The 56,687-nt window shown below is 39.6% G+C and carries 50 protein-coding genes, 1 tRNA gene and 2 pseudogenes (1 of these 53 only partly in view); 24 read left to right on the plus strand and 29 right to left on the minus strand.

What is annotated here, in order from left to right; genetic code table 11:
- Positions 1-205, minus strand: partial view of a hypothetical protein gene (locus ADICYQ_RS15995; protein ID WP_040416681.1) — the 5' portion only. Its footprint begins 257 nt before the window's first position; only the first 205 of its 462 coding nucleotides appear in the window; it begins with the start codon at positions 203-205; the stop codon falls past the left edge of the window.
- A 523-nt stretch (positions 206-728) separates the two neighbouring features.
- Here ADICYQ_RS15995 and ADICYQ_RS27445 point away from each other — a divergent pair.
- From ADICYQ_RS27445 to ADICYQ_RS16000, 3 genes are all read left to right on the plus strand, one after another.
- Entirely contained in the window at positions 729-896 is a 168-nt protein-coding gene (locus ADICYQ_RS27445) for a hypothetical protein (protein WP_020890693.1), read from the plus strand.
- Positions 897-1,039: 143 nt separating this feature from the next.
- Entirely contained in the window at positions 1,040-1,192 is a 153-nt protein-coding gene (locus ADICYQ_RS27790) for a hypothetical protein (protein ID WP_020890694.1), read from the plus strand.
- A complete protein-coding gene (locus tag ADICYQ_RS16000; RefSeq protein ID WP_200861904.1) occupies positions 1,173-1,490 on the plus strand; it encodes a hypothetical protein in 318 nt (105 codons plus the stop codon). The genes ADICYQ_RS27790 and ADICYQ_RS16000 overlap by 20 nt, the downstream gene beginning before the upstream one ends.
- Before the next feature lie 124 nt (positions 1,491-1,614).
- On the opposite strand, the gene ADICYQ_RS16005 is transcribed toward ADICYQ_RS16000, so the two are convergent.
- Genes ADICYQ_RS16005 through bshC form a run of 3 tightly spaced genes read right to left on the minus strand, consistent with a single transcriptional unit; the run spans position 1,615 to position 4,262 of the window.
- On the minus strand, positions 1,615-2,106 hold the full coding sequence (locus ADICYQ_RS16005; protein ID WP_020890696.1) for a hypothetical protein: 492 nt from the start codon (positions 2,104-2,106) through the stop codon (positions 1,615-1,617).
- Between the two features lie 16 nt (positions 2,107-2,122).
- Positions 2,123-2,707, minus strand: a complete 585-nt coding sequence (locus tag ADICYQ_RS16010) for a 5-formyltetrahydrofolate cyclo-ligase (RefSeq protein ID WP_020890697.1) — start codon at positions 2,705-2,707, stop codon at positions 2,123-2,125.
- Positions 2,667-4,262: a bacillithiol biosynthesis cysteine-adding enzyme BshC gene (gene bshC / locus ADICYQ_RS16015; RefSeq protein WP_020890698.1), complete on the minus strand. Its 1,596-nt coding sequence runs from the start codon at positions 4,260-4,262 to the stop codon at positions 2,667-2,669. Before bshC ends, ADICYQ_RS16010 begins: the two co-directional genes overlap by 41 nt.
- A gap of 181 nt (positions 4,263-4,443) precedes the next feature.
- On the opposite strand from bshC, the gene ADICYQ_RS16020 reads away from it, so the two are divergent.
- The 9 genes from ADICYQ_RS16020 (at position 4,444) to ADICYQ_RS16055 (ending at position 12,589) form a co-directional block, all read left to right on the plus strand.
- Entirely contained in the window at positions 4,444-6,642 is a 2,199-nt protein-coding gene (locus ADICYQ_RS16020; RefSeq protein ID WP_020890699.1) for a heavy metal translocating P-type ATPase, read from the plus strand.
- A gap of 119 nt (positions 6,643-6,761) precedes the next feature.
- Positions 6,762-6,968 carry a heavy-metal-associated domain-containing protein gene (locus tag ADICYQ_RS16025; RefSeq protein ID WP_020890700.1) on the plus strand — a complete coding sequence of 69 codons (207 nt, stop codon included), beginning with the start codon at positions 6,762-6,764 and terminating at the stop codon, positions 6,966-6,968.
- Between the two features lie 50 nt (positions 6,969-7,018).
- On the plus strand, positions 7,019-8,089 hold the full coding sequence (locus ADICYQ_RS16030) for a M16 family metallopeptidase (protein ID WP_020890701.1): 1,071 nt from the start codon (positions 7,019-7,021) through the stop codon (positions 8,087-8,089).
- Positions 8,059-8,262, plus strand: coding sequence for a hypothetical protein (locus ADICYQ_RS29820; protein ID WP_020890702.1), 204 nt, complete (start codon positions 8,059-8,061; stop codon positions 8,260-8,262). The genes ADICYQ_RS16030 and ADICYQ_RS29820 overlap by 31 nt, the downstream gene beginning before the upstream one ends.
- A 35-nt stretch (positions 8,263-8,297) precedes the next feature.
- A complete protein-coding gene (gene ispF, locus ADICYQ_RS16035) occupies positions 8,298-8,777 on the plus strand; it encodes a 2-C-methyl-D-erythritol 2,4-cyclodiphosphate synthase (protein WP_020890703.1) in 480 nt (159 codons plus the stop codon).
- Positions 8,778-8,789: 12 nt separating this feature from the next.
- Positions 8,790-9,482: a tRNA (5-methylaminomethyl-2-thiouridine)(34)-methyltransferase MnmC2 gene (mnmC2, locus tag ADICYQ_RS16040; RefSeq protein WP_020890704.1), complete on the plus strand. Its 693-nt coding sequence runs from the start codon at positions 8,790-8,792 to the stop codon at positions 9,480-9,482.
- Complete coding sequence (locus tag ADICYQ_RS16045) at positions 9,464-10,003, plus strand: hypothetical protein (RefSeq protein ID WP_020890705.1); 540 nt, start codon at positions 9,464-9,466, stop codon at positions 10,001-10,003. Before mnmC2 ends, ADICYQ_RS16045 begins: the two co-directional genes overlap by 19 nt.
- Positions 10,004-10,440: 437 nt before the next feature.
- Positions 10,441-11,592 (plus strand): FG-GAP repeat domain-containing protein, encoded by a 1,152-nt coding sequence (locus ADICYQ_RS16050; protein WP_040416683.1) that lies wholly within the window; start codon positions 10,441-10,443, stop codon positions 11,590-11,592.
- 100 nt (positions 11,593-11,692) lie between these two features.
- Positions 11,693-12,589: a sugar phosphate isomerase/epimerase family protein gene (locus tag ADICYQ_RS16055; RefSeq protein ID WP_020890708.1), complete on the plus strand. Its 897-nt coding sequence runs from the start codon at positions 11,693-11,695 to the stop codon at positions 12,587-12,589.
- A gap of 44 nt (positions 12,590-12,633) precedes the next feature.
- Here the strand turns inward: ADICYQ_RS16055 and ADICYQ_RS16060 are convergent, their stop codons facing one another.
- The 23 genes and pseudogenes from ADICYQ_RS16060 to ADICYQ_RS16165 form a co-directional block, all read right to left on the minus strand.
- Complete coding sequence (locus ADICYQ_RS16060; RefSeq protein ID WP_020890709.1) at positions 12,634-13,629, minus strand: adenosine kinase; 996 nt, start codon at positions 13,627-13,629, stop codon at positions 12,634-12,636.
- Between the two features lie 61 nt (positions 13,630-13,690).
- Positions 13,691-14,068 carry a transmembrane 220 family protein gene (locus ADICYQ_RS16065; protein WP_020890710.1) on the minus strand — a complete coding sequence of 126 codons (378 nt, stop codon included), beginning with the start codon at positions 14,066-14,068 and terminating at the stop codon, positions 13,691-13,693.
- A gap of 46 nt (positions 14,069-14,114) precedes the next feature.
- Complete coding sequence (locus tag ADICYQ_RS16070) at positions 14,115-15,488, minus strand: alkaline phosphatase family protein (RefSeq protein ID WP_020890711.1); 1,374 nt, start codon at positions 15,486-15,488, stop codon at positions 14,115-14,117.
- Positions 15,485-16,693, minus strand: a complete 1,209-nt coding sequence (gene eboE / locus ADICYQ_RS16075) for a metabolite traffic protein EboE (protein WP_020890712.1) — start codon at positions 16,691-16,693, stop codon at positions 15,485-15,487. The genes ADICYQ_RS16070 and eboE overlap by 4 nt, the downstream gene beginning before the upstream one ends.
- A gap of 34 nt (positions 16,694-16,727) precedes the next feature.
- Positions 16,728-17,888 carry a 3-dehydroquinate synthase gene (locus tag ADICYQ_RS16080; RefSeq protein ID WP_020890713.1) on the minus strand — a complete coding sequence of 387 codons (1,161 nt, stop codon included), beginning with the start codon at positions 17,886-17,888 and terminating at the stop codon, positions 16,728-16,730.
- Positions 17,889-17,958: 70 nt separating this feature from the next.
- Positions 17,959-18,858: a UbiA-like protein EboC gene (gene eboC / locus ADICYQ_RS16085; protein ID WP_020890714.1), complete on the minus strand. Its 900-nt coding sequence runs from the start codon at positions 18,856-18,858 to the stop codon at positions 17,959-17,961.
- An 8-nt stretch (positions 18,859-18,866) separates the two neighbouring features.
- Complete coding sequence (locus ADICYQ_RS16090; protein WP_020890715.1) at positions 18,867-19,778, minus strand: TatD family hydrolase; 912 nt, start codon at positions 19,776-19,778, stop codon at positions 18,867-18,869.
- A gap of 105 nt (positions 19,779-19,883) precedes the next feature.
- Positions 19,884-20,771 carry an EboA domain-containing protein gene (locus ADICYQ_RS16095; protein ID WP_020890716.1) on the minus strand — a complete coding sequence of 296 codons (888 nt, stop codon included), beginning with the start codon at positions 20,769-20,771 and terminating at the stop codon, positions 19,884-19,886.
- A 289-nt stretch (positions 20,772-21,060) separates the two neighbouring features.
- On the minus strand, positions 21,061-22,221 hold the full coding sequence (locus tag ADICYQ_RS16100) for a Gfo/Idh/MocA family protein (protein ID WP_020890718.1): 1,161 nt from the start codon (positions 22,219-22,221) through the stop codon (positions 21,061-21,063).
- Between the two features lie 52 nt (positions 22,222-22,273).
- Entirely contained in the window at positions 22,274-23,305 is a 1,032-nt protein-coding gene (locus tag ADICYQ_RS16105; protein WP_020890719.1) for a sugar phosphate isomerase/epimerase family protein, read from the minus strand.
- A 168-nt stretch (positions 23,306-23,473) separates the two neighbouring features.
- The gene (locus ADICYQ_RS16110; protein WP_020890720.1) at positions 23,474-24,679 is read right to left on the minus strand and encodes a class I mannose-6-phosphate isomerase; all 1,206 of its coding nucleotides are present in this window, start codon (positions 24,677-24,679) and stop codon (positions 23,474-23,476) included.
- A 29-nt stretch (positions 24,680-24,708) separates the two neighbouring features.
- Complete coding sequence (locus ADICYQ_RS16115) at positions 24,709-25,776, minus strand: aldose 1-epimerase family protein (protein WP_020890721.1); 1,068 nt, start codon at positions 25,774-25,776, stop codon at positions 24,709-24,711.
- Positions 25,777-25,885: 109 nt separating this feature from the next.
- Positions 25,886-26,683, minus strand: a complete 798-nt coding sequence (locus tag ADICYQ_RS16120) for a 3-keto-disaccharide hydrolase (RefSeq protein ID WP_040416706.1) — start codon at positions 26,681-26,683, stop codon at positions 25,886-25,888.
- A 78-nt stretch (positions 26,684-26,761) separates the two neighbouring features.
- Positions 26,762-29,401: a c-type cytochrome gene (locus ADICYQ_RS16125; RefSeq protein ID WP_040416709.1), complete on the minus strand. Its 2,640-nt coding sequence runs from the start codon at positions 29,399-29,401 to the stop codon at positions 26,762-26,764.
- Positions 29,402-29,705: 304 nt separating this feature from the next.
- Positions 29,706-31,211, minus strand: a complete 1,506-nt coding sequence (locus ADICYQ_RS16130; protein ID WP_040416688.1) for a RagB/SusD family nutrient uptake outer membrane protein — start codon at positions 31,209-31,211, stop codon at positions 29,706-29,708.
- A gap of 29 nt (positions 31,212-31,240) precedes the next feature.
- The gene (locus tag ADICYQ_RS16135; protein WP_020890726.1) at positions 31,241-34,333 is read right to left on the minus strand and encodes a SusC/RagA family TonB-linked outer membrane protein; all 3,093 of its coding nucleotides are present in this window, start codon (positions 34,331-34,333) and stop codon (positions 31,241-31,243) included.
- Between the two features lie 332 nt (positions 34,334-34,665).
- Positions 34,666-36,174: a RagB/SusD family nutrient uptake outer membrane protein gene (locus tag ADICYQ_RS16140; protein WP_020890727.1), complete on the minus strand. Its 1,509-nt coding sequence runs from the start codon at positions 36,172-36,174 to the stop codon at positions 34,666-34,668.
- 20 nt (positions 36,175-36,194) lie between these two features.
- Positions 36,195-37,805: a SusC/RagA family TonB-linked outer membrane protein gene (locus tag ADICYQ_RS29355; protein WP_262485376.1), complete on the minus strand. Its 1,611-nt coding sequence runs from the start codon at positions 37,803-37,805 to the stop codon at positions 36,195-36,197.
- On the minus strand, positions 37,727-39,268 hold the full coding sequence (locus ADICYQ_RS29360; protein ID WP_262485377.1) for a SusC/RagA family TonB-linked outer membrane protein: 1,542 nt from the start codon (positions 39,266-39,268) through the stop codon (positions 37,727-37,729). The genes ADICYQ_RS29355 and ADICYQ_RS29360 overlap by 79 nt, the downstream gene beginning before the upstream one ends.
- Before the next feature lie 252 nt (positions 39,269-39,520).
- On the minus strand, positions 39,521-39,889 hold the full coding sequence (gene rplS / locus ADICYQ_RS16150; RefSeq protein ID WP_020890730.1) for a 50S ribosomal protein L19: 369 nt from the start codon (positions 39,887-39,889) through the stop codon (positions 39,521-39,523).
- Between the two features lie 65 nt (positions 39,890-39,954).
- Positions 39,955-40,661 (minus strand): annotated as a pseudogene (gene trmD / locus ADICYQ_RS16155) (tRNA (guanosine(37)-N1)-methyltransferase TrmD).
- Between the two features lie 4 nt (positions 40,662-40,665).
- Positions 40,666-41,196, minus strand: a complete 531-nt coding sequence (gene rimM, locus ADICYQ_RS16160; RefSeq protein WP_020890733.1) for a ribosome maturation factor RimM — start codon at positions 41,194-41,196, stop codon at positions 40,666-40,668.
- Between the two features lie 15 nt (positions 41,197-41,211).
- Positions 41,212-41,847 (minus strand): 30S ribosomal protein S16, encoded by a 636-nt coding sequence (locus tag ADICYQ_RS16165; protein WP_020890734.1) that lies wholly within the window; start codon positions 41,845-41,847, stop codon positions 41,212-41,214.
- Positions 41,848-42,062: 215 nt separating this feature from the next.
- Here ADICYQ_RS16165 and ADICYQ_RS16170 point away from each other — a divergent pair.
- The 3 genes from ADICYQ_RS16170 (at position 42,063) to ADICYQ_RS16180 (ending at position 44,863) form a co-directional block, all read left to right on the plus strand.
- Positions 42,063-42,134, plus strand: a tRNA-Arg gene (locus tag ADICYQ_RS16170).
- Positions 42,135-43,127: 993 nt separating this feature from the next.
- Positions 43,128-44,126 carry a phosphotriesterase family protein gene (locus ADICYQ_RS16175; protein WP_020890736.1) on the plus strand — a complete coding sequence of 333 codons (999 nt, stop codon included), beginning with the start codon at positions 43,128-43,130 and terminating at the stop codon, positions 44,124-44,126.
- Between the two features lie 131 nt (positions 44,127-44,257).
- Positions 44,258-44,863, plus strand: coding sequence for a hypothetical protein (locus ADICYQ_RS16180; protein WP_020890737.1), 606 nt, complete (start codon positions 44,258-44,260; stop codon positions 44,861-44,863).
- A 59-nt stretch (positions 44,864-44,922) separates the two neighbouring features.
- Here ADICYQ_RS16180 and ADICYQ_RS16185 read toward each other — a convergent pair whose 3' ends face one another.
- The gene (locus ADICYQ_RS16185; RefSeq protein ID WP_020890738.1) at positions 44,923-46,638 is read right to left on the minus strand and encodes a M56 family metallopeptidase; all 1,716 of its coding nucleotides are present in this window, start codon (positions 46,636-46,638) and stop codon (positions 44,923-44,925) included.
- Positions 46,635-47,012 carry a BlaI/MecI/CopY family transcriptional regulator gene (locus tag ADICYQ_RS16190; protein WP_020890739.1) on the minus strand — a complete coding sequence of 126 codons (378 nt, stop codon included), beginning with the start codon at positions 47,010-47,012 and terminating at the stop codon, positions 46,635-46,637. The genes ADICYQ_RS16185 and ADICYQ_RS16190 overlap by 4 nt, the downstream gene beginning before the upstream one ends.
- A 146-nt stretch (positions 47,013-47,158) precedes the next feature.
- Here ADICYQ_RS16190 and ADICYQ_RS16195 point away from each other — a divergent pair, with 146 nt between their 5' ends.
- From ADICYQ_RS16195 to ADICYQ_RS26170, 9 genes and pseudogenes are all read left to right on the plus strand, one after another.
- The gene (locus ADICYQ_RS16195) at positions 47,159-47,911 is read left to right on the plus strand and encodes an NRDE family protein (RefSeq protein WP_020890740.1); all 753 of its coding nucleotides are present in this window, start codon (positions 47,159-47,161) and stop codon (positions 47,909-47,911) included.
- A gap of 375 nt (positions 47,912-48,286) precedes the next feature.
- Entirely contained in the window at positions 48,287-49,327 is a 1,041-nt protein-coding gene (locus ADICYQ_RS16200; RefSeq protein WP_020890741.1) for a hypothetical protein, read from the plus strand.
- A gap of 319 nt (positions 49,328-49,646) precedes the next feature.
- Positions 49,647-49,985 (plus strand): type II toxin-antitoxin system HigB family toxin, encoded by a 339-nt coding sequence (locus ADICYQ_RS16205; protein WP_020890742.1) that lies wholly within the window; start codon positions 49,647-49,649, stop codon positions 49,983-49,985.
- Between the two features lie 13 nt (positions 49,986-49,998).
- Positions 49,999-50,559, plus strand: coding sequence for a helix-turn-helix domain-containing protein (locus ADICYQ_RS16210; RefSeq protein WP_020890743.1), 561 nt, complete (start codon positions 49,999-50,001; stop codon positions 50,557-50,559).
- Between the two features lie 383 nt (positions 50,560-50,942).
- Positions 50,943-51,386 carry a hypothetical protein gene (locus ADICYQ_RS16215; RefSeq protein WP_040416690.1) on the plus strand — a complete coding sequence of 148 codons (444 nt, stop codon included), beginning with the start codon at positions 50,943-50,945 and terminating at the stop codon, positions 51,384-51,386.
- Positions 51,387-51,818: 432 nt separating this feature from the next.
- Positions 51,819-52,789, plus strand: a pseudogene (locus tag ADICYQ_RS16220) (YpdA family putative bacillithiol disulfide reductase).
- Between the two features lie 300 nt (positions 52,790-53,089).
- Entirely contained in the window at positions 53,090-54,625 is a 1,536-nt protein-coding gene (locus ADICYQ_RS16225) for a phospholipase D-like domain-containing protein (RefSeq protein ID WP_051160251.1), read from the plus strand.
- Positions 54,626-54,662: 37 nt separating this feature from the next.
- Complete coding sequence (locus tag ADICYQ_RS26165; protein ID WP_020890748.1) at positions 54,663-55,085, plus strand: phospholipase D-like domain-containing protein; 423 nt, start codon at positions 54,663-54,665, stop codon at positions 55,083-55,085.
- A gap of 46 nt (positions 55,086-55,131) precedes the next feature.
- The gene (locus ADICYQ_RS26170) at positions 55,132-56,166 is read left to right on the plus strand and encodes an adenylate/guanylate cyclase domain-containing protein (RefSeq protein ID WP_161625609.1); all 1,035 of its coding nucleotides are present in this window, start codon (positions 55,132-55,134) and stop codon (positions 56,164-56,166) included.
- Positions 56,167-56,687 lie beyond the last annotated feature (521 nt).

Here is a 56,687-nt window from a genome sequence, read left to right on the forward strand (position 1 = left end):
ACAATCCTTCAATATTTACTGTAATCTCATTGGTAGTTTTCCAATCAAAAAACTCTGATACAACCAAATCATTAATGGTTTCTAAATCATTGGTGATCAACTTCGTATTGTCTTCCAATTGTTCTTCAACACAGGAGGAGAAAAATACCATCGTAGGGACAATCAATGTCAAGATGCGTAATCTAATTTTTTTGCTGTTTTTCATTGTTCTGCTGTTTACTATAATTAAAAAAAGTAGTGTGACTTATATCACGTAAATAATAATGATTCAAAGGTCCTCTTTTTCAAGTGCACTTAGGGAATTTTTCGACCAACGTGGAAAAATGGTCGGTGAAAGCTTCTTTTAAGAGGGTAGAATATTTACTATCTGTTGGTTTTCAGGTATAAATGTAAAGAACATATAAAGGGTAAAAAAGTATTTTTATGCAAAACAACCCAATAAAATGACACAAAATTCTTTTCTCTATGTAAAAACCAAATATTATAGTAGGAAAAATATGATATACGTTATTATGCTTTACACCCCATCTTTTATGTTGATTGGTTAAAAATTTTATAGAAAGCACCTACTTTATAAAATTAGAGACAAGCTAATTATTGCCCTTAAAGCAATATAAATGGTTTAAAAACAGGCATTAAGTAAGATTTCAGGTTACCCTTAATTTTTAACAATCATTTGCCATAATCTCTGACCCAAGCGCTATTAGATACATGGCTATTCTACTGTAATGTTACTTTCCCGCTCAGAAAAAGGAATTGTTGCTGACGACGAACTTCAAAATGAAATGAGACTTTCGATGATCAACTTCTCGGACTATGCCAATAGAAATGGAATGGATCCTGAAGAAACTAATAAGTTACTTCTGAATATTAAAAACGAATTAAATCGGGATTGAAGGCAAATAAAAAGGAATGGTCTTAGTGGCCATTCATTTTCAATCTCTCATAACCAAAAAAAATAACTGACAACTATACTATTAACAGAAGCAACAAGTTCATATAATACAGGTAAATTGAAAAGTAAATAATTTAAAAAGAAATGATCATTCCCTCAGGCAAAACCATTGCGATAGATTTTGACGGCACAATCGTAGAACATGCCTATCCAAAAATTGGTAAAAAAATGCTTTTTGCTTTTGAAACAATTAGGGAATTAGAAAAAAGGACATCGATTGGTATTGTGGACCTATAGGGAAGGATCTCTACTTGAGGATGCCGTCCGTTTTTGTACTGAGAATGGAGTAACGTTCTTTGCTGTAAATGAAAGTTACCCAGGGGAAAACAACGAATCTGAGTACCCTAGAAAGTTAAATGTGGACGTTTTTATAGATGACCGAAACATTGGAGGCTTTCTGGGTTGGGAATCGGTATGGCAGATGTTACATCCTGAAGGTGGGGACTTCCACCACCAATTGAAAAATTCAGAGGCACATTTCAATTACCCTCATCAAAGGAAAAAATGGTGGCAATTTTTTGGTGATTCTAATTAAAAAATAGGGGCCAGTTACTTAGTACTTGATAGGAGTAATACCGCTTAAACTTAAATCACAGTAAAACGGATCCTCTAAAAAAATAAACAAACTGCTGCATAACACAGCAGTTTGTTTAAAATCATTAAAATATATAACGGACCGAAAGCGCGAAATCATCTCCCCAAAATCCTCCACCATTGATCAGGTTAATCGCTGGTTTAAAGTCCAATGAAAAGTTGATAGGCAGGTCCTCCAAAACATAATCCAGACCTACAATTCCATCAATCCCGATTACAGTAGAACCTTTGTAATCATTGTTTGCCCAATAAGGATTTCCCAAACCACTATTCCAGCTTCCTATGTGTGCACCACCACCATAAAACCATCCTAGTCCACTTACATCCTCAATGTCTCTATGAATCTCATAAAGACCAGTAATTAACAAACCTCTCCATCGTGTATGTACTATACCTTCAAGCGCTACATCGTCCTTAATAAAATGTTTTACACTTAACCCACTACTTGAACCAACACGCAAACCAACTGCAGTATTGTAATCTTGGGCTTTACTTTCATTCGAAATCGAAATAATCAGAATCATTGCCATCGCGGCAAACATTGCTTTTTTCATCATTGTAGTAGTTGTTTAATTATTTTTTATTTAGGACGACCATCCCCTCCGGATATATACACCCATCCAATGGGACATCGTGAGATTCATGAGGAATTTCTGTCTCCAACGGTGCCTTGAAAGACAATCCAATTTTCAACACTTCCGAACCAAGTTCCTTGAAATATTCATCGTAAAAACCCAGACCGTAGCCTAATCGGTTCCCAGATGTATCTATTCCCAATAATGGAACGAATACCAAATCAATCAAATTGGTTTCCGTTACGAATTCTGCTGGAACTGGCACAGGTATTCCCATTTTGTCATTGACATAAACTGTTTCAGCAGTCAACCTGACAGTGGCCATCTTTCGTGAACTGTGAACAGTTATAGAACTGTAAACTTGATAATCTAGTTGAAAAAGTCTTCGCAATAATGGTACCGTATTTATCTCCTGCAGTCTTTTTATGGGTAAAAAAAGATGAACATGCTTTACTTGAGGCAATTGTTTCAGATACTCAAGACAATGCACAGTGATCATTTCTGAGCACTGCTCTCTTTCTTCAGCGCCTAATGCTTTGCGCTCATTCTTGAGTCGATTTCTTAGTATTTCTTTCGCTACCATTCTCCTTTAATAGGATAAAATTAAAGTCCAACGGATCAAAGGTATCAAAAAGCTCTTGTATAAAATCCGGGTTTCCTAAATAGAATTCCAGAAAATTGATTTTTCGCTCTTGCAAGGTCCCTTTAGGAAAAAGTGTGCCTTTAATTTCATGTAATTGTCGGATCGCGATTGTGTTTTTCTTTTCCTCAGCTTTTCGAAACTTAGTCGCCACCTGGTCTAAAATTTTCTCATTACGCTTATGTGCCGCTCTTACAGCATAGCCTAAAGTAGCGTCCATTGACAAAGATTTTTCCTCAAGCGTTTTAAAAATAGTCGCCAACTTATCTTTTTCTTCCTTTAATTCCAGGTCCTGACCGGCGTGTTCCTTGACATAAGTGATCCGTAAATCATCGATTGACATAAAGAGCTCCTTCTCTTTCAATCCTAGTTTTTCCATTTTTCGCTGAACAGGAACAGATAAGATCATTGCAAAATTCCTTGGCAGTAAAAAGGGGTAATCTACTGAATAATGTTTGAATACACTTTTCAATTGAAACCAATAGGCTACCTCTGCAGGGCCACCAAGGTAAGCCAGATTCGGCAAGATCACTTCTTGATACAGGGGGCGCATGACAACATTGGGACTGAAATTTTCAGGCTTCTCTTCGATAAGTAATGCCATTTCCTTTTCAGTCCATTCATTTTTCCCATCATGCGTTTTAAACAAACCGTCTTCACAAATCAACCTTTCTCTTCTACCGCTTTCCATATAAAAGAAATTAATCTCTCTAGGGTAGATTTGAGTCGTATAACCAGCTTCTTCCAAAGCACTATTGCAATCCTTCACAAGGTTATTGGCCGTTGAGGCAAAGAGGTCATCTTTGATCACAGGAGCAAAGATTTGCTTCAGTGCTTTTTCATTTGCGTCTAATATTACAAGGCCTTTGGCTGCAAACAAATGATGTACATATTTTCTAACGGCTTCCTTTAAAAACTTGCTTTCGGTATAGGCTGCCTTGAAAAAGTCAGGTAAAAAAGGCATCTCACCAAGTAACTTTTTCAAAGATTTATCCAATACAAACTCCCCAACTGCACCCGTTTGATCTGTATCCCATTGGTAATTCTTGCCCTCGAAATAAAAATGATTGATTTCTTCAAAATCATGGTCTTCACTTGCCATCCAGTATACTGGGACAAATTGGTATTCAGGATTTTCCTTTTGAAGCTTTTCTGCCAGCGCAATAGTAGATACAATCTTATATATAAAATAAGAAGGACCAGTCATTAAATTAAGCTGGTGACCGGTGGTAACCGTAAAGGTATTGGGTTGTTTAAGCTTTTGAATGTTCGCCATGACTTCGGCACCTTCAAAGCCTTCATATTGCTGCTTCAAAACATTGACAAGCGTATCTCTTTTCTCTTGCTCAAACGTTTTGTTTGCGATAGCTTGTTTAAAATTCCCCAAATTTGGAAACTCCTTATAGAACTGCTTTACTGATTCCTTGCTGTGAATATAGTCTAAAAAAAGTGATGAAAACAGGCCAGTACAGTCTGGGTCTAATGTGGATTTTAACATAAAAGGTGAAATTTCATTGTTGTTAAGGCAGCTATTGAATGCATTAAAACGGCTAAACAGTAGGTAAAGTTCAACAATTCTACCTACAAATCAGGGAACAAGTTATACATTTTTTCAATAATTCTGTAACAACAATCCCCCAGCCAGTTCGTAATTTTGATGAATAATCAAGCATACTACCATGAGCAAATCTATCGAAGTACCGATTTCCGGAATGAGCTGTGCAGCATGTGCCGTAAGTGTGGAATCCATGCTTAAAGAAACCAAAGGTATACAATCTGCCAGTGTCAACTATGCAACCCAGTCGGCCCTTATCACTCTTGAAAAAGAAGGACTGGACCTTACGGAAGCCAAAAAGAATATTCAATCGATCGGATACGATTTATTGATAGATATAAACAACCAGGAAGACCTGGATGCTATCAAAACAGCCGAATTGGCTCAATTGAAAAAGAACACCTTGTATTCAGGGCTTTTGGCTTTGCCTGTATTTCTGATTGGCATGATCTGGATGAATATCCCTTATGCCAATGAAATCATGTGGGCACTGACCACACCCATTCTAGCAATATTTGGGAGGGCCTTTTTCATTAATGCCTACAAACAAACTAAGATCGGAAATGCCAATATGGACACCCTGGTAGCCCTGAGTACAGGCGTTGCTTATGTGTACAGTACCTTTAACACCTTTTTTCCCCATTGGTTGGAATCCAGAGGGATAACACCCCATGTCTATTTTGAAGCTGCGGCAGTTATCATTTTCTTTATTCTTCTAGGCAGATTAATGGAATCCAGGGCTAAAGCAGGTACTTCAGAAGCCTTAAAAAACTTAATAGGCCTTCAGCCCACCGACCTAACCGTGGTTCGTGACGGTGAATCAATCAAAATGGCTGTTGCCGATGTGCTACCCGGCGAGACAATTCTCGTAAAACCAGGTCAGAAAATACCATTGGATGGTACACTTAGCCAGGGACAGTCTTTTGTGGACGAGAGCATGCTTACCGGAGAACCAATAGCCATAGAAAAAAGTATTGGAGACACTGTTTACGCAGGCACAATCAATCAGGCAGGAAGCTTTCAATTTAAATCAAATAAAAGTAACGAAGAAACATTACTTTCAAGCATCATCGCCCGGGTGAAACAAGCTCAGGGATCTAAAGCACCTATACAAAAAACGGTAGATAAGGTGACGGCTATCTTTGTGCCTTCAGTATTGGCCATTGCTGTGGTTACTTTTATTGTTTGGTCTTTTAGTGGAACGGATGATGCCGTTTTGAGAGGAATGCTTTCTGCCATTACAGTATTGGTCATCGCATGTCCTTGTGCCCTTGGCCTTGCCACTCCAACGGCGATTATGGTAGGGATCGGCAAGGCTGCTTCAAAGGGAATCCTAATAAAAGATGCCGAAAGTCTGGAAATAGGTAAAAAGATTGACACCCTGATTATGGATAAAACCGGTACAATCACTGAAGGAAAACCAGGCGTTAAAAAAGTACTTTGGAAAACTGACTTGGATTATAAACCAATGGTATCTGTTTTCTGTGCTTTGGAAGAAAAAAGTGAGCATCCTTTGGCTGCAGCAATCACCGAACATTTCGCACAAGAGAAATCACCAGTTGAATTATTGGACTTTGACAGCCTTACAGGGAAAGGAGTAACGGGCAAATACGATGGTAAACAATACTTCATCGGGAATTTAAAATGGCTCCGATCAATGGATATCGTAATCGATGAAACCCTGTCTCAAGCTGCAGACAAAATGCTGAACATTGGAGACATTGTGGTTTACCTGGCAGAAGAAAAACAGCTTGTAGGGATTATTGGCATTGCGGATAAAATCAGAGAAACTTCAAAAACAGCCATAGCGAAATTACAAAAAATGGGCATTTCGGTGCACATGCTTACAGGAGACCAGGAGAAAACGGCTGCAGCTATTGCAGAAAAAGTAGGCATTACTCATTTCCAAAGTGGGATGTTGCCCCAGGACAAAGGGGAATACATAAAAAAATTACAGCAGAAAGGGCATAAGGTAGCCATGACAGGTGATGGGATCAATGATAGCGAGGCGCTTGTTTTAGCTGACTTGGGGATAGCCATGGGAGCGGGAACAGACATTGCCATGGAAACAGCCCAGGTTACGCTGATGCATTCAGATCTTATGGCCATACCGGAATTATTAAAATTGAGTAAAAACACGGTCGCCACTATTAGACAAAACTTATTTTGGGCCTTCATTTACAACATCATTGGTATTCCAATAGCCGCTGGTATATTGTATCCCATATCTGGCTTTCTATTGAACCCCATGATCGCTGGTTCAGCGATGGCCTTGAGCTCCTTGTCAGTAGTTGGAAATAGTCTCAGACTAAAATACACCTAGACCTTTTGAAAACGAAAAGAATTCCTTAGACTTACTACTTTGATAGAAATAATGGTAGCAAATAATAACATTGGCTTGTTATCATTTAAAGCAAACATATAAAACTAATCCAATCAAAAATGGCACAACAAATCAAACTCAAAACCAACGTAAAATGTGGCGCATGTGTAACGGCCATCACTCCGGCAATGAACGCTTTAAATGCAAGCCATTGGGAAGTAGACTTAAAGTCACCCGACAGAATACTGACCGTAGAAGGAGAAACAGCTGCTGCAGAAATCATGGCTGCACTAGAAAAATCCGGTTATAAGGGCGAATCTATTTAAATGAAAGAAGGTAGGATAGGTATAAATTTTATTACTTTTGCCTCAATTCTATGATTAAACACAAATCTTTTATTCTGGACAATGGACTTCAAGTTTTGGTCCATGAGGACCATTCTTCAGAAATGGCTGTTGTCAATCTCTTGTACAAGGTAGGCTCAAGAAATGAAGTTGCTGGTAAAACGGGGCTGGCCCATTACTTCGAACACCTTATGTTTTCGGGTACTAAGCACATCCCTGAATTTGACAGTGCAATAGAGCGGGTTGGCGGTGAATGCAATGCCTTTACCAATACCGACATCACCAACTTTTACATTACCCTGCCAGCAATCAATCTGGACACAGCACTTTGGTTGGAGGCTGACCGAATGCAGTTCCTCAACCTTAAGGAAAAACCAATTAATACTCAGAAACAGGTTGTTATCGAAGAGTTCAAACAACGCTACCTGAATCAGCCTTATGGAGATGCCATGCATCATGTCAGGCAATTGGCTTTTACCAAACATCCTTACCGTTGGCCAACCATCGGTGAAAAAATTGAGGACATCGAGAAATTTGACAGGGATGAATTATTGGCTTTCTATGAGCAAAATTACGCTCCGAATAATGCCGTTCTCTGTATTGCAGGTAAAGTAAACTTCGAAGAAGTAAAAGCCAGGGTTCATTATTGGTTCGATGAAATCCCCAAAGGAAAACTCAAAGCAAAATCCATTATTACTGAGCCAATCCAAGATGGGATAAGGCGCAAGCAAGTATTCTCTAATATACCTACAGAGGCATTGTACAAGGTATACAAGATACCAGGAAGACTTGAAAACAATTACCTGACTTGCGACCTGATTTCAGACGTTTTAGGATTTGGAAGATCGGCCTATCTGGAGCAAAAACTGATTAAAAACTCCTCTTTATTTGCCAATTGCCAGTCATACGTCTTGGGGAATATTGACCCAGGGCTATTGATCATTACTGGAAAAATGGAAAAAGGGATCACAGCAGAGGAAGCAGAAGCCGAGCTGGACAGCACTTTGGAAATCTTTAAAGAAGTCCCAATTGCGCAGCAAAACCTTCAGAAAATAAAAACCAAGCTGAAGCAATGCAAACCTACGAATCAGTATCCTTACTAGGAAGAGCAATGAAACTTGCTTACTATGCCTACTTGGGAGATACGCAACTGATGAAAAAGGAGTTCGAGCGAAAAATGGCTATTTCTGTAGAAGAAATTCAACAGGCAACTAGTACCTACCTCAATCAGGACCTTGCTTCGGTAATTTATTATAAATGCTCACCTAAAAATTGATCCATTTAATTGATAAAACATTAACACATTAAATTATGAGCGGATTTCGCATAGGATTCGGATATGATGTTCACCAGTTAAAAGAAGGTGAAGAATTTTGGTTAGGTGGAATAATAATCCCACATAGCAAGGGAGCTGTAGGACATTCTGATGCTGATGTGCTAATACATGTCATTTGTGACGCCCTTTTAGGAGCTGCCAACTTAAGGGATATTGGTTATCATTTTTCTGATCAGGACCCTCAATTTAAAGGAATTGACAGTAAAATATTGTTAAAACAAGTGATGGATTTAACAAAAGAAAATGGCTACCAGATAGGAAACCTGGACGTCACCATCTGCCTGCAACAACCTAAAATTAATCCGCACATCCCTGCCATGAAAACCTGCCTCGCTGAAGTGATGCAAATCGAGGAAAACAAATTGTCTTTAAAGGCAACTACCACTGAACGCTTAGGGTTTGTAGGACGTGAAGAAGGTGTTTCTGCTTATTGTGTAGCCTTGATTCACTCATAATAATACCCTAACATGGAAAAACAAGCCCCCAGAATAATCACAACAGAAGACGGATCTCACTCTGTCTATCTTCCTGAAATCAATGAAAGTTACCATTCTTCAGATGGCGCTTTCAAAGAATCCATTCATGTGTACTTATTGTATGGACTGGAGGCTTGGTATGCAAGAAATCGAGGGAAATTCCCCATCAGAATCTTTGAAGTGGGTTTTGGTACCGGGCTCAATGCATGGCTGACACTAATCTGGGCGGAGCAAAATCAGGTACCTGTATTGTATCATACTATCGAACCTTACCCTCTTGAAAAAGACATTTATGAAGCATTGAATTTCACCCAAATGGATGAAACGCTAACCCATTTTAATGGTTATTTTAAGCGCCTTCACCAAATGGACTGGGACAAAGGAATGCCAATGACGGACTATTTCAATATTAAAAAAGAGAAAACCACCCTGCAAGAGGTACAACTTTACCCCACAGACCTCGTGTTTTTTGATGCTTTTTCGCCAAAAAAACAACCAGAATTATGGGAAATGGACGTTTTGGAAAAAATTGAGGACAGTATGAATCCATCTGCAGCTTTCGTTACTTATTGCGCTGCTGCCAACCTCAAAAAGAACCTGGGGGCACTTAACCTTAGTTTGGACGAGGTGCCTGGTCCCCTGGGAAAGAAAGAAATGACCAGGGCATGGAAAAAAAGCAAATAAACCGGGCAATCAAGCCCCTATTATATTTTTTATTCTTCACTGTTTTCTTTGGTTGCAAGCCCAAGGGAGAACAAGCTCCCCCCATAAACAATGGTGCTTTAGGCGATTTAAAACCAACCATTACACCTGAAGCACCAACAGAAGGCTTTTACACTTTAGTAAAAGGGGACAGCAGCATCCAAACCATATATATGGATGGCAAACGCTACTTTGAGCGTTTGTCAATTGAAGGCGAGCAGGTATACAACCACCTGTATCCGGAGATAAGTGATTCCTTTCTCTTTGAGGACAAATATTACCTGAAATTAAGCTATCCAATTCCATTCAGCGGTACAATCAAAACAACGATCCCTGAATCCCCCGATTATGTGCTCACCCCGATAGGTGAAGACATTCTACAAGTCGTGGTTTACAATGCCCTTGATCTTAAAGTCATCAATTTCAACTTCGACTATATCCCTTCCGAGAAGGACAGCTTGATCAGTTCAACCTATCCTTTTAAATATGTGGTTTATAATTAAAGGCCAAGTAGCAGTGGGAATTTGAAAGATTTTATTCGGGCAGTCTTCGTTTTATAAATCAAATTGGTTAATATTAATAGGTCATATTATTATTAACCCAAATCTAAAAACATTGATAAGGCCCGTTATGTAACTGATCTGTAGTTCACGATTGTAGCAGTATCACCAGAATCATGTTGTGCCCCTGGTTTTCACCAAGGGCCTGAATCCATTTCCACATAAAAATAACTCCTTCTAGGGTATTCGGATATAAAATCTCCCTGTCAACATTAGGAAGGAAAGCTATGTTCAGCAATAAGGAGATACGGAATGGTGCACCAGGCTTTACTACCTTTTAACAGGCAGTTTCATTCAAAATTTACAAGGAATGACAAATTAAAAAAGATGAAAAACATTCTTAAAATTCAGGCAAGCACGATTTTATTTTTCTCGCAATAATGCCTATTCAAGCCCAATCAATCCCCTTCGCTAATCCTATGGATGTCAGTGCTGGCTCAGTTTCTGGGGTAAGTGCATTGGATGTTGCTGATTTGAATGGAGATGGACGAATGGATGTAGTCGTGCTAGAAGGAGGTGTTCACGCTGAAGGCCGTTTTACCCTGGCCTGGTTTGAACAAACTAAAAAAGGGGATTGGGAAAAACATGATTTCAATATCCCTGTGGCATTTGATGATTTCATTGGCTCCGCGCGATGCGCAGACATGGACAATGACGGAGATATTGATTTGATTTTTAGCAATGATGGCCATGCCACTGGCCCTATTAATGTTTACTTTCTAAAGAACCCAGGCAAAAGAAAGGTTTACAAACAGTGGGAGCATTCTCTGATATCAAGCATTGATGGCTTCCATGCCAATGACATGCGATTGGCAGACATGGATCTTAATGGTAAAAAAGATGTAGTAATCCGTCATAAAAATCCGGAATCTTTAAAGATCATTTTCCAGAATGAAAAAAAAGACTGGCAAACCAAGACAGTCTATGAGGGCCAGGCAGGAGAGGGACTAGCCGTTGGTGACATCAACTCGGATGGAATACCCGACATCACCATGACTGGACATTGGTTTAAAGCACCTAAAGACCCTAAAAACGGCCAATTTATAAGATTTGACATAGAGGCAGGCTTCAAGGAAGTGAATAAGGCCACCAAAGAAGAAGTTGGTGACATTAATAATGATGGCAGACCCGATGTTTTATTATCGCCTGCTGAACATTTTAAGAAATACGGAGGTGACAATTACGATCTTGCTTGGTATGAATGTCCAGAAAATCCAGAAGCAGTAACCGAATGGAAAAAGCATGTCGTCAAATCAGATTATAACAAGGCCCATTGTGCAAAACTTGCTGATATGGACAATGATGGGGATTTGGACATCATCTCTGCAGTGGCTTGGGACAATCGGGAAATCAGGATATTTATCAATGAAAATGGTGTGTTTAAAGAATCCATTTTAGTGGCCGAAGGGAAAGGCATTTACTCAGGGGCAATAGCAGACATGGATGGGGATGGAGATTTAGACATTGTTGGAGAGGATAAGTACGCTACTGATGCTAAACCCTGGTTGTTTCGAAATTTGCTAATAAAATAACCCCCGATCACCATCTTAGCAAAACCGTAAACTCAGCTTATAAGATCACTGTACTGCTTATTCTAAAAATGCTTCTATCTATTGCTTAATGAATTCAACCATGAAAAGGAGAAATTTTATTATCCACACCACACTTTCAGCAGCTGCTATGGCAGGCCTGCCTTACCTCAGCCTTGCAAAGCCCCGAAAGGACAAAATGGATCGAATTGGTTTAACCACGGTTGTCTTTCGAAATCGTTTTGCATCTACCAAACCGAAGAATCAAGTTTTGGAAGATGAATTGACCCTATTAAGCACCCCTGAATACTTTGTAGACCGATTTAAGGTACATAATGTTGAAATGTGGACGCCCCATTTTGAATCAACCAGTAAGAATTATTTGAAGGAATTAAAAAGGTCCCTAAAAAAGGAGCGTTGCAAATTAATAAACCTGCAATCAGAAGGAAAGTTCGATCCCTCCGATCCACTGGAAGAAAATCGATTAAAAGCAGTTATAGAAGTTAAAAACTGGGTGGATGTTGCCAAATCCCTTCAATGCGAGGCGGTACGGGTAAAGTCCATGAAAAAATCTTATTCCAAGGCTGTACTTTCTCTCAATGAAATAACTAAATATGCCAAAGCTAAAGGAATAACCATATTAATTGAGAACCATAGCGACTTGTTTTCAGATTATAAGAACCATACGAATATCATAAAAGATGTGCCTTTGAACAATATTGGCCTTTTAGCCGATTTCGGGAATTACTCCTCCAATCCGGTCATGTTTGATTCGCTAAAACACATTGCGCCTTTCACCAGATTAGTATCAGCAAAAACGAAGGACTTCTCAAATCAAATGGAACACATCCCCTACGATTTTCAAAAATGTATTGGCATTTTTGAAGCTAGCGGCTATCAAGGCATCTATTCTTGTGAACAATGGGGAAAAGCCAATCCCAATTATGATTATGAGAAAATCACGGACTGGATGATAGATAATATAAAAGAAAGCATCTAAAACCCTGATTTACAGGAATTATAAATGCTTTCAATATTTTTTATTTAAGGCTGAAGCCTTTTCAAAACATCCTTTGCTTCTTCCCAGGTAAGCCTTGGACCAAATTGGCTAACGATCTTTGAAGAAGCCATACTGGCTAACTTACCACTTGAGGCATAAGAATGCCCATTGGTAATGCCATACATAAAAGCACCAGCAAACATGTCTCCAGCACCATTGGTGTCTACTGCTACAGTAGGATAAGGCGCTATATCAATAAAAGTTTCCCCATCATATATCAATGCCCCATTATTCCCTTGGGTGATTACAAAATGCTTGGCCAATTTCTTCATATCTTCACTGGCTTCAGACAAGTTGTCTTTTCCAGTATAAAGCATGGCTTCTTCCTCATTGGCAAAAAGCATGTCCACTCCTGAACCGATTACTTCTTTAAAACCTTCGCCAAAATATTTGACCATGGCTGGATCAGAGAAAGTAAGGGCCACTTTCACATCGTTTGCTTCGGCAATTTTTTTAGCTGCCAACATCGCTTCTCTGGCACCAGGTGATGTGATAAGGTAGCCTTCGATGTATAAAAACTTAGACGCTTTTATTGCTTCTTCATTAATCTGAGCTGTAGAAAATTTCTCAGTAATCCCAAGGAAAGTATTCATCGTCCGCTCTGCATCGGAGGTCACCATCACGAGACACTTTCCGGTAATTCCCTCTTCTAACTTAAAAGGATCCAGGTTGTGATTTACCCCAGATTCTCTTAAGTCATCTGTGAAAAATTTTCCCAATTCGTCATTGGCAACCTTGCAACAATAGTAAGACTTCCCACCAAATTGACTCACAGCAATTATGGAATTTGCCGCTGAGCCTCCACATTGTAATTTTGAGGTTTTGGTATTAATGGCAGACATCAATTCACCCTGGCGGTCTTCATCTACCAAGGTCATCAGTCCTTTTTCTATACCATACTTCTCCAAAAAGGCATCACTAACCTCAAACTCTATATCTACCAGGGCATTTCCTATACCCGTAACATCGTACTTTTTCATCATGTTGAATAAACTATTGTTTCGACCTGAAATTGGCCATTAGAATAATAATTGATCAATCTTAATCCTCTAATTTTAGGTGTCTCCCTTTGATGGCTTCCAGTGCAAAGATTATGGAACAGATTACTAAACCAAAAAACTCTCTATTAATCTCCATGGCATTGGTTTTCATTGAAAGGTCTTTTTGTTGCCACTCTTGTCCCACCCATCCAAAGATGTTTTCAGGCCAAAAAAAGAGGGCTCCTATCAGGTAAGTAAAGGTAAGAATAACCAATAAGTTTACATTAAATTTCCCAAAAGAAGCAAATCCAGCAGCAATAGCCGCTATCAGGTAAATGGGAACCCACCACTGAGGGTCTAAATCATTGATCTGCCAGTAACCGAATAGCAGAAATAATAGTGACCAGCTTCCAAAAAAATATTTCCAGAATTTACTCATAGCACTTCTAAATTAACATTTATAAATAGACAATAACAGAAAGGGGTCATTTTCTATTGACAACATCATAAATAATGGAATAAACAGCTGTTGGATCAACGTTTTCAATTCCCTTATCCTTTTTTGACCTGATTAAAACAGGCCAATCTTTTTCACTTTCAGGAATTCTCCCATGTGAGCCCTTGACCAAGTCAGCCTGTAAAGGAATAACATCCATCAAGTACCTAAAACCCAACTTTTTCTTCAGCAGGGTCCATCCTAATTTTCCTTTTAGGAATTTAATGTCTGGATTGGCAAACATCTCTACAGGATCATAGCCTGGTTTGCGGTGTATGTCCACCGTTCTGGCATAATCAGGTGCTACTGCATCGTTCAGCCAATAATAATAGGTAAACCAGGAATCCTTATCTGCCACAACCACCAAATCTCCAGCCCTTTCATGGTTCAATTTGAAATCAGCTTGCGCGGCCTTGTCAAGCACCTTTTCCACACCAGGTAAAGCAGCTATTATCGTTTTAATTTCAGCTAAATCCTTGGCATCTTTAACATAAATGTGTGCCAGCTGATGATCTACAACTGCAAAAGCACGGCTGGTGCCTGCATCCATTGTTTCCAACCCCAACTCATCCTTCACCTCAATAAATCCAGCTTTTCTCAAAGCCCTATTGATATGAATTGGTTGATTCACGGAAGTAATACCGTATTCAGACAATAGAATCACTTCTGCCCCTTTGTCTTCATAATAAGTAATCAGGCGTTCACATAAAGCATCTACTTCATTCAAACTTTTACTTATTTTATCAAAATCAATCCCGTATTTCTGTAAGGCATAATCCAGATGAGGAAGGTAGATCAAAGTTAAAGTAGGATCATGCCATTCGTCTACTTTCATGGAAGCTTCTGCTATCCATTTACTTGAGGCGATATTGGCATTTGGTCCCCAAAAAGAAAATAAGGGGAATTGTCCTAGTTCCTTTTGTAGGCGGTCTCTCAAGCCCATTGGCTGACTGTGGATATCAGGCAACTTTCTGCCGTCAGAAGGGTACAATGGCCTTGGCGTCACAGCATAGTCTACTGAAGAGTACATATTGTACCACCAAAACATATTGGAGCAAGTGAATTCAGGATTTTCCGCCTTTAATGCATCCCAAATTTTGGAAGACTGTACAAGGTGATTGGATTGTCGCCAGAATTTTATTTCACATTCATCTTTAAAATACCAGCCATTGCCAACGATTCCATTTTCTTCAGGCCATTTCCCTGTAAGGTATACAGACTGAGAAGAACAAGTAACTGCCGGTAATACAGGTTGAATGGCTGATGTTTGTCGTTTCTCGCTCCACTTTTTTAAAAATGGTGTATGCTCTCCTATCACCCTTTGAGAAAGCGCCACTATATCCAATACAACAGTCTTTTTCATTCAATATGGTTTTTTACCCAATTCAATTCTCTTGCAATAGATTGGTCCAACGACAAATGAATATCCTCAGGTAAAACCTCCCATGTATAGGTTTCTACCTCAAGATGACTTGTCAATTTTCGCTCTCCATTCAATTTTAATACACTTAAAATATCTTCTTGTGTAGAATGTAAGTGTCCATAGGTAGCCAGGAACAAAGGAACATGAAAATGAACACGCCATTCAATTTCTTCGGTAGTAGCCAAATCAAGAAGTGCATCTGGAAGATCTGGGTAAGCATGTAAAGTATTGTCTTCCAACCTTCCAATCACCTGATGAAGATAAGTAGATTCAACAAATGGCAACAATGCTTTTTCCACTGGTTTCCTTTGGCTTACTTCCACTGGAATATTGGCTTTTAAAGCAGCACTCAGTTGAAACTTCCCAATCTTAATGCCTTCTTTTTGAAAAATATCGAGCACGGCTTCATGGTCTTCATAACCTACCGCAAAATGGCAAACGTCATAACAAACCCTAACGTGCTCTTTGATTAATGATTCGGCAACCTCTGCTGAGACGCCAAACTTCTCAACCAAGACAGGTATGCCCAAAGGAATTAGCCAATCATTGTAAAAACTTATCAATCCTTTAGAGTCTTCAATAACGCCATCCGGCTCTGGCTCTATGTCCAGGTGAAGGTCTAAGTTCTGATCCAATTTTAATTGGTATAGGTATTCCACTACCTCCATAATATGGGAACAAGATTGTTCCATCAACTGCTTCATGTCTGTTGATGTCTTGTGCCAATATTTATAGCTTAGTGGAGAGGTGGAAATACCTGCGTCCATGTCGGTAGGCATTATAGCCGCCAAAATGGTAAATAATCGAAGGGTGTATTCCGTCCTGGCAACGGTGCTCCAATCAGGAAAATGGACTTCATCCTTTACGACCTGTCTGTGAAAACTGCCAAATGGAAACCCATTAAAAGTAAAAATATAACAGTTATTGGCTTTTAGCCAGGACTTTAATTCTGCTAATTTTTCAGGTTTAATTAATTCTTTACTTGCCTCATCCGAAACTCTCAAGCCTATTGCGAAAGCCTCGTCGACATACAATTCTCCTTTTATCTTCGGTATGTATTCTTTGAGGTTATCAAAGGTAGCTTTCCAACTTTCTCCTGGATGAATATTGGTACAATAAGTTAAATGAAAATCGGCTACTCGCATATACTGGGTGGGCTATTTAACCAATAAGCCTTAATCAGGCCTTTAGGTGTTCAAGTTGTAAATTTTTAAGTCTTTCTACTGCTTCTATAATTAGAGAATTGTCCATATCATGTACTTCAACGCCATGTCCAATTTTATCTAAAAGCATGATGGTCAGCTCTCCACCTAAATGTTCTCTAAACTCTTCAAGTCCTTTAAGCAATACCTCTCCAGACAATTCTGGCAGGTATAAATCAAATCCCAAGTGAGTTATCACTTTCAACACTCGGTTCAATTCATTCTCAGAAAGCATTCCTGACAAAAAGGAGTAAGTCGTATCCAATGCTATCCCTATGGCAACAGCCTCACCATGTCTAACCCTATAGTCAGTAAGATGCTCTAGCTTATGTGCCGCCCAATGACCAAAGTCCAATGGCCTGGAAGAGCCACTTTCGAAAGCATCTCCTGAAGCGATATGATCCATGTGCATTTGTGCACAACGGTAAATCAAGTCTTCCATTGCAGGATTATCCCTGTCCAAAAGGTCAGCTACCTGTCCTTCTATCCAGACGAAGAAAGAAGCATCTTTGATAAGAGCCACTTTTAACGCTTCAGAAATACCAGATCTCCAATCCCTAGGCTCCAGTGTTTGTAAGAAATCACTGTCATTGATAACTGCATAAGGTGGTGCAAATGTCCCCAGGTAATTCTTTTTACCATAGGCATTGATTCCATTTTTAACACCTATACCTGAATCATTCTGGGATAGGACTGTAGTTGGGATTCTGATATGTCTAATTCCTCTATGTGCAACAGTTGCTGCAAAACCAACCATATCCAACAGCGCACCACCACCAAGACCAACAATGTAGGAGTGTCTGTCAATACCATACTCATCCGTAGCTTTAAGTATATCCTGAAAGTATTGTTGGTTGTTTTTCACCTGCTCGCCACCTGGAATTACCAATGGGGCTGCACATAAAGTAAAAACCTGGCTGTTTTTCTCAGAATAGCTTTCTATTTCCGTAATCAGATCAGGGTGGGTGTTTACCACTCCCTCATCCAAAACAAAATAAACTTTAGGGACTTTATGCCCACTTACCAAGTCTGCAAAAAGATTGTTATTCAATGAAAACAATGCTTTTGTAAAAAACACTTCGTAACTGAAAGGAACACTGAAAACTTGTTCAATTGATTTATGTGCCACTTTATTCATTTTATTTATGATTGTCCCGAGGAACCTTTTGCTTCCTATTATATAAGTATTCTAACCATTTTTTGGTTCACTAGGTAACCGCAAAACCCTTGGCCAGTTGCAAAGATAACGGTAATAATAGTAAAATTACCAACCCTACTATCCAGCCCGCAAAAGCGGCTGCCATTGTCGCATTTACAATAATTAAGGCTAAAACTGCTGCTTTAACAGACCTACCGATTAATGAAGGCTCCTTATATTTCAATGCTTTAATTAATGGCGGAAAAATAAAATAGCTTAGTAAAGCCAGAAATGGCAGGCTTTCCCACCAATTTTCGATATTCATATAGGCCAGTAGAAAAATGGATACTACAATAATCCCATAAATCACCAAACCTGCTTTTAGCGCTGTAGTATTTTTTCCATGGACTTCTCCACGACTCACCATCGTAATGGCTGACACATAGAGCAAAGGTATAAGACCGATGTACCAATAGGTTTCTACCGCCCCTTCTATCAAACTCATCCCTAGCAACAAGTTTCCAGCTCGGCATAGCCCCATATTGATAGGTCCGAATATATTTTGATGCTTTCCCCAAGCATCGTACAAAACGGCTAGCGAGGCAACTGATATAGCAATAAAGGCAGAAAAACCACTTACTTGCCAAGCTGCCAATACGCCAATTAAAAGCAATAGGAAGGCCATAAGTCCCGCACTCTTGACAGTTGCAAGACCACTGGGAATGGGCCGTTCGGGCCTTTCAACCCTGTCCAATTCAGCATCAAAGACATCATTAAAGGCTACACCTCCACCATATAAACCGATGGTAGCAAGCACCAACCAACCGATGGATTTTAAGATTGTGACATCCATTTCTTGTAATAGGAGGTAAACTGCTCCTGAAATGGCAGCACCCGCTAAAATGTCCGCTATTGCGGTGACAATATTGGCGGGTCTGGTTAGTCTGATGTGCGCAATAATAGATGACATCTGTGTATTTAATTCTCTATAATGTTGGATGAATCATTTTCTATACGAGGATTTTGTCCACCTCTCAATACAGTGTTCCCCCCCATTTTTTTGGTTTGATCGATAGGCTCTTTTTCTAACCAATCCTTTTCATCCATCTGTCCGCTTTGCCCATAGGCTTTAAGCGCATTTCCATAACAAGTCATTTTGATATGCTCTTCAGGAATTCCTTTTTCACGCATTAGATTGGCAGTTTTGGGAACGGCCAGTGGGTCACTTATGCCCCAATCAGCGGCACTGTTTACAATGATTCTTTCTGGACCATATTGACGAACAATGTCAACCATTCTCTCGCTACCCATTTTGGTGTGAGGATAAATTGTAAACGCTGCCCAATAACCTCTGTCAAGCACATCTTTCGCAGTTTCCTCATTGTTATGATCTACAATAACCATCCCAGGAGCCAAACCGTGCTCTTCACTCACATCCATGCTTCTGATGGTGCCTTTCTTTTTGTCCCTATGCGGGGTATGAATCATTACTGGCAAGTCTACTTCTTTTGCCAGTTCTAATTGTAGGCGATAAAACCTATCTTCAGCTTCAGTTTGATCATCATAACCAATCTCACCGATGGCTACAACACCTTCTTTGCTTACGTAAAGGGGAAGGAGTTCCATTACTTCCTCGGCCAAGGCTACATTATTGGCTTCCCGTGAATTGAGTCCCATGGTGCAATAATGCACTATCCCAAATTGTTTGGCACGAAAACGTTCCCAACCAACAAGGCTACTAAAATAATCCTGAAAACTTCCTATTTTAGTCCTGGCTTGTCCTAACCAAAATGCAGGCTCAATGACAGCTACGATTCCAGCTTTTTGCATGGCTTCATAATCGTCAGTAGTCCTGGAAGTAACATGTATATGTGGATCTATGTACATCATAACGCTTCAAATTTATATGCTAACCTATGTTAAATTAAATGCAAATCATAACGATTACAAATGAACGGAGAATTTCAAGTGAAAACGGCAAACTATTACAATGAATTAGTTTTTTGCTTCATAGTCTTTGCCTATTTGCTCCCAACCTATCTCTCCTTTCTCTATTTTATTTCTTATTTCCGGATACTTATCCAAAAGCCCTTTGGCAGCTGGGTTTTCACTGTGATAGCAAGTCAAGCCTACCGCGGATTTTTCCAAAGTATCACCATTTTCCCATACCTTTTTCAAGAGGCCAACGATTTCATCATCTACAAATGGCGTAACAAATCGCCACAATTCTGGAATTACATTTCTGTTAGCAGACCAACGTTCATGGACATAATCAACCAAAGTTTTGGCCAAGTTACTATTGAGTCGTTGGTCAATTCCTATAATCGGATAGAGAGGTCGTTGCATAAAAATGGCCTTCAAAACCATCTGGTTCCAAGCCTGTTCTGCTAGATAATCTGATGGGTAGGGGTTATTCAATGCTATAGCATCAAAAACCGAGGTCATATTGCTTCGAAGTCCTTCGGCCGCACGCTTCACAAACTTTTCCTGAAAAGGATAAATTGGCAAGGCTGCATACAAAGCTTCTTGCTCATGAATGTCTGCTGATTCAAAAAGCTTTTCGATATCTCCAAGCCATTTTTCACTGTCCTCAGACAATGCTTCCAACACCAACAGTACCCTTGCCGTTTGCAGGCTGGTCCAATTCTTCGGAGAGAAACCTGTTCTGATTTCCCCTGCTTCTTGCAAGTCTTGATTTGATAAGTTTAATGGATTTTTGGTAAAATGACGGGATGCCTGACTAAAGGATAAAAAAAGCTTCATTGAACCTTTATCCGCTTTAATCTTGCCTACCTGAATTCCCAACCAATCCATGCCCTCTGAGGCAGCTGTCGCCTCTAAGTTTCTTTTTAGAAATCCTATGGTGGATGAAATGCTTTTCATACTTTTCGGCTTTTTGTTATTTACAAATATAACATTTATTCCATTCCAGTTTTTTGAACATGAGAACAATCATAAAGGAAAAACAGGATCTTTTACCCTTCTAAGAAAAGAATTTAGTGGGACGAGATCATTGAGGAAGAAATATTCCTAACAGGAACAATTATCGCTATCTACAAGAAGCTAAGAAGTGACAAGGAATATTTATTGTCCTTTTCAGCAAAAAAAGCCAAGTCATTTCGAAACTGAATGACTTGGCTTTAATTAATGCCTTAAATGATTTTTTTAAGGATTATCCTTTCCAATCAACGCCTGTATCTTTCCAACTTTTGGACCTTGCAGAATCTAGAACAGCCTCACAGACCTTCTGGGTTTCATACGCATCTCTAAATGTTGGGCGACAAGGCTCATCTCCTTCAAGGCTCTTGAAGAAATCTGCTACCTGATGAATAAAGGAATGTTCATAGCCAATACTTGTTCCAGGAATCCACCAGCGATCCATATAAGGTTGATCGCCTTCAGTAACGTGAATGGAACGCCAACCTCTAACCTGAGGCTCATCGTTGTGATCAAAATATTCCAATCTATTCAAGTCGTGTAAATCCCATCGAATCGAAGCATGTTCGCCATTTATTTCAAAAGTGTAAAGGGCTTTATGGCCTCTCGCATAGCGGGTGGCTTCAAAAAGACCCAATGAACCATTGGAAAAATGGCAATGGAATGCACAAGCATCATCTATTTCTACCTTCTGTTTTTCACCGCTTCCCTGGTGTACCCTTTCCTTGATAAAGGTCTCAGTCATACCAGAAACATCTTTGATGCCTCCATTAAGCCACATGGCAGTATCTATACAATGCGCCAAAAGATCACCTGTCACTCCTGATCCTGCTGCTGCTGCATCCAGTCTCCAAAGTGCATCTCCACCTTGTGGCAAATCAGGGCTTATCGTCCAATCCTGAAGAAAGTTGGCCCTATAATGGAAGATCTTACCTAATTTTCCAGAGTCAATTATTTGTTTTGCCAAAGTTACCGCTGGCACTCTTCTGTAATTGTACCATACAGTATTTTTTACACCAGTTTCCTCGATAACTTTAACCATTTCTTCCGCTTCTTCAAGGGTTCTAGACAGCGGTTTTTCACAGAGAATCATTTTCCCAGCTTTTGCAGCTGCTATGGCTATTTCAGCATGGGTATTGTTAGGGGTACAGATATCAATCGCATCTATATCATCCCTTTCAATCATCTTTTTCCAATCTGTTTCATAAGAAGCATAACCCCATTGCTCGGCAAATTCCTTGATTTTTTCTTCCCTTCTGGAGCAAGCTGCTTGTAAAACTGGACGGTACTCATATTCAGGGAAAAAATCTCCCAATCTTTTATATCCGTTGGTATGGATTCTGCCCATGAGGCCCGTACCTATCAATCCTATTCTTATTTGCTTTTTTTCTGACATGTTTAAATATTTTGGGTGCTAATCAATTGCAAATGAATCGAGCTGCTTCACACTACTCTTTCCATCCATGTTTCTCTCTGACAGATATCAATGCTGCCAGGATATTGTTCCAGGTACTTCCTTCTTTCATTACTTGATTTGGGAACATACAACCATCCCAGCAAATGTGTTTGAAGGCTTTGGTCAATTCGCCTTTTTCATCACGTAACCAATAGCCAGCATCTTCAGCAATATCCAATTTACCGTTAGGGTCATCGGCCAGGCAATGTCTACCTGTTTTGTCATGCGAACCAGATCCAAATACAGTAGCATCATTTTGAGCAACATGGAAATCAATCGTCCATGGTCTCAATGCATCTGTCATTTCCTTTAGCGCTGCTTTCCAAACAGATTTGTCTTTCCAATCGTATCCTTCTGGAAGCATTCTATGCTCTGGGTAATTGTATCCCAATGTATACAATAAGGTGTGGGCCATGTCTGCCTGAAAACCTAGGAAAGGGCTATTCACCGATTCAAGTGTTTCGAGCATGGTCTTCCAACTTTGCATACCTCCCCAGCAAATCTCTCCTTCTGCGGCAAGTTTTTCCCCATAACCTTCAGCAATTTGCGCTGCTTCTTTTAGGGTTTCCACTATTATTTTTTGGCTTCCTTTTGGATCTTTTGCCCATACTTCCGGGCTACTCGCGGTGTCTATTCTGACGATACCATTTGGTCTTACACCTATCTCTCTTAATTTTTTGGCAAGCTTACAGGATTTTTCAAGCATATCCAGGTAAACTACCCTGTCTTCTTTGGTTCCTAGAATCGGGCCTCCCCAGATAGGTGCTACTACACTTCCTATTTCTAGTCCAAGGGATGAAACCTTGTCCGCTAATTTTTTAACACCATCATCATTCATGTCCAGGTCGACATGAGGATCAAAAAGTCCTATATCCACACCGTCAAACTTCACGCCATTCACTTCGGCATTTGCGGTGTTTTGTAACATCTCATCAAAAGAAATGATTGGCTCAGAATCAGGACCTTTCCCTACTATTCCAGGCCATGTTGCATTATGTAACTTTGGAAAATTATTTTGGGACATAATTTTATATGGTTAGCAATGAATAATTAATTTAAATCACAATAAAAAATTGAAACCTTAAGATGAAAATTAAACTTAAAGTTTAACCTTTTATATTTTCACCTCAATTTAATAAATAACTATTGGAATACCATTCTAAGGCGGTTTCCAATAGTTATCTTTTTGTTTCTACATTTTCAAATCAGGATTTTTAGGGCCGAAATGTTTCAGCATCACTATAGGGTCAGTTTTAGACTGATTGGTGATTTTCACTCCTTCTTTTGCTGCTTTTTCAGTAACAAAATATTCATCATGAGTCAATTGACCATAACGAATCAAAGAAGGTGTTTCAATGTCCCAGGCACCCATAGTACCATGACCTTGCATCATGATCATACCATAAGCAGCACTGTCTTTAATGACTACTGTTTGTCCAGGAAGTACTGTCAATTCTTTGGCACTAAATGCTTCTGAACGGTAACATATCCAGTTTTCAATGTATCCAGCAGCTTCCATTTCTGCAGCATCAGAAACAGGAACAGGAGCCATAAATCGGGTTTCCAAAATATTAGGGTCCACATTCAAATCCCAATCAATAACTTCCATCAATTGGTCATAATCACCAATTCTTTCTTTAGGAGTTCCCTTCCAAAGTAATTCTTCAGGAATAATGGCTTCATTTACCAGAGACTGGTACATGGCAAAAACATCCGATGCTTTTTGAGGCTCATAAGTACACATACTTCCAGGGGCGTGTAGCATTCCCGGAGGAACATCCCAACCAGTTCCAGGATCAAGTTTGAAAGCCTGAGAGAAACTAGTGATTTTATTGTCTCCTTTGTTAAAGTTCTTAAGACACTCCTTGATTTGTTCTTTGGAAGTACCTGGTGCTATACCAAAAAAGGTATAAGGGAAATCACCACCATGGTTATTCAATTGAGGTGGGAAATAATAAGCTTCCGGCTTGCCTTTCATGCCGATTTTGGCAGCATGCTCATCATTGTGATGAATGTGGTGAGGCAATGGCCCCATATTGTCAAAAAACTTTGAATACATTGGCCAGCTTTGGTATTCATCCCAAATTCTGTCGCCAATGATTTCGCCTTTCAACTCATCAATAACATCTTTCAGTAAAATTTGCTCTTCTTTTCCATCTTCTCCTAAGACCACTTTACTCAAGCCTTCATGCTCTCCAGTAAGTGGACCGTTTTCAGCAGGGCAGGTAGATGAAAACCATCTTTCATCGATACCTCCTCTTTCTCCACCCAAAACATAATAATCATCAGGATGAAGTTTTATTCTTCTTCCGGGTACACAAAAAGATCTAGGCACCCAAGTAGGGGCCAGACGCAAAATCCCCTGTCCTTCTTCTAATGCTTTTTTTGCCAAACTCATAGGTTCTATTTTGATTTATTGTTAATTTATTACTTGTTGTTATCTACAAATGACTGTATTTTCTTCTTATTTGTCAAGATATCAAATACCAATTCGTATTGTCTTTTTTCTCCAGGCTTCAATAGTATAAGTGTGCCATCTTCTCTGGCTTGGGCCTGCCCATTTGGTGGGTTGGTACCTGGTTCCAATGCTGTTACATATTCATTCTCACCCCAATGTTGCCAGTTGATCAGCCAAGGCAATTGTTTGCTATCAAAAGTCATCCTAAATGCAAAGCCCAAGGAGGGATTGAACAATCCGGCCCTACATCTGTCATCTGACTCAGGCGTTGGCTTGATAAAGGCCACATCCTCTCCAAAACCGCTGTGCTCTTGCATTGGGGCTGGGCAGGATTTAAAATCATTGTCTTTATTAAAAATTCTATTTTTGGGATCGCCATTTCGCTCCTCCCATGTTCCATTCCAAAGTATTTGAGTTCCTTCATCTACCAGTGGCCATCCGAAATTCACATGGTACAACAGCATATGAGGTGCTTCAACATTGGATATATTGGTGACTTCATCTGATATTTTAAGATAGGGTTGCCCTAAAATTCCAGAAATGGTCCTTTTCAATAAAAGGTTAGGTCCGAATACACTACACTCTCTTATTAATCCAGTTATGTGCATTTCAAGGTCGCCGGTTTGAATATCCGGTTGCTTGATCGCAATGATTTCTGCAGGATTATTGGAAATCCGACCGTGTAAACCGCGTTTTCCTTGTGCATCATTTTCTGGTCCTCCTACATGAGAAAGCCCACAAGTAGTGAGTAATCCCCCACCAAAAGTACTCAACCAATCTATTCCATCAGTAGTAAATGGTGCTGGCGGAGTAATGCCTACATGGCTTATCCAAGACAGCCCATGCCCAGCAAATTGAGCGGAGGAGATGTCCATGGCCCTGTCCAAAACAAGCTGATAACGAAAACCTGCACCTGTATCGATATTGGCGATTCTTACTCCTTTTCCAGTTCCATTGTCCAGTATCGATGTCTCAATACCTCCAATTTGTCGCACATTACCTACTTTCCCTCTCCAGCGCTGATTTTTTGCATCCATAGTTTTGCAAGCTTAATTTCTTTAAAATAGTTTTCCTGAATGAGATCCTGCCCTGATTTTTTTCAGATTAGTTCAAGGACCAAGTAGTCCTATCAGAAATCGCAGCAAATTAAAGATTTTTCAAATAGATATTGCGATAGGCTACCTGCATAGGTGGTCCTACATGTACCTGCATGCCCAAATAACCTTTAGAAGAGCTGTTGGCTGGATCTACATCTGTCACATCACTCATTAGGGTTCCGTTGATATAATGTTGCAAACGATTTCCTTTTGCTACAATTCGTATTTCGTTCCAATCATTTGATTTCACGACTTTTCTCATTTCGTCACGATCTCCTAGTTCTTTCACTACTTCAAGTCCCAACCAAGCATTCTTTTCTACATTTGCCCTAAGATCACCTTCTTTTTCCTGCGGATTGATTTTGGTTTCCTGACCTATATAGGCAAGGGTAGTTCTTTTTCGCTCTTCGTAATTCTGGCCAGTGTAATTATTTTTGCCATCAATATCTGCTTGATATCCTTTTAAGGCATGTTCTAGTCCTTCCACTGCATCACTTCTGTAATTAACACCTGAGTTACCTGCCTCCGTTATTTTAAATTCTGCTTTAAACTCAAAATCTGCAGGTTGTCCTCCTTGATAAACTATAAAATGGTTTCTATCCAATTTGGTAGCTTCGGTGATTTCACCTACTATCGATCCGTCCTCTACCCTCCAGTAGGTGGCATCTCCATCCCAACCATTGAGTGTCTCGCCATCAAAAATCTTTTCAAAGCCATCATTGTCATCTACTACAACGGCAACTTCTTCATTGGCTGTAGCCGCCTCATCCTTTTGCTGACCTGAACCACAGGAAAAAGTCAGTGATGAAATGGCAACCAGTGAAGTTATTTTAAATATGTTTTTCATTTGGTGCTGATTTAGGGTGAAAGTTTTCAGGCCAAACAAAATTTGTCTGGCCTGAAAAGCATTTTTTATTTGTTGTAATTATTTATAAACTTCGTGATCCGGCTTACCTCCTGACACAAGGTAGGCCATCAAATCTTTCAACTCTTCTTCATTGAGTCGATTGACCAAACCTGGAAGCATCACAGATACTTCAGACTCCTTGGTACTAGTCACTTTATCCTTTGCAACCTCCACAATCATATCTGGAGAAAAAGGATTTTGTGAAATATAATAAGTAGTCTCATCTTCTCTTAAAAGTCTACCTACAACCGATGATTTGTCTCCCATCACAAATACCATGGCGGCATATTGATCAGAAATTACATCATTTGGATTGATTGTAGCTTCAAGAATATCTTTAGGACTGAACCTGGTACCAAGTTGAGTAAGGTCTGGACCAACAGATCCACCTTCTCCACCCATGGCGTGACAAGATATACAAAGCGTAGCTCCAAACATCGCCTTGCCTTTTTCCAGGTCTCTACCTTTAAGATCCGCTACCAAAGGAGCGGCTTCTTCTACTGTCCATCTTTTACCAGGACCTTCAGGCTGAACAGTCGTCTCTACGATCTCATTTCCAGAACCTGAAAGTCTTTTTCCTCCTGAAAGTGCGTCATAATGATCAAACTTGGCTTTTGGAACGGTACTAAGGGCCATCTTTCTTGCCCTGTCAATAAAGCCTACATAACTTCTTCCACCTTTATACTGAAAAGCATTATTGGTCCAGGTGAAATATTCTTCGTAAGAAGCATCATCCCATCCTGCTTTGGCTCCACCAAGCACTGTTGCCAGGTAAGTTTGTTGTGCAGGAGGAACATTGGCAAGCATATTGGCTATATCTAGTCCATACTGAGGGTTCCTCATGATCAAGTCAGAAGAAGCGGTAAGCGTTTTCTGAAAGTTAGGGTCATCCTTAGCCTCCTTCAACATACCCAATAATTTAGGCACGGCAGTAGGTGCTTCCAATTTTACCAATACTTTGCCCATTACCCTATTAATCTCGTTTGTTCCAGCAGGAAACTGAGCATCCAAATAGCCAACCAATTGATCCCTTACAGAACCTGAAGGATTGCCGTGTCTGGCAATAACCACTTCAAATGCTCTGGACAAGTTCATTTGATCCTCTTCACTTAAGGTTTCGAAATCCAATCTCATTAAAGATTGTACCATTTCATTTCTTTGAGAAGCATTTCCATGTCTTGCCAAGGCAATAATGGCCTGAGTCAAGGCTCTTGGGTTGGTTTCATTCAATGCTTTACTTTGCCACTCTGAAAGTGGTTGATGTTCTACAGCTATCCTTGCAGCATATTGCACAAACCTGTCGCTATGACTTAGGTATGGCCAAGCAAAATCAATCGCGCCGGATTTTGCACCAGTATGATATGCTTCAAGACTTCTTCGGATTTTGTGTTCTTCAGGAAGGTCAGCTTCTGTTAATCCACCTTTACTGTCGCCACTCAAATCTCCGGTATAATGAACCCTATACACGTCAGACTCAAGGCGTCTTCCACCAGTCATAAAATACAAAGCACCATCTGGCCCGATCACACCATCAGTTAATGGTAGCGGTGAACCTGAAATAAATTCCTCACCAGTAGCGGAATAAGATCCTCCATTTGGTGTAAGGTTAATTTTATACATGATACCAAAACTCCAATCGAAAGCATACAATGCATTCCGGTATTCTTCAGGAAATTTGGCTTTGCTACCGTAAAAAACATTCGTAGGAGAACCCTGGCCAATATTCAGTACTGCCGGAAGGTTGTCTGTATAATCAGGTGACCATTTCATATTACCTGTTCTCCAGCCATATTCACTACCACTGGTAACATGATTGATCCTAGTAGGACGGTACCATGGCATACCAAAGTCCCATTCCATATCAGAATCATAAGTAAACAAATCGCCTACTTCATTGAAGGCAACATCAAATGGGTTTCTATATCCTACACTGATTAACTCCCATTCTTTTCCTTCTGGATCAATTTTAGCAACCCATCCTCCTGGTGCTCCTCTGCTGTTGGCATGACCTCTAGGATCCTTGATTTCTGGAATCAAGTTGTCATTTTCCCAAACGCGAGGAATTCTATAACGATCCATTTCAGGTACATCTATGTGGTTACCCACAACAATATAAATAGATTTCCCATCAGGAGAAACGACCATACTGTGCGGACCATGTTCTCCAGGGCTACCTGTAAATTCTTTTATTGTAGTGATTTTATCAAACTGATCATCTCCATTGGTGTCCTGCAACCTGTACATACCTGTACTTTTGTCAAAATCCTCATTGGCACGATGGTTTACCATCACGTATAAGCTGTTAAAGGCATACAAAAGTCCCTGAGCATAACCCATTCCTATTTTGTTGTCTCCATTGGCTCCAATTTTTAGCTTTTCAACTGCAGGAGCAAGAGAATCTGATCCTATAGCTGGCACTTCCAAACGATAGATAGCTCCATATTGATCCACTGTAAGGAGTCTGTTTTTATCATCGAAGGTCATTCCAACCCAAGATCCCTGGTCATTGTCGCCGGGGCTGTACAGGTGTTCCGCCTCGAAGCCTGTGGGCAATTTTAATTTGGCGACCTTAGGATGAACCTCCTTTTGGTCACCACCGCTTTGGCCACATGATCCCATTACAAAAAGGATCAATCCAGCCATTAGCCAGTTCTTCATAATTTTATTTTTATACATAAGTTTATTGTTAATTCAACTCTCTACTCCCTATAGGTTACTACACACTTGAAACCAATTTTAAATTTAACCCAAATTTGCAGCTTATGATAACCAATAATGTTGAAATAAAACCTTTGGTCATAAAAACCCAAAAAACAACGGAAAGCAATGAAGCTTTCCGTTGTACCTTAAACCCGAAACATGCAATAGACATTCTATTATCTGATGAAATCACTCACTACGAATTCTACTGAATAATTCGGATTAAACCCTGCGAAGGGTTTTATTCTTTGCACAAACCTAATTAGAAGTGAGGAGTAATCTCAGCTTCAGATGCAGGTAGGGCATAATATTTAGTGATGTTAGTGAAAGCATTGGACCTAAAGGTATGCCCGTCTGGATAGTAATAATCCAATGGGTTTGCTAAGGCTTTTTGGCCAAAAGCACCAATGATTTCCTGAACTCGATCCGCTCTCGTGATATCAAACCATCTTTTGTTTTCAAATGCAAACTCCACTCTTCTTTCCTTAAAGATAGCTTCACGCATTTCTGCTTGACTAGAAGCAGCCGTAGCATCCAAGCCTGCTCTATTTCTGATTTCATTGATTAGGGCAGCAGCTTCTGTAGTTTTACCTTGTTCGTTCAAGGACTCCGCCAAGAAAAGTAACACTTCGGCATAACGATAAATTGGCCAGTTTATGCCATGGTTTCCATTTAACTCATGGTGTTTAGCAAATTTCTTAATGTACGGATAAACTTTATAGTCACGGTCACTTCCTGCTATCTCTACGTACGCAATTGAAGCATCCATCCTCTTGTCACCATCTTCAAAAGCAGCGATGACATCAGGAGTAGGGATATTATTTCCTTCACCATCAAGTCCCTGGGTATTTGAAGTCCCGGTAATAGGTTGTAATTCATCAGGAGTAATAGGTCTTGGCATAAAACTATATAGAAAGTTTCCGTTCATACCTTCTGGACCTTCCAAAAACTGAACTTCAAATAAAGATTCTATATTGTTTTTATTACCAACACTTTCAGAGAATACATCTTCATAGTTAGCAATGAGCTCATATTCTCCACTGTTTACAATTGCTTTAAGTAAAGACTCTGCTTCAGCCCATTTTTTCTGTGTAATGTAAACATCTGCCAATAACATTTGAGCTGCCCCTTTGGAAGCTCTTCCTACACCCTGATTAGAGCGCACCGGAAGTAATGAAATTGAAGTTTGAATATCACTTATCAGCTGGTTGTATATTCCTTCTTCTGGAGTGACTGGAAGCGCGGCTTCTTCACGTGTAGTTACAGGAGTCAGATGAAGGGGTACTCCACCAAAATACCTGGCCAATTCATAATAGGCATAACCTCTCAAGAAAAGAGCTTGTCCTTTCAGGTTGGCTTTACTCGTCTCATCAAATTCAACCTCATCAATTACCGAAAGAATCTGATTGGCTCTTGCAATGATAAGAAAATCCTGTCTGTACTGACTAAGCACATGTCCGTTAGAGGTTATCCCCTGAGCATCAGGCAAAGCATGATCAGAGATATCTTCCTGTTGTTCAGTAGCTCCAAAGTTGATATTCCTTGCATAGATCGTATTGTCCGATCTCATTTCGCTCAATAACCAGGAACGGTCATCAGCAATGGATCGTAAAGGTGCATAAGTTGCATTCACAGCTTGTTCAAAATCCGCTTCTGTCTTATAGAAGGTGGCGGAACTTAGTGCCGTCTCGGGAGTAAGGGTCAAGAACTCTTCGCAGCTTGACGTCATAATACCCAAAAGCACAATGAATATATTTATTTTTTTCATTTTTAATCAAATTAAGATAAAAAGCCTGATTAGAATGTAATGTTAGCGCCCACAGTAAAAGTACGTGGAATAGGATAACCGGTCAGGTCTACACCTGGGCTTAGGTTCCCTCCATCTCCGCTTCCATTGTCTTGGCTAACCTCTGGGTTAGGACCTCCCCAATAGGGAGTAAAGATGTATACATTCTGAACTGAGGCATATACTCTGGCAGATTTCACAACATTGGCAATTTTACCGATGTTATATCCTAGTGTAATGTTTTTGATAGAGAAAAAGGACGCATCGTAAACAAAATTGCTGTTTGCCCAATCTCTTTCAATACCAGTCACATTACCTCCACCTACTGTGGTTCCGAAAATTCCTTCACCAGGATCCTCAGGAGAACGGAAACGATCGGTAGCTTTTGCTACCATATTAAACACACCATCTAAATTGGCCGTGCTATAAAGGTGTCTCATGTACAAATGATTGCCTTGCGAGCCAGAAGCAATGATACTCAAATCCCATTTTCCGTAGGTTAAGTTATTGGTGATACCATAAGTGAAATCAGGAAATGGGTTACCAATAATTGTTCTGTCATCATTGTCACCACCTTGTGTGATTATTCCGTCACCATTGACATCTTCAAGCTTGATAGATCCTACTGTAGATCTTCCAGGAACTTGGGGTGAGTTATCCAAATCCGCTTGATTCATGTAGTTGCCCAGTTTGTTAAGACCGTAAAATTGTCCAAAAGGCTGACCTACCTGGGTGATATGGTAGGAACCATACACTCTGTCAATCCCATCAGCCAAAGCTTCAACCCTGTTTCTATTGAAAGAGATATTGGCATTGGTTGTCCAAACTAGTCTACCTTCAGTATTTCTTGAAGTGATAGAAAATTCATGGCCCCAGAATTTAATTTCTCCGATGTTATCTGTGAAGCTTCCAAATCCTGCTTCCTGAGGAATCTGTACATTGTACAAAAGGTTGGAAGTGTTTTTGGAATAAAAATCATAGATAAACGTAATTCGGTCATCCAATAAGCCCAAGTCAAATCCTATATCAAACTGCTTGGTCGTTTCCCAGCCAAGAAAAGGATTGGACAAGGACGTAATCGCTGCCCCTGGAACTACTGTATTGTCAAACACATGATTTTGGGTATTGTTAACCAATGCATATTGGGTATAATTACCAATGTTATTGTTACCAGTCACACCATAACTACCTCTAATCTTGGCAAATGAAACTTTGTCACTGGTATTCAAGAATCCTTCATCGGACAATACCCAACCTGCAGAAAACGATGGGAACACTCCCCAGCGATTTTCAGCCCCAAACCTGGATGATCCATCAGCTCGGATGGCTGCAGTCATTAAGTATTTGCCTTGGAAGTTGTAAGTCAACCTTGAAAGGAAGGACGTTAGTGACCATTCTTGCACATCAGAAATTGTTCCACCCCTATTGATATTAATCGCTCCCTGAATAGTAGGTAGCCTATCATCTGCATAGGTATCTGCCGCAACCCTGGTTCTCTCTCTTCTGAATTTTTGGTTGGTAAAACCTCCCAATAGTTGAAAGTTATGGTCATTGATTGATTTGGTATAGGTAGCCGTATTTTCATTCAACCAACTAAAATTGTTATAATGATCCCTGATGGAAGATGCTACAGCGGGGAGCGCTATGTTTATTCCAGCGGTAACAGTTGACGGTGTGAAATTAAAATATTTGCTATCACTTATTTCTGCATTTATGCTAGATTTTACTACCAATCCTTCAATTGGCTCATACTGAACATATGCATTAGAAAGCAAATTGGTTTGCTTGGTTTCATTGGTAATTTCCAGCGCTGATCGAACATAATTAGGATAAGCGAAGATATTACCTGTTTCGGCGGGGAACCTGTTAAAAGAAGTCAACTCACCTTCATCATCATATATGGGCATATTTGGCCATGCATGCAGGGCATTAAACAAAATACCTGTACCTCTGGACCCATCTGTTCTTGGGGTATTGTCCCTAATGTATTGAGGAGCAAGATTGAATCCAATCTTTACCTTATCCGAAGCGGTATAGTCGGAATTGATCCTTAGGGAAAAACGTTCGTAGTCTGTATTCAACACAACGCCTTCCTGATCAAAATATCCTGCCACTACAGATGTACTCATTTTCTCTGTATTAGAATTGATGGTAAGGTTATAATTGGTAATTGGTGCAGTTTCTAATAAAGCATCATACCAATCTTGTGTTTGACCAACGTATTGAGAAGGATCTTGGAACATATCAGGAACATCTCTGCCAGCATCTTCATAGTACTCCTTCTTAAACTGGGCAAACTCAACTGCATCCATCATCTCCAAACGGTTGTAATGGGGCACGTTTTGAAGACCAGTATAAACATTTAGAGAAACGCTTGATTGTCCAGCCTTACCTCTTTTGGTAGTAATTAGCACCACTCCATTAGCAGCTCTTGAACCGTAAAGTGAGGTAGAAGCAGCATCTTTCAATATGGTGATGTCCTGAATTTCGTCAGGGTTTAAAGAAGCAATATCACCTGTAATTGGAAATCCATCCACTACATAAAGCGGAGAGCTTCCAGCTGAAACAGATAACTGCCCCCTGATACGGACATTCATGCCCTGACCTGGTCTACCTGTAGTTTGATTGATTTGCACGCCTGCCAATTGACCTTGTAATTTTTGGGCCAACTGAGAAACTGGCATATCTGCCAAATCCTCTCCAGATATTGTTTGAACGGAGCCAGTGATTTCTTTCTTCAATTGGCTACCATACCCAACTACTACTACCTCAGAAAGGTCACTCATAGAAGAGACTAGGGCAACGTCATATTGCGTTTGGCCACCTTGAACTGTTATTTCTTTAGTGGAATAACCGATATAGCTAATCGATAGGACTTCTCCTGCGGCTGCTTCTACCTGAAATTTACCATCAAGGTCTGTAACCGTTCCTCGTGTAGTCCCTTTTACCAATACCGACACTCCCGGTATTGTTTCGTTATCGCCTTCAGAGCGGACAACACCTGAAACGGTGCTTTGCGCATAAGAAGCGAAACTCAATAACATTACAGCTAAAAGGGTAAACAGCTGCTTGCTATCCAATAATTGGTAACAATTTTTTTTCATAATGAATAGGTTAAATTGATTTGGGAAATTGACTATTTCACCTGGTTTCCGGTGAACTCAATCCCAATAAAGACTTTATTTTTCCGATAACTGTCCTGTACTGTGCTGAAAGCACTCCCCCAAAGTTTTTCCCTACAAATCAGGTAGACATATACTAGTTTTAAATATTTATAACCAATTAAAGTATAAAATTTTGAATAATTAAAAATTAAAGAATTTCACAACAGCTCACTTGCTAAAAAATCAAAAGGGTGAATCTTTATTCTGACTACTTTTTAAAATGAAAAGCCCTCCAGAACACTTTCGTTTTCTGGAGGGCTACAAAAGAAAAATTAATATCCAGGGTTTTGTATCAATGAAGAATTTATCCTCATTTGATCCTGTGGTATAGGGAATAGCAATTCAAACGCTTCAAAAACAAAGTCATTATTCGAAAATGGAATACCTTCTCTGGAAGTAGTTGGATTTGCCCGCTCTCTTAATCCATAAGCATTAAGCATGGTCACCAATTCACTTGCAGTTTTGGTACGCTTCAAATCAAACCAACGGTGGTTCTCAAATGCCAGTTCTATTCTTCTTTCATTCAGAAGTACTTCCCTGAAAGCATCCTTCCCAAGGCCATTTATTGGATCCAATCCTGCTCTATCTCTGATCTCATTCAGGTATCCATAAGCAGTTCCTGTAGGCCCATCTACTTCATTGATTGCCTCAGCGAGCATCAATAGCACATCTGCATACCTTATCACAGGCCAATTGTCATTGGTGACACCTCTGATGGTATGGGGATGATTGAATTTGTTGATATAAGGTACCCCTACATATTCTCCTTGAAGACTGGTATAACCTTCTTTCAAAGAGACTTCTTTTCTCATGTCTCCTTCTTCATATAATGCTATGATCTCATTGGTGGGAGTATTCCAACCGCCACCGTCTTGGCCAGGAAAATCGATAACCGCACCTACAGATTCTCTAGGAGCAAAAGTATAGATGAAATTACTATTTACACCGTATTGATTGTCTCCCTGATACTGAATATCCCATATGGACTCCTGGTGATTTTTGTTTTGTGGATCAAAGACATCCGCATAATCATCAAGCAAATCATAGCCCAAAGAAGTTACCTGATTTAAGGTTTCTATAGCAGCTGAGTAATTTTTCCTTGTCAGGTAAACCTTACCGAGTAAGCTTAAAGCAGCACCTTTTGTCACCCTACCGATATCATCTGACCCATAACTGGCAGGTAAAGCACCCACAGCAAAGTTTAAATCAGAAAGAATTTGCTCGTAAACTGTTTCTACTGGGGACCTGCTGTACTCAAACGCTTCAGCTGGAGAACTTACTGGCTCAGTAATGATAATCACATCTCCGAAATGCTGCACCAATTGAAAATAAAGGTAAGCCCTAATCATTCTAAGCTCTCCTTCTGATCTCATTTTAACGGCGTCTGTAGCATTGGATTCCGGTAGTTTGCTAAGAGTTGTGTTGACATTCACCATTATACCGTAAGTACTGTTGTATAAATTGGTGATGTTTGAGGTAGAAGGATTGTACTGCCAAAATTCCAAGGCTTCAAGACTTGGCCCTGAACCCCTGTCTCCCTGATTGAAATGAAGCGTAGTATTGTCAGAAATAAATTCTGTATACTGCCATTGACTCAAATGCCAGGGCCTTAACTGTCCATAAACACCATTTACAGCCTGGATTACTTGTTTTTCTGTCTGATAGAAATTATCTGACACCAAAACTGTAGGGTCTGTTTTATTTAGAAATTCTTCATCGCAGGCGGTGCCAAATAGCAAAACGCCTATGCAAAGGATCGTTATATTCAAATATTTTTTCATAGCTATATTCAATTTATAGATTAGAATCTTAATGATGCACCTAGTGTAAAGGTCCTTGGCATTGGATAGGACTCATCATCCACGCCTATGTTGATACCACCTCTGGTTTTGGCATCCGGGTTGGTACCAACATAAGAGGTGAATAGGAATGGATTCTCAGCACTGAAAAATACCCTTGCGTTGGGCACTATCGGATTCTTTGGAATCGTATAACCAAGGGTAATGTTTCTTAACCAAACGTGTGTAGCATCATAAACATACCTTGAATTTGATTCACGTTGCCATTTCCAGGTATTGGAAGTGGCTCCTCTGCCATCTCCAGGATTCTCTGCAGATCTCCAACGATTGACGCCAGATTGAAGGATGTTAAATACACCGTCCATATTCATGGTAGAACCTTCAATTTGTCGGAACACATCGTAGTTAAAAGCACCGGTAAACATTAAGTTAAAATCAAAATTCTTGAAGTCTCCACCTAGGGTATATCCCAAAACATAATCCGGGTGTGGATTACCGATTTCGATCATGTCCTGTTGGTCATAGGAAATAACGCCATCACCATTGGCATCAAAATACTTATAGGTTCCAGGAACCGCTCCATCTTGATCTGGCCAGGCTTCGATCTCAGCATCTGTATCAAATATCCCTACCATTTTGAATCCATGAAACATGGCCAAAGGCCTACCTACCTGAGAAACACTATAGGTACTGTAAAATCCTCCTGCCCAGATTTCGTCATTTTCTCCTCTTATCTCCAATACTTCATTTCTGTTGATGGTAAGATTTACGTTTGATCGGATATTCACCTGATTGAATTTGGTTCTGTAATCCAATGCGAGTTCAAGCCCCCTGTTCCGTACTTTACCTACATTATCCAGAGATTGGGTAAATCCTGAAATAACAGGCATCTCTACAGATAGCAACATATTATTGGTCAATCGATTATAATACTCAGCCGTTAGAATAAGCCTGTTATCAAACATGGCCCAATCCAGCCCTATATCCGTTTGTTGAGATTGTTCCCAACCCAAATTGGCGTTGGCAAAATTGGAAAGGATTTGTCCGTTCGCTATAGCATTTCCCAAAACGTAATTTGAAATGCCCATATTAGACAAGCTGGAATAGTTACCAATGGCATTGTTTCCGGTCACACCAAAACTAGCCCTTAATTTCATGTCCGTAATCCAGCGCGTTTCAGGCATAAAAGATTCTTCAGAAATTCTCCAACCAGCAGAAAAAGCAGGGAAATTACCCCATTTGTTGTTAGCTCCAAAACGGGAACTTCCTTCTCTCCTGAAAGAGGCAGAAAAGAGATACCTGTCATTGAAAGAATAATTGGCCCTGGCGAAGTAAGCCATCAAACTCCAATCAGCTTCTCCAGAGGTGGACGTTTGCCGGATGGCAGCACTCAAATACGTTACTTGATCATTTGGAAATTCATTTCCATTGCCTTGTAAGTATTTATAGGTCTCTTCCTGAGCAGAAAAACCAAGCAAACCATCAACCCTGTGGCTTCCTAAGATTTTGCTATAAGTCAACAACTGATCTGCGGCTATGTTAAGCGTCTCATTCCTGGCCTGATACAAAGTAGCTTCTCTTGGAGGAGCCTGGTTAAACCCTGTACCTGCCAAAGTAGATGGCCTGAATTCTTTTGTTCGGTATTGGCTAGCGTGGCATTTACAGAGGTCCTGAATTTAAAATCCTTCAAAAAGGTAAACTCAAGAAAACCATTAGTCAATATATTGTTTTCTGAAAGCGTACGCTCCATCTCGTGTAGTTCCTGCACCACATTGGCAGTACCAAATACACCATTGGTTCCACCTATATAATCATTGAAGCTACCATCTTCATTGTAGACAGGATAGCGTGGATCAGCCCAAAGCGCTCTTCCTATCAAAGCACTTCTTCCGTTGGTGGAAGCATAATCTTCATTGGAGCGAGAGGCGGCTATGTTCCATCCCATGGTGATAAAGTCATTTACTTTTCCGCCAATATTTGCCCTAACATTGAATCGTTCAAAGCCAGTTTCGATAACTGCTCCTTCTTCATTGACATAGCCAACAGAAACCAGAGAGCGGATACCGCCTTTACCTGAAGAAAGGGTTACATTATAGTTTTGGAATTGAGCATTCTGATTAAGTATTTCATCAAACCAATCCGTTGAGATGGTGTTTTGCTCAGGATATCGAAATTCAAGCGGAATTTCCTCGATTGCAGGCTCCCTGTTTTCATAATACCTGATTCTGTCCACAAAACTGTCATTTTTAAACTGAGCAAATTCTGTCCCATTCATCATCTTGGTCCTTCTCCCGCTAGGTACATTCTGTATGCCCTGGTTGACAACAAAATCAAGATTTACAGTACCTTCTTTTGCAGATTTGGTGGTGATTAGAATTACTCCGTTGGAACCTCTTGCTCCATAAATAGCTGTAGAGGCGGCATCCTTCAAAACAGTCATGCTTTCTATATCCGAAGGATTAAGTGTTTGTCCCAAGGATGTTCCTATAGGGAATCCATCCACAACATAAAGGGGCTGGCTACCTGCACCTAAAGAACCAATTCCCCGAATGGTTACTTCCATTTCTTCGCCAGGTCTTCCTGATTTTTGCCTTACCTGCACACCTGCTGCTTGTCCCTGAAGCAAACGGGATACATTTGTGGTAGGGATTTCGCCCATATTATCCATGTTGATCACGGATACGGCCGAGGTAATGTCGGCTTTTCGCTGAGAACCATACCCAACTACGACCACCTCACCCAGGTCACCCATAGTGGATTCCAAAAGTATTTCATAACTGGTTTGTCCTCCATTGACGTTTACTTCCTGGGTGGTAAAGCCTATAAAGCTTACAGTAAGGACATCCCCTGAAGCAGCCTGAACTGAAAATTCCCCATCCATATTGGTAACTGTTCCACGGCTAGTGCCTTTAACAAGGATAGAGACCCCAGGAAGCGGTTCGTTATCCTCCACACTAACTACTTTGCCTGAAATTTGGCTGGCCTGACGGGCGTACCCGACCATTACTACCATTATCAGCAATACAGTTATCAACATTCGGAGCTTAATTTGTACCGAATCGTAACATTCTCTCATGATTATTTTGGTTAGTTTGAATAATTGAATAAAATCAACATTATTGAAATTAACCCAAAATAAACCGAATCACTGTCCTGCACTATCCTGCTTTTCTAAAATTTAATATAAGGATCATATCGTTTGGTAATTATTAAATCCTGTGAAAAAGTAAATACAAAAAATTAAACGAAAATTAAACAGAAATTAACTTCCAGGACAAAAAAAAGGGAGCCATTGGCTCCCTTAATTCTATTTTAAAATGCTAGGTAATTATTTTTTTACCCTGATTTTTTCTTTGATCTTAGCAGATTTACCATGTCTTCCTCTTAAGTAGAACAATCTTGCTCTTCTTACTTTACCTTCTCTCAATACTTCGATTTTGTCGATGCTTGGGGAGATGATTGGGAATATTCTTTCTACACCAATACCGTTTGAAATTTTCCTTACGGTAAAAGTTTCGCCATTGGTATTCTTATTTTTCCTTTGGATCACGGTTCCCTGAAACTGCTGCACTCTTTCTTTTGCACCTTCAGTAATTTTTACGTGAACGTTGATGGTATCTCCAGCCTTAAACGACGGGAATTTAGATCGCGCATCTTTGTAATCCTGTTCTACGAATTTAATAAGTAGTTCGCTCATTGCTTTACTATTTTGCTTATCGCTTTTATGGATACTTAATAAGCACCCTTAATTATCGTTTTGTTCTATATATTATCGCCCCTCTCTTTAGAAAGATCGCCATTCATTAAATCTGGCCTTCTTTCATGAGTCCGACGTACCGATTGTTCAAACCTCCATGACTCTATCTTAGCAGCATGTCCTGATAGCAAAACCTCTGGTACTTTCAGCCCAGCGTATTCTGCAGGTCTGGTAAATACAGGAGGAGCCAATAGACCATCCTGAAAAGAATCTGTCAAAGCAGAAGTCTCATCATTCAAAACTCCTGGAAGCAGCCTAATGATCGCATCAGTAACAAGGGCCGCAGGAAGTTCACCTCCCGAAAGCACAAAATCACCAATACTTATTTCCCTGGTTATGAATTTTTGTCTTACTCTTTCATCTACGCCTTTATAATGGCCACAGAGAATGATTAGATTTTGTTTCAATGACAAGGCATTGGCTGTTGACTGATCGAATGTTTTACCATCTGGTGTCATGTAAATGATCTCATCGTAATCCCTTAATTTTTTAAGGAATCAATACAATTGGCTATGGGCTCGATCATCATGACCATTCCTGCACCACCTCCAAAAGCATAACCATCTACAGTCTTTTGCTTACCGATACCATAATCTCTTAGATCATGAATTTCAACCTTGGCCAGTCCTTTTTCTTCGGCCCTCTTCAAAATTGAATGAGAAAAGGGACCTTCAAGGAGACCCGGTAAAACTGTTATGATATCAATGTGCATCAAATTAATCCTCCAGGTAAATTTCAATCAAGCCTTCAGGCAAGCGACAGAAAACTTTTTTTTCTGTCTTATCTACTCTTTGTATGATCCCATCTTTGATAGGAATGAGTACTTCTCTATCCTTGTATTCCATACCGATCAAGTCTTGGGTTTCCATATCATAGATTACCGCAACCTGACCCAACTCTCCTAACACCTCATCGACCATCATAAATCCCACTAAATCGTGAAAATAATACTGGTCATCTTTAAGCTTTGGAAGAGCAGTTGATGGCAAGTATAAAGCCGAACCAACCATTGGTTTTACCTGATCTATATGATCAAATTCCTCAAACTTGGCTAGAAACCTGTTGTTGGGCTGGGTCACCATGTGCTCCAATATAAATGGAACTAAACGGTTGCCATTTTCCACAAAAACATGTGCTAAACCTTCGTAGTCCTCAGGATAATCAACATCAAGAACCAGCAAAACCTCTCCATGTAACCCATGAACTTTGGCAATATGGCCCAATTGGTAACAATTGTCTTTGTTCATGGTTATTGATCCGTTTTAAGCTTTGTCTTCAGGAGCTTTATCATCAGCAGCAGGAGCTTCTCCTTCAGCAGGAGCCTCAGCTACAGGAGCTTCAGTTGCCTCAGGCGCTTCTTCTACAGCTTCAGGCTCAGGTGCTTTCGGTGCAGCAGCAGCTTCAGCAGCTTTAGCTTCAGCGTCAGCAACAGCTTTTGCAGCATCTTCTCTTTCTTTGATTGCGTCAAGACGAGCTTGATTTTTAGCAGTCTCTGCTTCCAATGCTGTCTTCTTAACACTATCCTTAGCAGATTGTATTTTTTCTACTTTTTCAGAAATAGTTTTCTCTTTGCCATCCATCCAAGCTTGGAATTTTTCATCCGCTTGCTCTTGTGTGATAGCACCTTTTACTACACCAATCTGAAGGTGTTTCTTCAACATGACTCCACGATAAGAAAGCATTGCTTTCACAGTATCGGTTGGTTGTGCACCATTCATCAACCATTTCAACGCTCGGTCGTTGTTGATGTTAATGGATGCGGGGTCAGTATTTGGGTTGTAAGACCCGATCTTCTCGATAAAGCGTCCATCACGTGGAGCCCTAGCATCAGCAATTACTACATCATAGATGGCCATTTTTTTACGACCTCTACGTGCTAATCTGATTTTTACTGCCATATTATATTGACTTTTAGTTAATTGATGGAACCCGTCCATCGTTATTTTTTGGACTGCAAAGATAAGCTTTTAATATCTAAAAGAACAATAAGACTATCTTTTATTTGCGTAATAGCAAAATTATGGTTTAAATTGCGAATCTTTTGGAGGGAAAAGATCCCCAAAACAAGTCCTAATCAGCTTAATCAGCTGTTATTCTGAATCATACAACAATTGGCCTCGTAGTTCAATGGATAGAATAGAAGTTTCCTAAACTTTAGATGCAAGTTCGATTCTTGCCGAGGCCACAAAAAACCCCATATTTTTTATGGGGTTTTTCTTTTTTTCAGCTTTAGACAAATTTATTCTTCCTTTTTTACGGTTTCCGCCTCTCTCCATTATCCCCCTTCAGTCTATTCCCTAAAAAGGCATTAACCCTCTTCAGCTATTATGGATAGACATGGGCGGCCATTTCATCTCTCAATCTGAAAATTGGACATAAAAAAAAGCTATGAAACAAAATCTCATAGCTTTAGTCAATTAACAATAAACCCAAAATAACCTGCTGTAGGAGAAGGAGTCGAACCTCCACGGAGCAGTTAGGAAAAATACGAGCTCGCTATTTTCTTTGTCCTGTGATCTCCACCCCCGAGACAGGAGGGCATGTCTGCCAGTTTCATCATCCTACAGTATATGTCATCGATAATCAAAGTATGCTTCTCTTATCGACCAAAGACCTTTTGTCCTTGTTGATATGTCAAAGGTAATAAAACAATCTATAAATTAAAATTACAGCAATAAAATAGATAGAATTTTACATTATATTTATTTATAGACCATAGAAATTCAAATTTAAATAATTTGAGACTATTTAGAACCGCCAATTTTGAGAGATTTTTAATATTTAATTTACCAAGCATCAAATTGGCTGGTAAAGTCGCTTTTTTGCCCTATTAAAAACAAAAATTAGTATGGATTAACACCAAATACCCAATGTAATCAGGAAAAACCCTGATTTTCAACGATAGGGTTTCTATTCATTGTCGGTAAATACAGGCATAATCCTACAAGAAAGCCTTATTACTCAAGATTAATCGCCCATTCTATAATAACAGAAAAATAATTTTTAGGCATTGAACAATCGATTTTACCGATCTGGCTAAGGCAAAGGAAAAATAAAAAACAGTAGCTTTGTACTGACACAAGTTAGCTTTTCAACGTTAATATTTCACCTATTAAAACCCAGGTTAATCAGGAAATTCCCAATTGGCCTTACTTGATTCAGCATAAAAGCAAAAGCGATGGACGGTTCAATCAAAGTTTGTATTTCAATTTTAATTACAATCATTAGCGGTTGTTCGCTTGGCTCCAAAAAACTTTTTGTTCAAGACCTTTCTGGAAAACATGAGGCAAGCCTAGATCAAATATGGTTGTCCCATGAACATATTCTGGTGGATTTTATTGGGGCAGACAGCATTGACTCGAATGATTGGAGTCAGGCCTTGGTAATCGAGGAAATGACACCCTATCTGGAGGAGTTAAAACAATTCAATGTCACTTACTTCGTAGATGCTACCCCTAACTTTCTGGGAAGAGATGTTTTACTACTGGAGAAAATAGCCAATAGAACCGGTTTAAAAATCCTTACAAATACTGGTCTATATGGCGTCCGAAACAATCAATTTATTCCGGATTACGCCAAAAAAGCGACTGCAAAAGAATTGTCCGAAATGTGGATTCAAGAGTTTGATGTTGGAATCGATGGCAGTTCCATCCGACCGGGCTTCATTAAAATCGGCATTGACAAGGCCGACCCATTGACTCCCATGCACAACAAACTAATAGAAGCTGCAGCACTTACCCATTTAGAAACTGGAATGGCCATTGCCTCCCATACAGGAAAAGCAAAGGGGTTATGGCCGCAATTGGCCCAACTCAAATCTTTAAGGGTATCACCTGAAGCATTTATATGGGTACATGCCCAAGCAGAAGACAATCCAGAAGAATACCTCAAAGCAGCGGCCACAGGTTGCTGGATAAGCCTTGATGGTCTGGGCTGGGACCTGGAAAAAATTCTATTTGCCAAAAAACATGGGTTTTTGAATAGAATATTAATAGCCCACGATGCAGGCTGGTACGACCCCCAAAAAGACAAACAAAGCATTCAGGGTTTTACCAATATATTCACACAACTTATCCCTGCTTTAAAAGCGCATGACTTTACGGATGAAGACATTAAATTACTCCTAAGCACCAATCCCGCTCAGGCGTTTTCAATAAGAATCAGGAAGGTCAAATGAGTAATTAAATTAATTTCTAAATTAGAAATGCCATCTATAATTGAAATAAAATGGATTTTGTCTTTCATTCATCGCTAATGGATAAAAAGATAGGCTCCGCTCTCTGAAGTTTAAAAATTAAAACTCACATCATGTACATCGAAGCAATTACGAATCAAAAACCCGAGTACAGGACACTAGAAATCCGCTGGTTCTTTACTTCTCCTGTGGAAGAATTACACTCCTTTTTAATTGAAAAGTCAGATGGGGAAAATGAACCAGAAACCCGTACTGATACTTATTTTCCCATTGCAGAAAGACCAGACCTTGGACTTAAAATAAGGAATGAGAATTATGAGGTAAAGCAAAGACGGGAATGGGAAATCCCAAACCCGGAATCCCAGCCATTGCCTGGAAAATTTGAAGCCTGGGACAAATGGTCATTGGACAAATTCCCGGAGGCTACGAGTGAAATAACTGGACTAGCCGTTTTAAAGAAACGAACGCTGGTGAAATTAGACAAGGAATTTAAAGTTGTTTCCAGTTCAACCTGGCCACCAAAAGGAATACAGATAGAATATACGGAAATCCAAATCGAAGCAGTAACCTATTATACTTTTGCGTTGGAAGTTTCCGGTATACCAACAGCTGAAAGCCTTCTTGATATATCTAGAAATATACCCATCCACCCGAGATTGACAGCGGAAAATTGCTGCAGTTACCCTGCATTTATTTTGGGGCTTAATGCCAAAAAATAATCCCCAGACCTAAGCACAAACCTCTCAAGTCTGGGGCAAAAATTCACTTAAAAAACAATTTACTGTTGCTTTTCCAAATATTCTTTGGCCTTCAATTCATATTCTTTTTCCAAGGCCCTAATTTTCGCTGCATTTGCTTCTGCCCACAACTCCATTTTCTCCTCAAATTCTTTTAGCTTGGGTTCATTCTCTTTTTGCCAGGCTTCCATTTTGCGCTCGAATTCCTCCATTTTAGGTTGAAATTCCTTTTCCCAGACTTTCATTTTTTGCTCCAATTCATTTTGGGAGACCACCATTTTCAACTGAAGCGCTTTTAGGTTCGCCTGAAGATTCGCTGTTTGCATTTGAGACAAAATAGAAGTATCCCCCTGAAGCAACACAATATTTTTGGCAAAAAACTGAATACTGTCACCTAAGCCACCCATAATCGTCGTTGTTCGGTGCATCAGACTGTCATTAAATACCTGCCCGAAATCTGCCACAGGAGCAGCGGTAAGGTTCAAAACGGGTCGTGCTGGTAAAGAATCCAAAACAGCAGCGTTTATATCGCTGACAATGAAGTTATTCGGAAGTACTTCCACGCGGATCTTTTCCGAAACAACCGGGACAGCAACAATTTCCACCACCTCATTAATAATGACCTGTGGCGCTTCCACCTGAACAGGTTTTTGTAAGGTATCGTATCGGCTGAACTGTGGCACATCAAACTTTGATTCCAGGCTAGTAGAAACCCAAACCTCTTCAGAAGTTTGTTCCACACTTGCATTGCCGATTAACAGAATAGCACTCAACATTAGGGTAAGTAACATGGTCTTTGTGATTAAAGGTGAATAGGAAAACCGGGCAGGCTCCTGGCCCAGCATCCGTTTGATTCGATTTAATAGGGGAAACTTTGAAGAATGAGCTGCCATTGCCAGCTCTGGTGATTGTTCGTTAGCCTGATTGGCGATGATGGCCAAGGCATTTGCTAAATCAATGGACCTGATACCAGCCTGAATGGCCATGTCATCTGCTATGTGTTCTCTGGCTTCTTTTACCAGCGTATTGATCCACCAGAAAGCTGGGTGGTAAAAGAAAACCATCTCCAAGGCAGATTGGCCAAGATTGATGACAAAATCATGTCTGCGAATATGCGCAAGTTCATGGGCAATTATAGCTTCCAACTGTACAGGAGACAATTGCACAATTAAGCCAACAGGAATCAATACAACCGGCTTCAATATTCCATAGGCCAACGGTACGGTGATTTCTGCACTCAATTTAAAATCAACACCAAACCGAATGCCCAATTGCTGCTTGATTTTTTGGGCAGACTTAATAATATTTTGGGGTAAATTTTCAGTAGCGCGAGCCTTTAATTGCTGTAAGGCCGCATAATTCCCAGCATGTCTAATGAAGTAAAACAGGACTCCTATCAACCAGAAATAAACCATGTAGGGTAGAGCAAGTTCGATTTTATCCGATAAGGTTTCTGAAAGAACTAACGTCTCCATGGGAGACATACCGTTATCTATAATACTTAGAGGTATTGGGATTTCCTGACCGCCAAGGATAATATTTTGACGATATTCATGAATAAAGGTGCCAACGAACAGGCTAAATGCAGCAAGCAAAGCCCCTAAACCTATTAAATACCTCCTTTGAGGACTTTTGAAAGCTTCAATTTGAAAGAGTCCCCAAATAACCGCAGCTATTAGAGACAATTGCCAAAGGGAATGGACCAGCGCCCAACCAAGCGCTTCCAGTATAGAATAAGACATCCAGTCGGTATTCATTCGGAATCGTTTTCAATCTTGTCCAAAAAAGCACGTATTTCTTTGATTTCCTCCCTAGAGGGCTCACTCTGCCCCAAGGCTTGCATGACCAGCTTCTTTGCCGAACCGCCAAAAGCCTTGCCTATAAAACTTTTGACCAAAGACTGTTGGGTATCTTCTTGAGAAATAGCCGACTTATAGATATGGCTTCTTTTCTCCTCGTCTCTTGAAACCAGCCCTTTGGCAAACATGTTTTGCATGATTTTGAGGGTTGTCGTATACCCTGTTTCCTTGGTCTGGGATAACTTTTCATGCACCTGCCGCACACTGCCCTGTTCTATGTCCCATAAAACGGCCAATACTTCTAGTTCTGCTGCTGTTGGTTTGTCTATCATCTATAGTACGATTTATTTCGTATCAAATATATACGACAAATTTCGTAATTACAAATTATACTACGATAATTATCGTATTAAAATAATAATCGAAAATATCCATGGTAAGGATTTTTGATTCTGAAGTAGCTGCGTAATTTTACGACATGTGCTTATTAACATTTAGCTGGAACCAGCATCCGGAATACAAATTAATTCTAGTCGCAAACAGGGATGAGTATTTTAACCGACCTACCAAAGGCCTCCATCAATGGGACAATGGCATATTTGCTGGGAAGGACTTAAAAGGGGGAGGTACATGGCTGGGCTTCCATCCCAATGGTAAATTTGCTGCTTTAACCAATTTTAGAGATCCTAAAAACGAGAAGCCATTAAGCAGAACCAGGGGTGAACTGGTTACCGGCTTTTTAAATGGAAATTTATCTCCTGAGGCTTATCTGACTCAAATAGAAAAAATTAAAAAGGACTACAATGGTTTCAATCTATTGGTGGCCGAAAAGGATGAATTGATGGTGTTTTCCAACCATGGTGGAGACATACAGCAAGTGCCTTCTGGAATCCATGGCCTCTCCAACGCCTTTCTGAACACCCCCTGGCCAAAAGTTGCATCTGCCAAAGCCGATCTTAAAAACCTGTTGGAGCAAAAACCACCTGCCCTAGAGGATTTAATTCAATTATTACAATCCACTGAAAAGGCCCCAATAGCATTACTTCCCAATACCGGTATTCCCGTAGAGATGGAACAAACAATTTCTTCCCAGTTTATCCGAGTAGCCGATTACTATGGCACGGTCAATACAACGGCTTTATGTTGGGGCTATGATGGAAAGGTCACCATAATGGAAGTACGGACCATTCCAGAAAAGGAAATCAATGAAAGTACTTTTGTGGCAAAATAACAGCTAAAACTATTACAAGGAACGTTCCACTTCCAAATTGATTCGGCCATTTCAAAAACCACAAACCAACATTCCCCAATCCGATAGTTACTCGCCACTTAAAATACTGATAGTAAATATTTTATCACACCATCTTTCCCACATTTTTTTCTACTAACTCTATATTGAGCAAGGCAGCTCCTCTGTTTTAAAGAAATGCGGGCCTATATTACCTCTCTCAATCAAAAACTCGCTACAATCAATTGTTTTATTCGCTAAATTCTTTAATTTAACAAAGAAAATAAGCCGTAACATCTATTACACCTCCCGTATACCTAAATTCCCATGCATAAAGCATGAGATTACACCAATATTACTCAAATAAATAAAATTGACATGAGCGATAGCGAAAACAGAGGGTCTATAATAGATTCAATCAGTACCTGGATAAAACTTCTTGCTTTAATCGTACTCGTTGCAGAGGCAATTATATTATTTGCAATGACTAAAACGCCTGTTGAGAGTCCAATATACCATTGGTATCCATTTGTGATGATTTTATTCCTCGTTGTTATCATTGCCGCAGTATTTGTTGACAGGTTTTATGATCGCAGTTCAGGCAAAATTGTTGTCGAAATGGAAGACAAGAAGGTATCGGTGGACCCAACAAAAAATAAAACAAATAAAATAGAGGAAGAGCCTACAAAATACACCAACAGTTTGCTTGGCTACTCCTTTGACAATCTGGATGGAAATGGCTGGGGAAAACCTCAAGAAATTACCTATAAAGAATATGTAAAGCAGATATATTTACTAGACGAAATTAACGATGAATATTTCCAGTCCTTAGTGTCTGCAAGTAATCCTTTTGGCTCCCTACTTTTTCAGGCCAATATCTTAAAGGTTCAGCATGAGACAAGCATTGAAATTAAAATGGATGAGTTGACCAGTTCTGAATCGATAGAACATACAATCTCGAAAATAATTGAATTAAAATCCCTAGAAGGGATTCAATTGAATGATGAGGAAGTAATCGGGCTAAGAAAACAACTCAATCAAACTGACCAAATAAACGCTATAGGTTTTGAAGTGAGCTTTACTGTGATGACTTTCAACAAGAAAGATTTGGACAACAATGCGGTTCCTTTAGGGCTACCAAATTTATTCATGACATTGTCCATTGGCAGTAAAGAGCCAATAGAATCACTGACTTCTACAAAAGACATGATATTATGGACAACAAAAAATAAATTAAAGAATGTCATCATTGATGGAGAGCGAATTAATTCGTTCAGTATTCACAGATTATACCAGCTTGTCCAAAATGAAGATTGCATTTACCTATGTCAAGCCCAATGGACTCCGAATTTGGAATCTGCCGTTTTTTCTTGGGATGAATTACAAAAAGCCTTTGAGTCATTTAAGATTGTTAAATAGCTAAGCCTGTAGGTAGCCCTGAGCCATATGTCCACCATGGGTTTCTCCATCAATCAACATTGATACTCGTCTACGTCGGTTGAATTTATAGGACTCTCATCCTTTACAACTAGAATCCCTTTTCGCTAATTTAGAGACAAGGCTAACAATAAGTGTTCCTTCAATTCAAAACAAATTCGTTAATTAGACTTCCAAAATAGCTCCTAAAGATTTACAAGCGTAGAAACTGAAACCGACATACCCAGATTTTTTTGTAAAATATAAAAAACCAATTTGTTCGGTATTTAACCGAACAAATTTCATATCTTTGCAAGGACCAATGAGATTGATCAATAAGAAAATATTAGAAAAACTAAAAAGAAAGAACAAAGGAAATGTCCTTTTGACCAAAGCTGTCGACGAGTTAATTAAGGATATCCATGACAATAATTGGACAGACCAAACCGAATTAAATAAATCGAGACACGATGCCGATAATGTTCATGCTGACGGGTTCTATTTTTTCAATATCCACATACACCGAACAATGATATTGATTGGGTTTGACGAGAATGAAGCAACAGCGGTTTGGGTAGGAACACATCAGCAATACGAAATGACTTTTAAAAACAACAAAAGCACAATTAAAAAGTGGCTAAAGGCTAACGATTGGATTTAATTGATACAATTTTATGAAAACACAATTTGATATATCGGAATTGATTGAGACTGGAAAAATCCAAAATGAACAGGATTTTGAAAGGGCATTGATTGCCGAAAGGAAATTGCGGGTTCTATCAAAAGAAGATCCGAGTTTTAAATCTGTTAGAAAGAAATTAAGGGATTTAATTGAGCGCTACGAAAATCAAAATTGGAGTTCCGAATCAAAAATAACGGACAAGAAATTACATGAAAGCGACCTTGCTGAATCAATTGTTGAAAAAGAACGATTGTTCATCCAACGAAGAAGGGAACTTATCCGAAAAAAATTGAAGACCTTAAATCTAACACAGCAAGATTTCGGGAAGATTTTAGGACATGGTAACAAATCCTATATTTCTGAACTAATGAATGGAGTCAGCCCTTTTTCATTAAAAGATTTAATTATAATCAATCAACTTCTAAAAATTGATTTAACCTATTTAGTACCGACCTTTTTACCTATGTCTGATAGCCTAAAAATCAGAACAACAATTAAAAAACTTGATAATCCTAAACTGAAATTAAGCAAAGATGATTTGGCAATAGTATAATTCACTACTACCAAGCATTCTAATGCCTCGAAAACCCTGGTCTGGCTACCCTGTTCCCTTCGACAAGCTCAGGGTACAGATCAATGAATTATTTAAAAGTGCACTAGTTTTTAGGGTTATAATGAGGATTAATTTTTCCTTTTTTGCTTATTAAGTGTCAAGAGATTGAAAAGGCACTTATTTTAGCTAAACCTATCCTCCTATACCTCGTAAATGTAAGACCATATTTTGGCACTTTTCAACAAAAAACAGGCTCTCACAACACAATTACTTGTCCGGAATTCTTAATTTGACAATGGAAAATAAGCAGAAGGTGCTTGGTACGTATTTCGTAAATACGCAACTCCGAGGTTAAACATGGATATATATACATAATTGTTGTAATGGAACATCTAAAAGCATTAAAATCTGACAACAATGAAGTTTTAAATGAGCTAATAAGCTTGGTTAGAATCAAGTTGTTAAAATTTGACGACTTAGTTGCAATTAAAGAACCGAAGTATCTGAAACGTTACAACCCTCTGACAATAGAAGTTGAGAACAACTCTGATAACACATTGGCAACAATACTTATATCTGTAATAAGGACAAACTCAAAGATTGGCAAAGACAATAGGTGGACTATTCCTTTGGACACTCAAAAGTTAAAACAAAACTCCAAAGCAAAATTTAAGCTTTATGCTTTTGATCCTTTCAACGAAAAATTTGAAGATATTAAAATTAGATTGACCACAGCCAAAGATTGGTCTGACCGATCAGTATCTGAAAAGTGGTTTGAACGTGCAACAGAATTTACCAGACGCTGTAAATGGCACGACTTTAGGTGAAAAAAAAAGTGCCAACCACAACCGTGTAGCAAACCAGAAGCCATAAGTTCACAGCCTGTCCCTTCCCTCCGAGAGTGCACCTCTTACACAGTCGACCGCGAGTCTCGCTCCTTCCTTGCATTCCGACTTTTCCAGATTATAGATTGAATTTTGAGGTAATAGTTAAGCATAGATTCATCCACTTTTCTTCTCAGGCGTGACAAAGTTATAGTAGTAATTAGAATTGGACTTTGATCTTTTTACGAGGATCAAACAAGTCAAAACCTATTCCTTTTCATCCCCTGTTAAAATCTTCCCCTCAAAAACTTTGACCTAGCCTCCAATCAGCCTAATTTCCTTATAATTTCATAAGTTCCTGAGAGCTCCCCAGCAATTCCAGTATATAATCGGGGTTTCAAGGAACTCTAAAGAACAATTCATGCTTAATAACTTATGAAAAAGTTGGAATTACTGATAATTGGAGCCGGCCCCATTGGCCTGGCCTGTGGCATAGAAGCGAAAAAAGAAGGCATCGACTATCTGATAATAGAGAAAGGTGTCCTGACCAATTCGATTTTTAACTATCCGGTCAACATGACTTTTTTTCCACCTCTGAGAAGTTGGAAATGGCCGATATTCCTTTTATGTCTATCACCAATAAACCTACAAGGCCTGAAGCCCTGGAATATTACCGTAGGATAGTCAAACATTACCAACTCAATATCAACCTTTACGAAAAGGTTAATACCTTAGAAAAACAGGAAGGTGGATTTTTGGTACATACTTCCAAAGGGGATTACCTGGCCGAAAAGCTTGTCCTGGCAACAGGCTTCTATGACCTGCCCAATACGATGGGTGTACCGGGTGAAGATTTGCCTAAGGTTTCGCATTACTACAAGGAACCCTGGCCTTATATCGGGCAGAAGATCGTCGTGATTGGCGGAGGTAATTCAGCTGTGGATGTTGCCCTTGAAACCTGGAGAAAGGGAGCCGAGGTCACCATGGTGGTCATGAAACCTGAGATCGACCAAACGGTAAAATACTGGGTTTTACCTGACATCGAAAATAGAATCAAAGAAGGATCGATAAAAGGCTATTATAATTCCAGCATTAAAGAAATAAGAGAAAAAGAAGTGGTACTGAATACTCCTGAGGGAGAGGTAACCATAGAAAATGACTTTGTATTGGCAATGACGGGCTATAAACCCAATTTTGAATTGCTGGACCAGCTGGGCGTGAAGCTAAGCTTGGATGAAAAAAGACAGCCTTGCTTTGATGACATTAGCCAGGAGTCGAATGTTCCCGGCCTTTACCTTGCAGGAGTAGTTTGCGGTGGGCTTAACACCAGAGAGTTTTTTATAGAAAACACCATCTCTCACGCCAAGGCAATTGTAACCGATATTTCAAGAAAAAAGCAGCATTAACCACTGAGGGTTAATTGAGAATAAGACAAAACGGAAAGCAGTTTAACTGTCTAAACCTGGATTCAGTCAGTTAATCTGCTTTTCGGTTCATTTACGCTGGATAGGCTTATCTAAGGCAGGCTATATCCTACGAAACTGGCAGCTACAATTACCCCATTTTAGTTTGAATCCCTCCGTTTAAATTCCCATGTCTTAAAAGCTGGGAGGAATTCAGGAACCTCCCAAGTTGAGAAAGAATACGCCTGACCTATAGTACTGGTATTGTCTAATACCTTATATTTGAATAAAATGGAGTGAACCATGAATTACACAGATCGGGATTTAAACTGGTTGTCTTTTAATGAACGCATTCTTCAGGAAGCGGAAAATGAGGACAGTCCCCTAATGGAAAGGTTGAAATTTATAGCCATTTATTCCTCCAATTTAGAAGAATTTTATAGGGTCAGGGTGGCAAGCCATAGATTTGCCCAAAGGTACCATGACGATATAAAAAACAAATATGGTTACCGGCCTTCCTTCCTCCTTCAGCAGATCACTCAAGTTGTAAGTTCCCAGCAGGAACGTATGGGGAAAGTTTTTTATTCGAAAATTCTTCCAGGCTTAGCAAAAGAAGGCATTCATTTATTGACCGACCATTTTTCAGAGGAAGATGAAAACCAAATGGGCACCTTCTATGACAATCAACTCGAGGGAAACTTCACCATTCGGGACATTACAGAAGAAGTCAAACTCCAACTCAAAAACTTAACGGTTTACCTTTACGCAGTTACCAAAGAGCGCCAGTTTATCATTGAACTTGACTACAAAACCTTTGGTAGGTTTATTGATGTCTCTACTTCGGATAAAGAGAAACGCGTCGTACAGTTAGATGACATTTTCAGAAGCAACACTTCAAAGTTCCTGGGTGAAAAATCCGAAATATTCGCTGTGAAGATTTCAAGGGACGCTGAATTGTACATGGATGAAGAACAGGAGGAGGATATTGTTGTAAAAATTGAAAAGAGTATTGTAAACAGGGATACTGGCCTCCCTTCTCGCTTACTTTTTGATGAAAACATCCCCTTTAAGTACATCGATACCTTAAGAAAGAAAATAGAGGTAGACATGTCTGGGTTAATCCCTGGAGGTCGTTACCATAATTTTTATGATTTCTTTGGTTTTCCAGCATCAGAGAAACACTTATTATACCCGGAAATACCTAAAATCCAGTGCCACAGGCTTGATAACTCCTCTGATTGGTTTGAGGAGATAAATAAGGAGGCCATTTTTCTCAGTTTCCCCTATCAAAGTTATGATTACGTAACGAGATTTTTAAAAATAGCATCTGAAGACAAGGATGTAGAGGAAATAAACATCACCCTATACCGGGTAGCAAAGACCTCTGCGGTTTGCCAGGCACTTGAAGCAGCGGCCAAAAGTGGCAAGAAAGTATTTGTCTTGGATGAAGCCCAGGCCAGGTTTGATGAAGCGTCGAACATTTATTGGGGGGAACGACTTAGAAAGGCTGGTGCTACAGTAAGATACGGTATCAATGATTTGAAAGTGCATGCCAAAATTTGCACGATAAAAAGACGAGAAAGCGAGGGTATCAAGACTTATGCCTACATGGGAACGGGCAATTTTAACGAAAAAACCGCTGAAATTTATGGAGACCATGCCTTGCTCACCACGCAAACCAATTACACAAAAGACCTTGATGAGGTTTTCGCCTTTCTCAAGGACAACTCCTACCAACCGAAATTTGAAACCCTATTGGTTGCGCCTTTTAATTTAAGAAGTTCAATTGAACATTTAATAGACAATGAAATAAGCCTCGTAAAAAAGGAAAAAGGGTAAATTGACCATTAAGCTTAACAGCTTAGAGGATACCCTAATGATTGATAAGCTTAGGCATGCTGCTGATGAGGGCGTTGAAATTGACCTTATTGTCCGTGGCATTTGCTGCTACCATCCCCAAACTAAATTACAAGAAAAAAACATCAAAGTCGTCAGTATAATTGATCGCTTTCTTGAACACACTAGAATATACCATTTTCATAATGATGGTGTGTCAAAGGTTTATCTGGCCTCTGCGGACTGGATGACAAGGAATTTATCAAGACGGATAGAAGTAGCTTTCCCAATACTTAAGGAATCGGCCAAGGCACTGCTGCTAGCAGAACTTGATGCCCAACTCCATGACAATAAAAAAGGAAGGTATGTGGCATGCAAAAAAGAAAATCAGTTTATAGAAGGGGACGAGACCATTGGATCTCAAGAGAAAATGTTTGAATTGGTAAGCAAATACAATTTTTAAAATGCTGTCTAGAGAAATAATTCGGAATTTTAAAATCTACTTTTTGTTGGGCGTAATTTTTATGGCTTTGTCTGCCTACAGCAGGTTTTACTTCACTGAAATGTACCGTATAGAACCACTGGGAACAAGCACTGTTGATCTTTCAGACATTTTGAAATTTATTTTCATGATGATTTTTTTAGGCTCTTTTGGTCTGGCACTTTTATCCAGCATGTTTGATGTGTTGATACTTAAAAAATTATTAAAAAACACTTCTCCAAAAATTGCCCTAGCCATTGGGATTCCATCTCAGGCACTCATGATTATTTTGATTGTTCAAATTTTAGATTTTATTTATGTTTCTACGGTGCCTTGGATTTACAATGGACCTGTAAATCCCAGTGAACCTTCCGAAAACATGTTTTTGATTGTTCACCTCATTGTGGCTGTTGGCCTGTCCAAGGTATTGATAGAGATTGACCGAAAACTGGGGCCGGGTAACTTATGGAAAATGCTCAGTGGGAAATTCTTTAAGCCACGTGAAGAAGAACGAATTTTTATGTTTATTGATTTGCAGAGTTCCACTTCTATTGCCGAAAAAATAGGGCACCTTGAATACAGTAGGTTGCTACAGAACTGTTTTCAAGATTTCTCAATTGTAGATCGATACCGTGCAGATATTTATCAATACGTAGGTGATGAGGTAGTGGTAAGCTGGTCCCCAAAAAAAGGTCTTAGAAATGATAATTTTCTGAAAGCATTTTTCGCCTTTACAGACTTATTGAAGAAAAAGGCGGATTATTATCAAAAAGAATACGGCATTGTACCCTACTTCAAAGCAGGCGCCAATATAGGCCCAGTGATCATTACAGAAGTTGGAGACATCAAAAGAGAGATCACCTATCATGGCGACACCTTGAATACTGCAGCCAGAATTCAAGAAAAGTGCAATGATTTAGATGCCCAATTGTTAATCCCTGAATCACTTTATAGACTACTTGAGAACAAGGATGACTATCAAATCGATGATGTAGGGACCATTCATTTAAAAGGCAAAGGAAAGGACGTACAGCTATATCGCGTGGCGCAGCTAGACAATTAATTGTATCCTAAAAGAGAAAGATCCTGAAAGGCAATATTCAACCCTTCCAGGGTTGCGATTGAAGCCGACAGTTTTCGATCGGTGGGTGAGACACACGGCTATTATTGTTTTGGCCCTTCAGGCCAATGTCTATATGTTTTGATCCAACTGAACTTGCAATGATATACACAGTTTTAGGCAATATCAAGAGGTGTTAACTACACTAGTTTACCTTTGTCGAGGTTTTATAACCTGGGTTAATAAAAGCATTGATCATTTCTTAACCCCCTACAGCAAAATTTCTAGAGAAAACGAAGAAGCCTGAAAGGCTTCAACAACAATAACCACAGGTGAAAACCGTGGAAAAAACGAGTTTAAACACCCTGATTTTGGCGGTATTGTTGCTTTTTTTTTGCAACAATGCTGACAAAATCAGCCAACCGTTTACGGCTTTACGTGACTTTTCCCCAACTTAGAACACCAGTCGATGTTCAACTCCTTCAGAGTTGGAATAGAAATGGATGGCTCCAAGCCGTGGGTAA

Origin of the sequence: Cyclobacterium qasimii M12-11B (assembly GCF_000427295.1) — a bacterium.
Lineage (GTDB): Bacteria > Bacteroidota > Bacteroidia > Cytophagales > Cyclobacteriaceae > Cyclobacterium > Cyclobacterium qasimii.

Excerpts from the sequence above, each read along its gene's own strand:
- ADICYQ_RS29820 (WP_020890702.1), top strand. The coding sequence starts at position 8,059 with ATGCAAACCTACGAATCAGTATCCTTACTAGGAAGAGCAATGAAACTT.
- ADICYQ_RS16105 (WP_020890719.1), bottom strand. The coding sequence starts at position 23,305 with ATGTCCCAAAATAATTTTCCAAAGTTACATAATGCAACATGGCCTGGA.
- ADICYQ_RS16055 (WP_020890708.1), top strand. The coding sequence starts at position 11,693 with ATGAAAAGGAGAAATTTTATTATCCACACCACACTTTCAGCAGCTGCT.
- ADICYQ_RS16065 (WP_020890710.1), bottom strand. The coding sequence starts at position 14,068 with ATGAGTAAATTCTGGAAATATTTTTTTGGAAGCTGGTCACTATTATTT.
- ADICYQ_RS26165 (WP_020890748.1), top strand. The coding sequence starts at position 54,663 with ATGATTGATAAGCTTAGGCATGCTGCTGATGAGGGCGTTGAAATTGAC.
- ADICYQ_RS16125 (WP_040416709.1), bottom strand. The coding sequence starts at position 29,401 with ATGAAGAACTGGCTAATGGCTGGATTGATCCTTTTTGTAATGGGATCA.
- ADICYQ_RS16095 (WP_020890716.1), bottom strand. The coding sequence starts at position 20,771 with ATGAAAAGCATTTCATCCACCATAGGATTTCTAAAAAGAAACTTAGAG.
- ADICYQ_RS16080 (WP_020890713.1), bottom strand. The coding sequence starts at position 17,888 with ATGAATAAAGTGGCACATAAATCAATTGAACAAGTTTTCAGTGTTCCT.
- ADICYQ_RS16180 (WP_020890737.1), top strand. The coding sequence starts at position 44,258 with ATGTACATCGAAGCAATTACGAATCAAAAACCCGAGTACAGGACACTA.
- ADICYQ_RS16115 (WP_020890721.1), bottom strand. The coding sequence starts at position 25,776 with ATGGATGCAAAAAATCAGCGCTGGAGAGGGAAAGTAGGTAATGTGCGA.
- ADICYQ_RS16215 (WP_040416690.1), top strand. The coding sequence starts at position 50,943 with ATGGAACATCTAAAAGCATTAAAATCTGACAACAATGAAGTTTTAAAT.
- ADICYQ_RS16140 (WP_020890727.1), bottom strand. The coding sequence starts at position 36,174 with ATGAAAAAATATTTGAATATAACGATCCTTTGCATAGGCGTTTTGCTA.
- ADICYQ_RS16135 (WP_020890726.1), bottom strand. The coding sequence starts at position 34,333 with ATGAAAAAAAATTGTTACCAATTATTGGATAGCAAGCAGCTGTTTACC.
- eboC (WP_020890714.1), bottom strand. The coding sequence starts at position 18,858 with ATGTCATCTATTATTGCGCACATCAGACTAACCAGACCCGCCAATATT.
- ADICYQ_RS16210 (WP_020890743.1), top strand. The coding sequence starts at position 49,999 with ATGAAAACACAATTTGATATATCGGAATTGATTGAGACTGGAAAAATC.
- ADICYQ_RS16020 (WP_020890699.1), top strand. The coding sequence starts at position 4,444 with ATGAGCAAATCTATCGAAGTACCGATTTCCGGAATGAGCTGTGCAGCA.
- ADICYQ_RS16090 (WP_020890715.1), bottom strand. The coding sequence starts at position 19,778 with ATGATGTACATAGATCCACATATACATGTTACTTCCAGGACTACTGAC.
- ADICYQ_RS16195 (WP_020890740.1), top strand. The coding sequence starts at position 47,159 with ATGTGCTTATTAACATTTAGCTGGAACCAGCATCCGGAATACAAATTA.
- ADICYQ_RS16175 (WP_020890736.1), top strand. The coding sequence starts at position 43,128 with ATGGACGGTTCAATCAAAGTTTGTATTTCAATTTTAATTACAATCATT.
- ADICYQ_RS16190 (WP_020890739.1), bottom strand. The coding sequence starts at position 47,012 with ATGATAGACAAACCAACAGCAGCAGAACTAGAAGTATTGGCCGTTTTA.
- ADICYQ_RS16200 (WP_020890741.1), top strand. The coding sequence starts at position 48,287 with ATGAGCGATAGCGAAAACAGAGGGTCTATAATAGATTCAATCAGTACC.
- ADICYQ_RS16120 (WP_040416706.1), bottom strand. The coding sequence starts at position 26,683 with ATGAAAAACATATTTAAAATAACTTCACTGGTTGCCATTTCATCACTG.
- ADICYQ_RS16050 (WP_040416683.1), top strand. The coding sequence starts at position 10,441 with ATGCCTATTCAAGCCCAATCAATCCCCTTCGCTAATCCTATGGATGTC.
- ADICYQ_RS16030 (WP_020890701.1), top strand. The coding sequence starts at position 7,019 with ATGATTAAACACAAATCTTTTATTCTGGACAATGGACTTCAAGTTTTG.
- ADICYQ_RS16045 (WP_020890705.1), top strand. The coding sequence starts at position 9,464 with ATGGAAAAAAAGCAAATAAACCGGGCAATCAAGCCCCTATTATATTTT.
- ADICYQ_RS27445 (WP_020890693.1), top strand. The coding sequence starts at position 729 with ATGTTACTTTCCCGCTCAGAAAAAGGAATTGTTGCTGACGACGAACTT.
- ADICYQ_RS27790 (WP_020890694.1), top strand. The coding sequence starts at position 1,040 with ATGATCATTCCCTCAGGCAAAACCATTGCGATAGATTTTGACGGCACA.
- ADICYQ_RS16130 (WP_040416688.1), bottom strand. The coding sequence starts at position 31,211 with ATGAAAAAAATAAATATATTCATTGTGCTTTTGGGTATTATGACGTCA.
- ispF (WP_020890703.1), top strand. The coding sequence starts at position 8,298 with ATGAGCGGATTTCGCATAGGATTCGGATATGATGTTCACCAGTTAAAA.
- ADICYQ_RS16010 (WP_020890697.1), bottom strand. The coding sequence starts at position 2,707 with ATGGTAGCGAAAGAAATACTAAGAAATCGACTCAAGAATGAGCGCAAA.
- ADICYQ_RS16185 (WP_020890738.1), bottom strand. The coding sequence starts at position 46,638 with ATGAATACCGACTGGATGTCTTATTCTATACTGGAAGCGCTTGGTTGG.
- ADICYQ_RS16005 (WP_020890696.1), bottom strand. The coding sequence starts at position 2,106 with ATGATGAAAAAAGCAATGTTTGCCGCGATGGCAATGATTCTGATTATT.
- ADICYQ_RS16225 (WP_051160251.1), top strand. The coding sequence starts at position 53,090 with ATGAATTACACAGATCGGGATTTAAACTGGTTGTCTTTTAATGAACGC.
- ADICYQ_RS16025 (WP_020890700.1), top strand. The coding sequence starts at position 6,762 with ATGGCACAACAAATCAAACTCAAAACCAACGTAAAATGTGGCGCATGT.
- ADICYQ_RS16110 (WP_020890720.1), bottom strand. The coding sequence starts at position 24,679 with ATGAGTTTGGCAAAAAAAGCATTAGAAGAAGGACAGGGGATTTTGCGT.
- eboE (WP_020890712.1), bottom strand. The coding sequence starts at position 16,693 with ATGCGAGTAGCCGATTTTCATTTAACTTATTGTACCAATATTCATCCA.
- ADICYQ_RS16165 (WP_020890734.1), bottom strand. The coding sequence starts at position 41,847 with ATGGCAGTAAAAATCAGATTAGCACGTAGAGGTCGTAAAAAAATGGCC.
- ADICYQ_RS16070 (WP_020890711.1), bottom strand. The coding sequence starts at position 15,488 with ATGAAAAAGACTGTTGTATTGGATATAGTGGCGCTTTCTCAAAGGGTG.
- rplS (WP_020890730.1), bottom strand. The coding sequence starts at position 39,889 with ATGAGCGAACTACTTATTAAATTCGTAGAACAGGATTACAAAGATGCG.
- ADICYQ_RS16060 (WP_020890709.1), bottom strand. The coding sequence starts at position 13,629 with ATGAAAAAGTACGATGTTACGGGTATAGGAAATGCCCTGGTAGATATA.
- bshC (WP_020890698.1), bottom strand. The coding sequence starts at position 4,262 with ATGTTAAAATCCACATTAGACCCAGACTGTACTGGCCTGTTTTCATCA.
- ADICYQ_RS16205 (WP_020890742.1), top strand. The coding sequence starts at position 49,647 with ATGAGATTGATCAATAAGAAAATATTAGAAAAACTAAAAAGAAAGAAC.
- rimM (WP_020890733.1), bottom strand. The coding sequence starts at position 41,196 with ATGAACAAAGACAATTGTTACCAATTGGGCCATATTGCCAAAGTTCAT.
- ADICYQ_RS16100 (WP_020890718.1), bottom strand. The coding sequence starts at position 22,221 with ATGTCAGAAAAAAAGCAAATAAGAATAGGATTGATAGGTACGGGCCTC.
- ADICYQ_RS29360 (WP_262485377.1), bottom strand. The coding sequence starts at position 39,268 with ATGAGAGAATGTTACGATTCGGTACAAATTAAGCTCCGAATGTTGATA.
- mnmC2 (WP_020890704.1), top strand. The coding sequence starts at position 8,790 with ATGGAAAAACAAGCCCCCAGAATAATCACAACAGAAGACGGATCTCAC.